General features: G+C 61.9%; 58 protein-coding genes and 2 pseudogenes. 36 read left to right on the forward strand and 24 right to left on the reverse strand.

Annotation, left to right across the window (positions count from 1 at the left end):
• Positions 1 to 11 precede the first annotated feature (11 nt).
• The 8 genes from I6E60_RS01355 (at position 12) to I6E60_RS01390 (ending at position 5,439) form a co-directional block, all read left to right on the forward strand.
• Positions 12 to 794 (forward strand): ATP-binding cassette domain-containing protein, encoded by a 783-nt coding sequence (locus I6E60_RS01355; protein WP_231601228.1) that lies wholly within the window; start codon positions 12 to 14, stop codon positions 792 to 794.
• Positions 791 to 1,702, forward strand: a complete 912-nt coding sequence (locus I6E60_RS01360) for a metal ABC transporter permease (RefSeq protein ID WP_197122365.1) — start codon at positions 791 to 793, stop codon at positions 1,700 to 1,702. Before I6E60_RS01355 ends, I6E60_RS01360 begins: the two co-directional genes overlap by 4 nt.
• A gap of 10 nt (positions 1,703 to 1,712) precedes the next feature.
• Positions 1,713 to 2,096 (forward strand): Fur family transcriptional regulator, encoded by a 384-nt coding sequence (locus I6E60_RS01365; protein WP_197178473.1) that lies wholly within the window; start codon positions 1,713 to 1,715, stop codon positions 2,094 to 2,096.
• A 161-nt stretch (positions 2,097 to 2,257) separates the two neighbouring features.
• Entirely contained in the window at positions 2,258 to 2,494 is a 237-nt protein-coding gene (gene rpmB / locus I6E60_RS01370) for a 50S ribosomal protein L28 (protein ID WP_129072582.1), read from the forward strand.
• Entirely contained in the window at positions 2,494 to 2,661 is a 168-nt protein-coding gene (gene rpmG / locus I6E60_RS01375; protein WP_009773536.1) for a 50S ribosomal protein L33, read from the forward strand. Before rpmB ends, rpmG begins: the two co-directional genes overlap by 1 nt.
• Before the next feature lie 2 nt (positions 2,662 to 2,663).
• Positions 2,664 to 2,969, forward strand: coding sequence for a 30S ribosomal protein S14 (gene rpsN / locus I6E60_RS01380; RefSeq protein WP_197106841.1), 306 nt, complete (start codon positions 2,664 to 2,666; stop codon positions 2,967 to 2,969).
• A 72-nt stretch (positions 2,970 to 3,041) separates the two neighbouring features.
• Entirely contained in the window at positions 3,042 to 3,332 is a 291-nt protein-coding gene (locus I6E60_RS01385) for an HU family DNA-binding protein (protein WP_100387826.1), read from the forward strand.
• Positions 3,333 to 3,477: 145 nt separating this feature from the next.
• The gene (locus I6E60_RS01390; RefSeq protein ID WP_307841764.1) at positions 3,478 to 5,439 is read left to right on the forward strand and encodes a cytochrome c oxidase assembly protein; all 1,962 of its coding nucleotides are present in this window, start codon (positions 3,478 to 3,480) and stop codon (positions 5,437 to 5,439) included.
• 106 nt (positions 5,440 to 5,545) lie between these two features.
• Here I6E60_RS01390 and thrC read toward each other — a convergent pair whose 3' ends face one another.
• On the reverse strand, positions 5,546 to 6,979 hold the full coding sequence (gene thrC / locus I6E60_RS01395; protein WP_197178475.1) for a threonine synthase: 1,434 nt from the start codon (positions 6,977 to 6,979) through the stop codon (positions 5,546 to 5,548).
• A gap of 56 nt (positions 6,980 to 7,035) precedes the next feature.
• Entirely contained in the window at positions 7,036 to 9,084 is a 2,049-nt protein-coding gene (locus I6E60_RS01400; RefSeq protein WP_197178477.1) for an ATP-binding protein, read from the reverse strand.
• A gap of 87 nt (positions 9,085 to 9,171) precedes the next feature.
• Between I6E60_RS01400 and I6E60_RS01405 the strand changes: the two genes are divergently transcribed.
• From I6E60_RS01405 to I6E60_RS01415, 3 genes are read left to right on the forward strand one after another with little or no spacing between them, the layout of a single operon-like run.
• Complete coding sequence (locus I6E60_RS01405; RefSeq protein ID WP_197122372.1) at positions 9,172 to 9,537, forward strand: response regulator transcription factor; 366 nt, start codon at positions 9,172 to 9,174, stop codon at positions 9,535 to 9,537.
• Positions 9,534 to 10,397 (forward strand): HEAT repeat domain-containing protein, encoded by an 864-nt coding sequence (locus I6E60_RS01410; protein ID WP_197178479.1) that lies wholly within the window; start codon positions 9,534 to 9,536, stop codon positions 10,395 to 10,397. The genes I6E60_RS01405 and I6E60_RS01410 overlap by 4 nt, the downstream gene beginning before the upstream one ends.
• Positions 10,397 to 11,887, forward strand: a complete 1,491-nt coding sequence (locus I6E60_RS01415; protein ID WP_197178481.1) for a glycosyltransferase family 2 protein — start codon at positions 10,397 to 10,399, stop codon at positions 11,885 to 11,887. The genes I6E60_RS01410 and I6E60_RS01415 overlap by 1 nt, the downstream gene beginning before the upstream one ends.
• Here I6E60_RS01415 and I6E60_RS01420 read toward each other — a convergent pair.
• Positions 11,865 to 12,911 (reverse strand): hypothetical protein, encoded by a 1,047-nt coding sequence (locus I6E60_RS01420; protein WP_197178483.1) that lies wholly within the window; start codon positions 12,909 to 12,911, stop codon positions 11,865 to 11,867. The genes I6E60_RS01415 and I6E60_RS01420 overlap by 23 nt on opposite strands.
• A gap of 95 nt (positions 12,912 to 13,006) precedes the next feature.
• On the opposite strand from I6E60_RS01420, the gene I6E60_RS01425 reads away from it, so the two are divergent.
• Positions 13,007 to 14,305, forward strand: coding sequence for an ATP-dependent RecD-like DNA helicase (locus tag I6E60_RS01425; protein ID WP_197178485.1), 1,299 nt, complete (start codon positions 13,007 to 13,009; stop codon positions 14,303 to 14,305).
• A 29-nt stretch (positions 14,306 to 14,334) separates the two neighbouring features.
• On the opposite strand, the gene I6E60_RS01430 is transcribed toward I6E60_RS01425, so the two are convergent.
• From I6E60_RS01430 to I6E60_RS01460, 7 genes are all read right to left on the reverse strand, one after another.
• A complete protein-coding gene (locus tag I6E60_RS01430) occupies positions 14,335 to 15,231 on the reverse strand; it encodes a carbohydrate ABC transporter permease (protein ID WP_231601091.1) in 897 nt (298 codons plus the stop codon).
• On the reverse strand, positions 15,228 to 16,109 hold the full coding sequence (locus I6E60_RS01435) for a carbohydrate ABC transporter permease (protein WP_197178487.1): 882 nt from the start codon (positions 16,107 to 16,109) through the stop codon (positions 15,228 to 15,230). The genes I6E60_RS01430 and I6E60_RS01435 overlap by 4 nt, the downstream gene beginning before the upstream one ends.
• An 84-nt stretch (positions 16,110 to 16,193) precedes the next feature.
• Positions 16,194 to 17,462, reverse strand: coding sequence for an ABC transporter substrate-binding protein (locus I6E60_RS01440; RefSeq protein ID WP_197122384.1), 1,269 nt, complete (start codon positions 17,460 to 17,462; stop codon positions 16,194 to 16,196).
• Between the two features lie 2 nt (positions 17,463 to 17,464).
• Positions 17,465 to 18,877 carry a protein O-GlcNAcase gene (locus tag I6E60_RS01445; RefSeq protein ID WP_197178489.1) on the reverse strand — a complete coding sequence of 471 codons (1,413 nt, stop codon included), beginning with the start codon at positions 18,875 to 18,877 and terminating at the stop codon, positions 17,465 to 17,467.
• Entirely contained in the window at positions 18,874 to 19,632 is a 759-nt protein-coding gene (locus I6E60_RS01450) for a sugar isomerase domain-containing protein (protein ID WP_197178491.1), read from the reverse strand. The genes I6E60_RS01445 and I6E60_RS01450 overlap by 4 nt, the downstream gene beginning before the upstream one ends.
• Complete coding sequence (locus I6E60_RS01455; RefSeq protein WP_197122390.1) at positions 19,629 to 20,552, reverse strand: N-acetylglucosamine kinase; 924 nt, start codon at positions 20,550 to 20,552, stop codon at positions 19,629 to 19,631. The genes I6E60_RS01450 and I6E60_RS01455 overlap by 4 nt, the downstream gene beginning before the upstream one ends.
• A complete protein-coding gene (locus I6E60_RS01460; protein WP_307841765.1) occupies positions 20,552 to 21,292 on the reverse strand; it encodes a GntR family transcriptional regulator in 741 nt (246 codons plus the stop codon). Before I6E60_RS01460 ends, I6E60_RS01455 begins: the two co-directional genes overlap by 1 nt.
• A gap of 209 nt (positions 21,293 to 21,501) precedes the next feature.
• On the opposite strand from I6E60_RS01460, the gene I6E60_RS01465 reads away from it, so the two are divergent.
• The gene (locus I6E60_RS01465; RefSeq protein WP_197122392.1) at positions 21,502 to 22,095 is read left to right on the forward strand and encodes a GNAT family N-acetyltransferase; all 594 of its coding nucleotides are present in this window, start codon (positions 21,502 to 21,504) and stop codon (positions 22,093 to 22,095) included.
• The gene (locus I6E60_RS01470) at positions 22,092 to 23,105 is read left to right on the forward strand and encodes a Gfo/Idh/MocA family protein (protein ID WP_197122394.1); all 1,014 of its coding nucleotides are present in this window, start codon (positions 22,092 to 22,094) and stop codon (positions 23,103 to 23,105) included. The genes I6E60_RS01465 and I6E60_RS01470 overlap by 4 nt, the downstream gene beginning before the upstream one ends.
• A 124-nt stretch (positions 23,106 to 23,229) precedes the next feature.
• On the opposite strand, the gene I6E60_RS01475 is transcribed toward I6E60_RS01470, so the two are convergent.
• From I6E60_RS01475 to I6E60_RS01490, 4 genes are all read right to left on the reverse strand, one after another.
• Positions 23,230 to 23,877, reverse strand: a complete 648-nt coding sequence (locus I6E60_RS01475) for a heme oxygenase (biliverdin-producing) (RefSeq protein WP_197178493.1) — start codon at positions 23,875 to 23,877, stop codon at positions 23,230 to 23,232.
• A gap of 143 nt (positions 23,878 to 24,020) precedes the next feature.
• The gene (locus tag I6E60_RS01480; RefSeq protein WP_197122398.1) at positions 24,021 to 24,554 is read right to left on the reverse strand and encodes a hypothetical protein; all 534 of its coding nucleotides are present in this window, start codon (positions 24,552 to 24,554) and stop codon (positions 24,021 to 24,023) included.
• A gap of 52 nt (positions 24,555 to 24,606) precedes the next feature.
• Positions 24,607 to 25,014 carry a DUF4383 domain-containing protein gene (locus I6E60_RS01485; protein ID WP_197178495.1) on the reverse strand — a complete coding sequence of 136 codons (408 nt, stop codon included), beginning with the start codon at positions 25,012 to 25,014 and terminating at the stop codon, positions 24,607 to 24,609.
• A gap of 183 nt (positions 25,015 to 25,197) precedes the next feature.
• Positions 25,198 to 25,500, reverse strand: a complete 303-nt coding sequence (locus tag I6E60_RS01490; RefSeq protein ID WP_197178497.1) for a DUF2470 domain-containing protein — start codon at positions 25,498 to 25,500, stop codon at positions 25,198 to 25,200.
• Between the two features lie 29 nt (positions 25,501 to 25,529).
• On the opposite strand from I6E60_RS01490, the gene I6E60_RS01495 reads away from it, so the two are divergent.
• Positions 25,530 to 27,620, forward strand: a complete 2,091-nt coding sequence (locus I6E60_RS01495; RefSeq protein WP_374189209.1) for a heavy metal translocating P-type ATPase — start codon at positions 25,530 to 25,532, stop codon at positions 27,618 to 27,620.
• 1 nt (position 27,621) lies between these two features.
• Here I6E60_RS01495 and I6E60_RS01500 read toward each other — a convergent pair whose 3' ends face one another.
• From I6E60_RS01500 to I6E60_RS14720, 4 genes and pseudogenes are all read right to left on the reverse strand, one after another.
• Positions 27,622 to 28,119, reverse strand: coding sequence for a hypothetical protein (locus I6E60_RS01500; RefSeq protein ID WP_197178501.1), 498 nt, complete (start codon positions 28,117 to 28,119; stop codon positions 27,622 to 27,624).
• A complete protein-coding gene (locus tag I6E60_RS01505; RefSeq protein ID WP_197178503.1) occupies positions 28,116 to 28,370 on the reverse strand; it encodes a hypothetical protein in 255 nt (84 codons plus the stop codon). The genes I6E60_RS01500 and I6E60_RS01505 overlap by 4 nt, the downstream gene beginning before the upstream one ends.
• Positions 28,371 to 28,590: 220 nt before the next feature.
• Positions 28,591 to 29,175, reverse strand: a complete 585-nt coding sequence (locus I6E60_RS01510; RefSeq protein WP_307841766.1) for an antibiotic biosynthesis monooxygenase — start codon at positions 29,173 to 29,175, stop codon at positions 28,591 to 28,593.
• Between the two features lie 19 nt (positions 29,176 to 29,194).
• Positions 29,195 to 29,638 (reverse strand): annotated as a pseudogene (locus tag I6E60_RS14720) (SDR family NAD(P)-dependent oxidoreductase); the annotation flags it as partial.
• A 35-nt stretch (positions 29,639 to 29,673) separates the two neighbouring features.
• Between I6E60_RS14720 and I6E60_RS01520 the strand changes: the two are divergent.
• Positions 29,674 to 30,120: pseudogene (locus tag I6E60_RS01520) on the forward strand (HAD-IC family P-type ATPase); the annotation flags it as partial.
• A 104-nt stretch (positions 30,121 to 30,224) separates the two neighbouring features.
• Here the strand turns inward: I6E60_RS01520 and I6E60_RS01525 are convergent.
• Positions 30,225 to 30,713, reverse strand: a complete 489-nt coding sequence (locus I6E60_RS01525) for a MarR family winged helix-turn-helix transcriptional regulator (RefSeq protein ID WP_197178508.1) — start codon at positions 30,711 to 30,713, stop codon at positions 30,225 to 30,227.
• A gap of 97 nt (positions 30,714 to 30,810) precedes the next feature.
• Between I6E60_RS01525 and I6E60_RS01530 the strand changes: the two genes are divergently transcribed.
• From I6E60_RS01530 to I6E60_RS01540, 3 genes are all read left to right on the forward strand, one after another.
• Positions 30,811 to 31,644, forward strand: coding sequence for an SDR family NAD(P)-dependent oxidoreductase (locus tag I6E60_RS01530; RefSeq protein WP_197178510.1), 834 nt, complete (start codon positions 30,811 to 30,813; stop codon positions 31,642 to 31,644).
• Between the two features lie 45 nt (positions 31,645 to 31,689).
• Complete coding sequence (locus tag I6E60_RS01535) at positions 31,690 to 32,118, forward strand: nuclear transport factor 2 family protein (RefSeq protein ID WP_197178512.1); 429 nt, start codon at positions 31,690 to 31,692, stop codon at positions 32,116 to 32,118.
• A gap of 101 nt (positions 32,119 to 32,219) precedes the next feature.
• Positions 32,220 to 34,457, forward strand: coding sequence for an LLM class flavin-dependent oxidoreductase (locus I6E60_RS01540; RefSeq protein WP_197178515.1), 2,238 nt, complete (start codon positions 32,220 to 32,222; stop codon positions 34,455 to 34,457).
• A gap of 127 nt (positions 34,458 to 34,584) precedes the next feature.
• Here I6E60_RS01540 and I6E60_RS01545 read toward each other — a convergent pair whose 3' ends face one another.
• The gene (locus tag I6E60_RS01545; RefSeq protein WP_231601233.1) at positions 34,585 to 35,370 is read right to left on the reverse strand and encodes an SDR family NAD(P)-dependent oxidoreductase; all 786 of its coding nucleotides are present in this window, start codon (positions 35,368 to 35,370) and stop codon (positions 34,585 to 34,587) included.
• A gap of 137 nt (positions 35,371 to 35,507) precedes the next feature.
• On the opposite strand from I6E60_RS01545, the gene I6E60_RS01550 reads away from it, so the two are divergent.
• Positions 35,508 to 35,990, forward strand: a complete 483-nt coding sequence (locus I6E60_RS01550) for a MarR family winged helix-turn-helix transcriptional regulator (RefSeq protein ID WP_197178519.1) — start codon at positions 35,508 to 35,510, stop codon at positions 35,988 to 35,990.
• 90 nt (positions 35,991 to 36,080) lie between these two features.
• On the opposite strand, the gene I6E60_RS01555 is transcribed toward I6E60_RS01550, so the two are convergent.
• The gene (locus I6E60_RS01555; RefSeq protein WP_010204459.1) at positions 36,081 to 36,356 is read right to left on the reverse strand and encodes a hypothetical protein; all 276 of its coding nucleotides are present in this window, start codon (positions 36,354 to 36,356) and stop codon (positions 36,081 to 36,083) included.
• A gap of 142 nt (positions 36,357 to 36,498) precedes the next feature.
• On the opposite strand from I6E60_RS01555, the gene I6E60_RS01560 reads away from it, so the two are divergent.
• Positions 36,499 to 36,717: a TraY domain-containing protein gene (locus I6E60_RS01560; protein ID WP_010204458.1), complete on the forward strand. Its 219-nt coding sequence runs from the start codon at positions 36,499 to 36,501 to the stop codon at positions 36,715 to 36,717.
• A complete protein-coding gene (locus I6E60_RS01565; RefSeq protein ID WP_197178521.1) occupies positions 36,714 to 36,980 on the forward strand; it encodes a type II toxin-antitoxin system RelE/ParE family toxin in 267 nt (88 codons plus the stop codon). The genes I6E60_RS01560 and I6E60_RS01565 overlap by 4 nt, the downstream gene beginning before the upstream one ends.
• Positions 36,981 to 37,121: 141 nt before the next feature.
• Here I6E60_RS01565 and I6E60_RS01570 read toward each other — a convergent pair whose 3' ends face one another.
• On the reverse strand, positions 37,122 to 37,871 hold the full coding sequence (locus I6E60_RS01570; RefSeq protein ID WP_197179985.1) for an SDR family oxidoreductase: 750 nt from the start codon (positions 37,869 to 37,871) through the stop codon (positions 37,122 to 37,124).
• Between the two features lie 32 nt (positions 37,872 to 37,903).
• Complete coding sequence (locus tag I6E60_RS01575) at positions 37,904 to 38,926, reverse strand: zinc-binding dehydrogenase (RefSeq protein ID WP_197178522.1); 1,023 nt, start codon at positions 38,924 to 38,926, stop codon at positions 37,904 to 37,906.
• Between the two features lie 159 nt (positions 38,927 to 39,085).
• Here I6E60_RS01575 and I6E60_RS01580 point away from each other — a divergent pair, with 159 nt between their 5' ends.
• The 14 genes from I6E60_RS01580 to I6E60_RS01645 all read left to right on the forward strand — a co-directional run bounded on the left by I6E60_RS01580 (position 39,086) and on the right by I6E60_RS01645 (position 54,045).
• Positions 39,086 to 40,345 (forward strand): CaiB/BaiF CoA-transferase family protein, encoded by a 1,260-nt coding sequence (locus I6E60_RS01580; protein WP_197178523.1) that lies wholly within the window; start codon positions 39,086 to 39,088, stop codon positions 40,343 to 40,345.
• Entirely contained in the window at positions 40,342 to 41,475 is a 1,134-nt protein-coding gene (locus I6E60_RS01585) for an extracellular solute-binding protein (RefSeq protein WP_197178524.1), read from the forward strand. The genes I6E60_RS01580 and I6E60_RS01585 overlap by 4 nt, the downstream gene beginning before the upstream one ends.
• Positions 41,460 to 41,930 carry a MaoC/PaaZ C-terminal domain-containing protein gene (locus I6E60_RS01590; RefSeq protein WP_197122553.1) on the forward strand — a complete coding sequence of 157 codons (471 nt, stop codon included), beginning with the start codon at positions 41,460 to 41,462 and terminating at the stop codon, positions 41,928 to 41,930. Before I6E60_RS01585 ends, I6E60_RS01590 begins: the two co-directional genes overlap by 16 nt.
• Positions 41,931 to 41,952: 22 nt before the next feature.
• Complete coding sequence (locus I6E60_RS01595; protein ID WP_197178525.1) at positions 41,953 to 42,966, forward strand: LacI family DNA-binding transcriptional regulator; 1,014 nt, start codon at positions 41,953 to 41,955, stop codon at positions 42,964 to 42,966.
• Between the two features lie 21 nt (positions 42,967 to 42,987).
• Positions 42,988 to 43,959 (forward strand): aldo/keto reductase, encoded by a 972-nt coding sequence (locus I6E60_RS01600; protein ID WP_197178526.1) that lies wholly within the window; start codon positions 42,988 to 42,990, stop codon positions 43,957 to 43,959.
• A 112-nt stretch (positions 43,960 to 44,071) separates the two neighbouring features.
• On the forward strand, positions 44,072 to 45,241 hold the full coding sequence (locus I6E60_RS01605) for a mandelate racemase/muconate lactonizing enzyme family protein (RefSeq protein ID WP_197178528.1): 1,170 nt from the start codon (positions 44,072 to 44,074) through the stop codon (positions 45,239 to 45,241).
• Positions 45,228 to 45,920, forward strand: coding sequence for an RraA family protein (locus tag I6E60_RS01610; RefSeq protein ID WP_197178530.1), 693 nt, complete (start codon positions 45,228 to 45,230; stop codon positions 45,918 to 45,920). Before I6E60_RS01605 ends, I6E60_RS01610 begins: the two co-directional genes overlap by 14 nt.
• 27 nt (positions 45,921 to 45,947) lie before the next feature.
• Positions 45,948 to 46,814: an amidohydrolase gene (locus I6E60_RS01615; RefSeq protein ID WP_197178532.1), complete on the forward strand. Its 867-nt coding sequence runs from the start codon at positions 45,948 to 45,950 to the stop codon at positions 46,812 to 46,814.
• 165 nt (positions 46,815 to 46,979) lie between these two features.
• Positions 46,980 to 48,305, forward strand: a complete 1,326-nt coding sequence (locus tag I6E60_RS01620; protein ID WP_197178535.1) for an ABC transporter substrate-binding protein — start codon at positions 46,980 to 46,982, stop codon at positions 48,303 to 48,305.
• 92 nt (positions 48,306 to 48,397) lie between these two features.
• Positions 48,398 to 49,378, forward strand: a complete 981-nt coding sequence (locus I6E60_RS01625) for a carbohydrate ABC transporter permease (RefSeq protein WP_197122435.1) — start codon at positions 48,398 to 48,400, stop codon at positions 49,376 to 49,378.
• A complete protein-coding gene (locus I6E60_RS01630) occupies positions 49,375 to 50,304 on the forward strand; it encodes a carbohydrate ABC transporter permease (RefSeq protein ID WP_197178537.1) in 930 nt (309 codons plus the stop codon). The genes I6E60_RS01625 and I6E60_RS01630 overlap by 4 nt, the downstream gene beginning before the upstream one ends.
• A 2-nt stretch (positions 50,305 to 50,306) precedes the next feature.
• A complete protein-coding gene (locus I6E60_RS01635) occupies positions 50,307 to 50,630 on the forward strand; it encodes an L-rhamnose mutarotase (RefSeq protein WP_197122439.1) in 324 nt (107 codons plus the stop codon).
• Positions 50,631 to 50,727: 97 nt separating this feature from the next.
• Positions 50,728 to 52,044, forward strand: coding sequence for an L-fuconate dehydratase (locus tag I6E60_RS01640; protein ID WP_197178539.1), 1,317 nt, complete (start codon positions 50,728 to 50,730; stop codon positions 52,042 to 52,044).
• Positions 52,045 to 52,581: 537 nt separating this feature from the next.
• Positions 52,582 to 54,045, forward strand: a complete 1,464-nt coding sequence (locus I6E60_RS01645) for a sugar transferase (protein ID WP_307841767.1) — start codon at positions 52,582 to 52,584, stop codon at positions 54,043 to 54,045.
• A gap of 425 nt (positions 54,046 to 54,470) precedes the next feature.
• On the opposite strand, the gene I6E60_RS01650 is transcribed toward I6E60_RS01645, so the two are convergent.
• Positions 54,471 to 55,583: a glycosyltransferase family 1 protein gene (locus I6E60_RS01650; RefSeq protein WP_197178543.1), complete on the reverse strand. Its 1,113-nt coding sequence runs from the start codon at positions 55,581 to 55,583 to the stop codon at positions 54,471 to 54,473.
• Between the last annotated feature and the right edge of the window lie 41 nt (positions 55,584 to 55,624).

Here is a 55,624-nt window from a genome sequence, read left to right on the forward strand (position 1 = left end):
CAGTTCCCGTGTTGAGCATCCGCGATGGTGTACTCGGCTTTGGAGCGCGCACTCTCTGGTCAGGCCTGAATCTCGATGTCGCACCCGGCGAGTTTCTCGCAGTTTTGGGCGCTAATGGCTCAGGCAAATCGAGTCTGCTGAAAACGATCCTCGGGCAGCAGAAGCTCGACTCGGGCACGATCACGGTAGCCGGGCATCCGGTTCGCCGGGGCGATCGCTGTATCGGCTATATCCCGCAACAAAAACTTGCGGCCCCTGGTACCCCTTTGCGCGGTCGGGATCTGGTGACTCTGGGAGTCAATGGGCACCGTTTCGGATTCCCCACGCTCCCCCGCGCGGTAAAAGAACGCGTTGATGAGCTCATCGCTGACGTGGGGGCGACCGGTTACGCAAGCCAACCCCTCGGTTCACTGTCGGGCGGCGAGCAGCAACGCTTGCGGGTTGCCCAGTCCTTGGCCGCTGACCCTGTGTTGCTCCTCTGCGACGAACCCCTGCTCAGCCTCGACCTGCAACATCAGCGCGGCGTTTCTGAACTGATCGATCGCCGCCGTCGCGCGCACGACACCGCCGTAATTTTTGTGACCCACGACGTGAACCCAATTTTGAGCATGGTCGACCGCATCCTGTACCTCGCCGGTGGCAAGTTCATGATCGGCACGCCAGACGAAGTGCTGCGCAGCGAGGTCCTGAGCGAGCTTTACGGCACACCCGTGGAAGTTGTGCGGGTGGGCGGCCGCGTCATCGTGGCCGGCACGCCGCAGGGTGACCACCATCACGAGGAGGAGATCGAATGACCTTCGACGAATTCTGGGGTCAGGTCGTCAACTTCAGCGACTACGGCGAACTCCTGAACCTGGTGCGGTTTTCCCTGATTGCCGCAGCAGTACTCGGCATCGCGGGCGGCCTCATCGGCGTCTTCGTTATGCAGCGAGACATGGCCTTTGCCGTGCACGGCATCAGCGAACTCTCCTTTGCGGGAGCCGCCGCCGCGCTGCTGTTTGGCGCCAATGTGGTGGCTGGGTCGCTCGCGGGTTCCCTCGTTGCTGCGATTCTGATCGGGATGCTCGGGGCGAAGGCTCGCGACCGAAACTCAATTATTGGTGTGCTCATGCCGTTCGGTATGGGTTTGGGCATCCTGTTCCTGGCGCTCTATCCCGGACGCAGTGGAAACAAGTTTGGCCTCCTCACGGGCCAAATCATCTCGGTTGATAGTGAGCAACTCGGCCTGCTCATCGTGATCAGCGTCGTGGTGCTGGCAGCGCTCTTTGTCGTGTGGCGTCCGCTGACGTTCGACAGCCTCGACCCTGAGGTTGCGGCAGCTCGTGGCGTTCCGTCCCGGTGGCTTTCTCTTGGCTTCATGGTGCTGCTGGGGCTCATGGTCGCGGTGGCGGTGCAGATTATTGGCGCATTGTTGGTGATGGCACTGCTCGTGACGCCAGCCGCGGCAGCGATGCAGGTATCGTCATCGCCGCGCCTCGTGCCCGTGCTCAGCATGATCTTTGGTTTCGTGTCGGCGACCGGTGGCGTTTTGCTCGCGATCGGCGGATCCTTGCCGATCAGCCCCTACATCACGACTATTTCGTTCCTGATCTACATCGTGTGTCGCATCATCGCGGTGCGGCGCAATCGGGGCGGTCGTCGTGTCTCGAGCCGCGCATCCGGAGCTGAATTGATCAGCGCTACCCCAGCAGGTGAAAGCTAGAGTGGTGACTATGAAGCGCAATACGTGGCAGCGAGAAGCGGTGCGGGATGCTCTGACTGAGTCAGAGGGTTTCGTGAGCGCTCAGGCGCTGCACACCGCGCTGCGCGACGCCGGGAGCGCGATCGGTCTGGCCACGGTGTATCGCGCCCTGGCTGACTTGGCCGGAACGGGCGACGCTGACTCTCTGCAGCAAGATGGCGAAAGCCTGTTTCGCGCCTGCACGCCCGACTCGCATCACCACCATTTGATCTGCCGCAACTGCGGAACAACCGTCGAAATCAAGGCGGATGCCGTAGAAGAGTGGGCCAAAAACGTCGCCGCCGAACACGGTTTTACCGAACCGCACCACATCGTTGATGTTTTCGGCTTGTGCCCGGCGTGCTCTAGCACGTAACATATACCGTTGATCGAGCGGTATCTTCCGCTCTCGCAGACACATCCCACCCTGATTGAATTCGTGCCAAAACACGGGTTTGAGAAGAATGCAGTGTGTGTGCCGACAAGTGATCTTGGGTAAGGCTTTGTCCTTACGGTAACTAGAACAGGAGTATCACCATGGCAGCAACCTGCCAAGTGACCGGCGCCATTCCCGGCTTCGGACACGCAATCTCGCACTCGCACCGTCGCACCAAGCGCCGTTTCGACCCGAACATCCAGAAGAAGACGTACTACGTACCGTCGCTTCGCCGCAACGTAACTCTTCAGCTGTCCGCAAAGGGCATCAAGGTAATTGACGCTCGTGGCATCGAATCCGTTGTCAAGGACCTCCTTGCACGTGGGGAGAAAATCTAATGGCAAAGGCACAGGACGTACGTCCGATCATCAAGCTCCGTTCAACTGCTGGAACGGGCTACACCTATGTGACGCGCAAGAATCGTCGCAACAACCCCGACCGCCTCGTACTCAAGAAGTACGACCCGGTGGTTCGCAAGCACGTTGAATTCCGCGAGGAGCGCTAAACATGGCTAAGAAGAGCAAGATTGCAAAGAACGAACAGCGCAAAGTTATCGTTGCGCGTTACGCCGAGCGTCGTCTCGAGCTGAAGAAGGCTCTCGTCGACCCCGCCGGAACTGACGAGTCACGCGAGGCTGCACGCCTCGGACTTCAGAAGCTCCCCCGCGATGCTTCGCCGATCCGCGTACGCGGTCGCGACGCCATTGACGGACGTCCCCGTGGATACCTCAAGCAGTTCGGTGTTTCCCGTGTTCGCTTCCGTGAAATGGCTCACCGGGGCGAGTTGCCCGGAATTACCAAGTCAAGCTGGTAGATTCCAAGCGGTTCCGACGTTTTCTAACGTTTCGGAACAACTAACTGCACTACGTCCGAGGAGGACCACCTTATGGCTGACAAGTCGCTAAACCGTACTGAATTCGTAGCGGCGGTTGCCGCAGAGTCTGGCCAGAGCCAGGCTGCCGTTTCCGGCGTCGTTGACGCATTCTTCTCCGTACTCTCGAAGTCGGTCGGCGAAGGAACCAAGGTTTCGATCCCCGGATGGATGGCTGCAGAGCGTACCTTCCGCGAGGCTCGCACCGGCCGTAACCCGCAGACGGGTGAAGCTATCGAGATCAAGGCCAGCCACGGCGTCAAGCTCAGCGCAGGCAGCAAGCTCAAGGCAGCAGCCAAGGGCTAAGTAGCAACTTTAAAAGGGCGACATCCTCCGGGATGTCGCCCTTTTTGTTTTCTGGGTGAGATTCCCGTCGCTGCTGGGGCCGCGGACGCTGGGGCGGGACGCGGGACCGGGCGAACTCCCCTATAAGCGCGAGTACTCTTGAGGGGTGCTAAGAATCAGCCGGATCGCCGGACCCGCCCTGCTGATCCTTGTTGCAGCCATCGCGGTTGTTGCTGGACTCCAGTTCGGTGGCGGTGCTGCGGTTCCGATTCTTCTTGACCCGGGCGCTGTCGTGCGCTGGGGACTGCCCATCGCGAAGCTCTTCGTGAACCTCGGGCTTGCGGCGACCATCGGCGGGCTCATGATCGCTGTCTTCGCGATGAGTCCGAAGCGCGATGAATTCAACATCACTCTCGACTTTGCGGCCGCCGGCGCCGCAGTGTGGGCTGTGGCATCCGCCATTACTGGGTTTTTCACCTTTCTGGCGGTGCGCAACCAGCCCATCGACCTCTCCAGCGCCTTTGGTGACGTTCTCGCAAGCTTTCTGACCTCGACCGAACTAGGTCAAGCCTGGCTTGCCACAGTGCTTATAGCGGCCGTTGTGACCGTTCTCTGCTTCGCCGTGCGCAATATGACCGCCCTCGTCTTTGTGCTGGTGCTCTCCGTTGCAGGGCTCATCCCGATGGCGCTTCAAGGCCACAGCGGCGGAACCGCCGATCACGATGCCGCCACCAGCGCCATATTTCTCCACCTCGTCTTTGCCGCCCTCTGGCTCGGCGGGTTGTTCGCGATCGCCATCGCCCGCCCCGCCCTCACCAAAGACCGGCTGAGTATCGTGCTGCGCCGCTACTCGACCATCGCGCTCGTGAGCTTCATCGTGGTGGCCGCCTCCGGCTATGTGAGCGCAGAAATTCGCGTCGAGAACCTGGCGAACCTGCTCTCGCCCTACGGCATCCTCGTGCTCGTCAAAGTTTTTGCCCTCATCGTCTTGGGTCTCTTCGGCGCTGTGTACCGCAACTACGCAATCGGCCGCCTCGAAGCCAGCCCCCGCAAGCAGCGCGGATGGTTCTGGTGGATTGTCAGCGCCGAGTTGGCTTTCATGGGTCTCGCATCGGGCGCAGCTGCCGCCCTGGCGACGACGCCCACGCCCGTTCCCGAGATCGTGGCCGCTGATTTGCCCGACTCTTCCCCCGCTGCCTACCTCACCGGTTCACCGCTGCCCCCCACCGTGACCGCAAGCAACCTGTTCACCCTGTGGAGCTTCGACCTCATCTGGGCGCTGATCTGCGCGTTCGCGATCTTCTTCTACCTCGCCGGCGTCTGGCGCCTTCACAAGCGCGGCGATTCTTGGCCGATCTACCGCACCGTGTTCTGGGTGCTCGGGATGCTGCTGCTGTTCTACATCACCAACGGTGGCGTGAACGTGTACGAGGGCTACCTGTTCTCGATGCACATGCTCGGGCACATGACCCTCGGCATGATGATTCCGGTGCTGCTCGTGCCCGGTGCGCCCGTGACGCTCGCGATGCGCGCAATCGCCAAACGCACTGACGGCAGCCGCGGAGCCCGTGAGTGGATTCTGCGGATCGTGCACTCACGGTATATGGCCGTGATCGGGCATCCGGTTGTTGCGGCGATCATCTTCGTTGTTTCGCTGTGGGTCTTCTACTACACGCCGCTGTTCCGGTGGGCTTCCACTGACCACGTCGGGCACGAATGGATGATCATCCACTTCTTGGCCTCCGGCTACCTGTTCGTGCAGTCGCTCATCGGAATCGACCCGTCGCCGCACCGCACCTCTTTTCCCATTCGCCTGCTTATCTTGCTTGCCACCATGGCTTTCCACGCCTTCTTTGGCCTCGGCCTCATGACCGGCACGGGGCTGCTGCTGGCCGACTGGTACGGCGCGATGGGCTGGGACAACGGCGTGACAGCCCTCGAAGATCAGCGCATCGGTGGCGGCATCGCTTGGAGTGTTGGCGAGATCCCCACGATCGCGCTTGCAATCGCGGTGGCGATCATGTGGTCGCGCAGCGACCGCCGAGCGTCCGTGCGCTACGACCGCAAGGCCGACCGCGATGGCGATGCAGAGCTCGACGCCTACAACGAAATGCTCGCTAAGCGCTAAGCGCTAAGCGCTAAGCGCTAAGCGCTAAGCGCTAAGCGCTAAGCACGCCGCACGGGTAGCGCGGCGGCAGGCACCCTTGGTAGCCCTCCGCGTGAAGGGCCACCGACTAGGAGTGGGCGTGGAGTGCATGCTCCGAGATGTACGCGCGCAGGGCAGCGGCATCCGCGGGCATATCAATCTGGTGCTGCGGGAGTTCGAGCATCTCGCGGTAGGCCTCGTCGGTGGCGGGAATGCGGCCGAGCGCCTCAGCGATAACGTCGGGGAACTTTGCCGGCTTTGCTGTCTCCAAGACCAGCATGGGAATACCGGGCTCAATGTGGGCCTGGGCCACAGTGACACCGTCGGCGGTGTGCGGATCCAGTAACACCTGCGTGCTCTCGAAGACTGACCGGATCGTGTTGACACGGTCCTGGTGCGTGCTCGTGCCGCTGACGATTCCGAACTCTTCCAGAAAGCGCGACTGCTGTGAGGCGAGATCGACGAAACCATCGGCGCCGAGTTGCTTCCAGAGGTCACGAAGGCGTTCCGCATCGCTGCCGAGAAGGTCGAAGAGAAAACGCTCGAGGTTGGATGCCTTAGAAACGTCCATAGACGGGCTGGAGGTGGCGAGCGTATTTGCCGCGTTTCGGGGCCGGTAGATGCCGGTGCGGAAGAACTCATCGAGAACATTGTTTTCGTTTGTCGCTACGACAAGCTTTCGGATGGGCAGACCCATCATTCGCGCGTAGTGACCCGAGAGCACGTTGCCGAAGTTGCCCGATGGCACCGAAAAAGAGATCTCAAAGCCTGCTCGTTCGTGCGCGTCTACGGCATCGGTAACCCGCAACCAGGACCAGAAGTAGTAGACGATCTGCGCGGAGATTCGCCCAAAGTTGATCGAGTTCATCGCTCCGAGATTGTGGGCCTGCTTGAAGGCGGCATCACTCGAGAGCTCCTTGACGAGCTCTTGGCAATCATCAAAGACGCCGTCAACGACGAGGTTGTGGATGTTCGGTTCCTGCAGCGAATACATCTGCGCACGCTGGAACTCGCTCATCCGGCCCAGCGGCGACAACATGAACGCGCTGAGACGCTTCCTCCCCCGGATGGCGTATTCGGCGGCTGAACCGGTGTCGCCAGAGGTCGCACCGAGAATGTTGAGGACCCCGCCGGATTTCTCGAGAGCGAAGTCGAGTGCCTCCCCGAGAAACTGCATGGCGATGTCTTTGAAGGCAAGCGTGGGGCCTTCGGACAAACCGACAAGGGTGAGGTTGTCGCCGAGCTTGGTGATAGGAATGATCTCGGGGGTCGAGAACTTCGCGGGGTCGTACGCAGCGTGGCAGAGGCGCGAGAGATCATCTTCGGAGATGTCATTAGCGAACAGGCCGATGACTGCGGTCGCCAGCTCAGCAAAGCTCAGGCCGCGCCATGACTCGAGCAGGGCGGCATCGACGTGGGGCAGCTCGCTCGGGATCGCTAATCCACCGTCGCTTGCCAATCCTTCGAGGATGACATCGGTGTACGAGCCGAGGGTGTGGCCCCGTGTGGAGGTGTACTGCAACCGGTCCTGCCTTTCGTCGAACTAAGGCACCAGCTTATCGGCAGGCTAGTGGGGTGTTACGCGGGGGAGGTGCTCTGGGGGCCAGCGTCAACTTCTGGCGCCAGCGGCGATGGCACCGCCAATGGCAACGTCACGGTAAACGTGCTTCCTTCGCCCGGCACCGAAGTGACGGCCACAGAGCCTAAGTGCTTCTGCACGAGTCCCCGCACCAGCGGCAGCCCGAGTCCGGTGCCAGTGATACCGCGCTCTTCCGCATCCGGTGCTCGGTAAAAGCGTTCGAAAATGTGCTCAATGACGCTGGAATCCATCCCGATCCCCGTATCCGTAATCGTGATCACTGCTTCTGTCGCCGTGGGGGTCGCGCCGATAGTGACGGCGCCCCCGCCCGGGGTGAATTTGATTGCGTTGTTGACCACATTGGTCAGGATGCGATCCAGTTCGATTGGTGGAAGCGCGGCACAGACCGGAGGGCCTGATTCGACCGTGAGTACGATCTCATTGCGCTCGGCAAGCGGGCGCAGGCTACCGATGACCTCGTGGGCCGTGACTGTGAAGTCGCTTGACGCGACAGCGGTCGAAGGGTCGCGGGGGCGCCCTAACTCCAGCAGGCTCTCTACGAGGTCAGCGAGGCGACGGGCGTTGCGGGCGATCGTTTCGACTGAGGCACGTTGAAAGTCATCAAGTTCTTCCTCTTCGAGCAGCTCGACATAACCGATGATGCTCGTGATGGGCGTGCGCAGTTCGTGACTTGCCGACGCCACGAACTCTTCTTTTTGCCTGTTCAGCTCGGTCACCCGCGCGGTCGCCATCTGCTCTTTCTCGAGAGCAAGCTCGTGAGCCTCGGCGACGCGTCGAGCGGCAGAGACATCCACGAGTTGGATGCTGTAGCGCACCCCTGACGACGACGGCTGAGAGACGATGAGCACGTCGATGTCCGAGCGCACGCCGTCGACGTCGGCCTGCCAACTGACGCGTTCCTCGTGGTGTTCAACCGCGGCCGCCACCTTGGCGGCGAGTGGTCCGTGCCAGAGCGCCACCGAATTCCCGTCAGAGTCCGTGCGGAGTTCTTGCTCGGGGGCAATCACTGAAGAGGCGATCTCATTCGATTCCAGAACGACGAAGCCGTGGGGGTATGGCTCGACGATCAGCAGCCCCACGCGGGATCCTACGAATCCTCCGCGCAGCACTTCTTCGCGGTCGCGGAGACGGGCGGTGACGAGCCGACTCTCATTCTGGGACGACGTCGCAAGGAGTACGAATGACGCAACGGAGAGGAGGAAGACTTGGATGAGGGTAGAGGGATTGCCGCCCAGCGCAACGGCCTGGTCGAACGGCCCGCCGCCCGCGGTCGTGAGCAGGGTGACGGCAATGGCGATTCCGACGATCTCGAACAACACAATACGAGTGGGAAACCTGAACGCAGCCCACGCGATAATCGGCAGGGGCAGAAACGACAGCGGAAGGGTGCTGTCCGGGCCAAAGACATAGAGAAGCACTGCGCTCATAATCACCAGCTGCGCCAGAATTTCGGCACGGTGCACACGGGCCAGGCTCGCGTGCGGAAGCAGGGCGAACGGCAGAATAATCAACACCGCAGTGGCGTGAGCCGCACTGACACCGATGAGAGTGTCGACGAATGATCCCCCATCGAAGACGGCGACGGTGAGACCGGCGAGGATTCCGATGAGCAGCGCGCCCGCCGCGACGGCGACGCACAGTCGATACGCCATCGCGAGGCTATCGAGAACGGGACGCGCCCGGGCGCTTCGAGTCACGATGACGGCGACCAGCCACGCTTCCGCGCTATTGGCGATGCCGAAAAAGATCGCTACAACGAACTCGCGGCCGCCGACCATATTCGACAAAGTGGTGACGACAACGACCGCGACCGCTCCCCAGACGCGCTGGGAGCGGTGCAGGCGCAGCACCAGCAAAACACTGACTCCGGCGGCGGGCCACCAGGCGGCAACATGGGAGCCCGGGGGCGAGAAAGCGACGAAGCCCCACCCGAGCAAAAACACCACAACCAGCAAAAGCAGCGTGGAGGGGGAAGCCACTGTGACCCGGCGAGCGTCACCGGGAGTGCCCAATTGTGACCTTGCCATTTCGACCCCCAGTCTCCGACTAATGACAGACTAGTCGGGAGCCTGAGCATCGTTGCTCAGAGATTTAGCCTTTCGGGAGGCGCAAATATGGCCGTTGTATTGATCGTTGAAGACGATGAAGACGTGCGTGCGCTGGTGGTTCACCGCATGAAGCAGGCGGGCCACGAGGTTCACACCGAGCACGACGGCGAGGCCGGTTTGGGCGCGGCGCGAGCATCCATTCCTGACCTGGTGATCTTGGACTGGATGATGCCACGGCGCAACGGACTCGAAGTCTGCTTCGAACTCCGCGCTGATCCACTCTTCGCTGCTACCCGCATTTTGATGCTCACTGCGAAAGCGCAAGAGCAAGACATTGAGCGCGCTTTGGCTGCGGGCGCCGACGACTATGTCGTCAAACCATTCTCCTCCCGCGAGTTGTTGGCCCGCGCAAACGCCCTGTTATCGCGATGATTCCGTCGATTCCCGCCATCCCGACGATTCCCGGGCTGGCCATGGCATTGCTGCTCACCACCGCGACGGTGTGTGGCTTGCTGGCGTTGATTGTGGTTGCAGAGCGCATCATTCGCACTGCTCTGGCTCACCGCGAAGAGAAACGTCGCGATCGAGTACGCCCCCACATCCTGACCATCGTCGACGGTGACACCCCAGCGACGCTCCCCCGCCGCGACCGTGCAGCCCTGTCTCGATTGGTGGCCGATACAGCCAGTCAGGTGCGAGGCGAGGACCGCGAGGCGCTCACCCAGTGGCTGATCGGCCAACAATTTCATCGCGCTCACCTGCGTCGCATGAAGTCACCATTTGCCCTGACCCGGGCGCGTGCCCTTGACCGGTTTGCGCCCATCGCCGAGCACGCGCCTCGATCAATTGAGCGGATGCTCGGTGACAGAGATCTGCGCGTGCGTAGCCTCGCGGCGCAAGTCGCCGGCCGCTCGGGAATGGCCGCTCTCGTGCCGGAGCTGTTGCGCCGCACGGAGGGAACCAGAGTCATCCCGGCCCGCATCATTTCCATGGCGGTTCTGCGCGCGGCACCTTCCTCCATTGCGGAGTTCGGGGACACCGTCACGGACAGTAATCATCGAGTGCGGGCGCTGGCGCTGGATCTCGCGGGGCAACTCAACCTCGTCGACGCCCGTCGTGCGATTGAAGCAGGGCTGGACTCCCCCAGCGCCGACGTGCGGATGGCGAGCGTGCGATCCATCCAACGTCTCGGTTCGCCTCTCTCGCTCGCAGCGCTTAAACGAATGGAAACCCAGAGCCCTGAGGAGCTGTTTCACACCGAAGTTGTTATCCACGAATTGACGGTGGGCTGATGATCGACTTCCTCATGCAGTTCACCTTCTGGGTCACCTGGGTGCTCATCGTCTACTACGCGATTTACAACGGAGTGTTTCTGGTGGTGCTCCTCAAGGGAGCGCTTGAAGTCTCGCGAGAAGTTAACTGGCCATCGTCGATGACGTTGTCGGAGATCTTCGCCAACCCGTTGACGCCAGGCATTTCGATAATCGTGCCCGCCCACAACGAAGAATCAGGGATTGTGGATGCCGTGCTCGCCCTGCGCAACCTCCGCTATCCCCTGACTCGCATCGTGGTCGTCGACGACGGGTCGACCGATGAGACCTTCCAACGCCTCAAGGACAACTTCGACCTGCGACCGACGTCGAAGGTGCTTGCTGCGGTACCGCAGCACGAGGGCAAAATCACCGAATTGTGGGCGACCCGCAGTGGTGATCTCACGGTTGTTCGCAAAGAGAGCGTGCGGCTGCGCTCGGATGCCGTCAATGCGGGACTGCGCGCCGCTGACCAAGAAATCGTCTGCATGATCGACGCGGACTCGCTGCTCGAACGCGATGCCCTGCTGCATATCGTGGCCCCGTTCGTCGCCGACCCTACGGTTCTCGGGGTCGGGGGTGTTATCCGTCCCGCCAACGGTGTCACGGTGTCACGGGGCGCCGTGACCAAGGTGCAAATGCCCAAGAAATGGGTCGAACGAATTCAGGTTGTCGAATACCTGCGGGCGTTCCTCGTGGGCCGCACCGGGTGGGCATCGATCAAAGGCCTCATGATTATCTCCGGCGCCTTCGGGGCTTTCCGGCGTGACGCCGTGCTTGAAGTGGGTGGCCTCGACAGCACATCCCTCGCCGAAGATGCCGATCTCGTGGTCGCGATCACTAAGAAAGCTCGAGACGAGAAACGGCCCTATCGCATCGCGTTCGTGGCGGAGCCCGTGTGCTGGACCGAAGTGCCGAACACGTTCAGTGCACTCAGCACGCAGCGTCGACGGTGGTCACAAGGCTTGGGCGAACTCATTGCCAAGCAACGAAAAATGATCCTGAATCCGCGCTACGGCGTGCTCGGGATGCTGACGCTCCCCTACTTCGTGCTGTTTGAGTTCTACGGCCCCATCTTCGGAGTGCTTGGGGCGTTCATTGCGCTCGCCGGAGCGATCACCGGGCTCATCACGTGGCAGCTTTTCGCGCTCGCATTCTTCGTCTCCGTCGGGCTGTCTCTGGTCTCGTCACTCGCCTCCGTGCTCATCGAAGAGAGCGCCTACCACCGGTATTCGCGTCTACGGGATGTCGTCGTTCTGCTGATGACCACCATCGTCGAGCTAATGGGCTTTCACCTCGTGCACACCTGGTGGCGGTTGCAGGGGGTGTATCGAGCACTCTTTAAGCGTCCAAGTGAATGGGGCACGATCGAGCGGGCCGGATTTGAGCAGGAAGGTCCCGGGCACGCCCCCGACGACTCCCCAGATCAACCGCAGCTGCAGCGGGAAACTACTGCGGATATTGCGCCGTGATGAGCAACTCATCCTCCGGCATAAACGTGACGAGATAGCTCGCGGTGAAGTCAACGTCTTTATCGAAAGTGGATACTGAGCCATCGAAGATCGAACGGACGTCGACGTTGAGGTGGGCTGCGGCATCCGTTTCGGGCATGAGCCAACTTCCCGTCTCAGAACCGGGCACGAGCGAGACCTCGGGATAGCTCGCAATGCTCCACTCGGGGGTGGTGACGATGCGGTTGGCCATGGGCTGCCCGAAGGGGCATCCGGTCGGCAGCAGCACTACCTGGGTGGCGCACTCATCGAGATAGTCGTTCACTTCACGCTGCACTTGCGCGATCATCGTCTGGTTGGCGACGACGTCGAGGCTAGCGCGAACGGTATCGCCCGGTTCCGTGGCCGACACCGTGATGGGGGAAGCAGTGAGGTAGGTGGAATCGTGGCTGATCTCGAAGCTGCTGGGGGTCAGCACTACGAAGGGCGCGGGAGTGTCTTGGGCAGGAGTGACAAACTCGGAGCCGTTCGCGGTGAACTCTTGGGCGTTCGTAACGGTGAGGCGCACGATCGTGAGGGGGGCCGTGACGAACTTCCAGTCGGCAAAGACGCCGAAACGTGAACCATCTCGCTCCACCGTGAACGTCGAGTGCGAGGTTTGGCCATCGAGCTCGAACACGAACGTGACGGTCTCGGACCCATCAGCGTTCTTCTCCTGGGAGACCACGGCGATCTCTTCGATCGTGCTGAGCGCCGACGGGCGCAGGAGGTCATGAGCGCCAGCGAGAAGCATGGAACCAGCACCGGTGGTGTCGATCGGTGTCGCGCCAGAACCATCATCCGATGCTGCGCCGTGTTCCTCAGGAAGCGTGATGTCGGCAATCTGCAGAGCGGATGCCATGTCATGACGGGCGAGAGCGCCGAGATAACTGCGAACGAAACCGCTTGCGCTGAAGAGTGTCGCGTTCACAATCAGGACAGTCGTGACGAAGGCGACAACAATCAGCCCAAACACGATTGACCAGGTAACAAGCTCGCGACGCATTCACACATCCTAAACCGCTGAGGTGCGCCGGAGATGAACCACAGATTGTGGCGCGCGGGCACGAGACCAGCAAGGTGCGGCATTAGGGTGATTGGGTGTCCGAAATTACCCTGTCGCCCGAGCAAGCAGCGGTCTTTGCTGCCATCGAGACGACGCGGGAGAACCTCTTCGTTACGGGGCGGGCCGGCACGGGTAAGTCGACGCTGCTCAATCACCTCGCGCACAACACATCGAAGCAGATTGTGATCTGTGCGCCGACCGGAGTTGCGGCGCTCAATGTGGGTGGGCAGACCATCCATTCGCTGTTTCGGTTGCCGATCGGTGTGATTGCCGACCACGAGCTCGAACAGACCGATCAGCTGCGCAAGCTGCTCAACACCATCGAGACGCTGGTGATCGATGAAGTATCGATGGTCAATGCCGACCTTCTCGACGCGATCGATCGCAGTCTGCGGCAGGCTCGTCAGCGCAAGAAAGAGCCCTTTGGTGGGGTGCAGGTCGTCTTGTTCGGTGATCCGTATCAACTGGCGCCGGTTCCGGGCGACCCGGATGAGCGGGCCTACTTCGAAGACCGTTATGAGTCGATCTGGTTCTTTGACGCTCTCGTGTGGCAACAGACTGACCTGACGATTTACGAACTCACGAGCATCCATCGCCAGCATGAGGATGAGTTCAAATACATGCTCAATGCCGTGCGTCACAACGGAGTCACTGCTGAAATCGCTGGGCGGTTGAACGCTGTCGGAGCGCGGCCAGCGCCGAACGACGGCACGATTACGCTCGCCACCACGAACAGCACCGTCACGCGCATCAACGCGACAGCGCTCGCGCGACTCTCCGGTCGCGTGCTCACGGCGAAGGCTGAGATTTCGGGAGAGTTCGGCGGTCGCGCCTACCCCGCCGATGAATCCCTTGAGCTCAAGGTGGGCGCGCAAGTGATGTTTTTGCGCAACGACACTCAAGAGGGCGGCACTCAGCGCTGGGTCAATGGCAGCGTCGGCACTGTCGTTAAGATCGCTGACACCGTTTGGGTCGAAGTGGACGGGCGCGACTACGAAGTGAAGCCCGTCGCGTGGGAGAAGTTCAAATACTCGTACTCGGCGCGCACGAAAGCGCTTCGCAAAGATGTTGTCGCCGAATTCACGCAGTTTCCCCTGCGGTTGGCGTGGGCGGTCACGATTCATAAGTCCCAGGGCAAAACCTACGACAGCGCGATCGTGGATCTCGGCCCACGTTCGTTTGCTCCCGGGCAGACCTATGTTGCGCTCAGTCGCATCAGCAGGCTTGAAGGGCTCTACCTGACTCGGCCTCTGCGCCCGAGCGACATCATCGTTGATGAAAACGTCGTGCGGTTCATGTCGCGGGCCCAGCCCATCCCGGCTATTCAGGCCTGACTCCCCCGGGCTCGCGTGAGCTACTGGAGCTACTTCACACTGCCAGCCGTGATGCCTTCCACGATCTGCTTGTTGAAGACGATGTAGATCACGATCATCGGCAGCGTCACGATCGAGAGCGCTGAAAACAGCAGGCCGTAGTCGGTTACATACCGGCTGGAGAATGCAAGCAGTCCGGTGGGGATTGTCTTGAGCGCATCATCCTGAATGTAGAGCAGGGCGAGCAAGAACTCGTTCCAGCTCGAGAGCGCGGAGAAGATTGCGACGGTAGCGAGTCCGGGCCGCAGCAGCGGCAGCGCGATCGAGCCGAAGATGCGCAGGTCGCTTGCGCCATCGATGCGGGCGGCCTCGAAGAGTTCGTCGGGCACGGCATCCAAATAGACCTTGAGCAGGTAGACCGCGAGCGGTAAACCCATCGCGGTATACGGAATGATCAAGGCCCAGCGGGTGTCGGTGATGGCCAGCTGGGTGAACATCGTGGACTGCGCGATGAAGTAGGACTGCAGCGGAAGAAGCAGACCCAAAGCCAGTAACCCCATAAACAGGTTACGACCGCGAAAACGATAGCGGCTGAACGAAAAAGCCGCGGCAGCGCCGAGCAGCAGGATGGCGAGCACCGACGCTCCGGTGACGATCACGCTGTTCAGCGCGTACTGGCCGATGTGGCCTACCTCGAACGCTTCAACCCAGCGGCCGAAGTCGATCTCGGTGGGGAGGGCGAAGGGCGTTGCAAAGATCGCCGAGTTGGTCTTGAAGCTCGAGAACACCATCCAGAGCATCGGAAAGAAGAACACGACGGCGATGACGATGAGCGCCGCGGTGAAGAGCACATCGGTGATCCGCAGGGGAGTGCGCCGGCCGGCGTGATGCTTCGCGGGGTGCGTGCGAGCTGAATCGGATTGCTTGTTGCTGGCGTCGATACTCATGAGCGCACCTCCTCAGGCTTCTCGCGATTGACTCTCGTGAAGATCAGCCCGAGCCCGACCACGACCACGGTGAGCACGACCGCCATCGCGGATCCGTAGCCAACATTCTGGAAACTGAATACAGACTTCACGAGATAGGTGGTCGGGATCTCGGTGGCACCGTAGGGCCCACCATTGGTCATGACATAGAAGAGGTCGAAGCCTTGGAAGCCACCGGTGATACAGAGCAAGAGTGCGACTGTGATCGCGTTGCGGATCATCGGAACCTTGATGCGGCGAAACAGCTGCCATTCGCCTGCACCATCGAGGCGGGCCGCCTCAATGACTTCGGTCGGAACTTGGTTGAACGCGGCATAGAAGATGGTCATGTAGAAACCGGCATATACCCAGCCGGAGACAACGCTTACCGCGATCAGCGCGGTGGAGGTGTCGCCGAGCCACACCCGTTGGAGGTCTTCTAGGCCTAAGGTCTGCAGGGCGGCATTGAGGAGACCGAAGTCGTTGTTGTAGACGAATGCCCACAGCACAGCCACGACAACCATAGGGAGCATCACCGGGGTGAAGATCGCAACCCGGAACCAGAGAGAACCGCGGCGACGAACGCTCACGAGGCCCGCGAGCACCAAGCCGACAATAACCTCGAGCACGATTGTGATCGCGATGTAGATGAGTACGTGCACGAAAGAATCGCGAAACAGAACGTCCTGGGCGGCCTTGACGTAATTGTCGATGCCGACGAAAACCATGGCGCCGTAGCCGTTCCACTCCGTGAAGCTGTAGGCAAAAGTCATGATGACCGGGAACAGCACGGCGAAGCCGAAAACCGCCATGGCGGGCACCAAGAACAGATACGGGGTGACCGTACGGTTCGGCTTCATGGAGCGATCCTTCGAAAGGAGCGCTGGTCGTCCGCCTTCGGGTGGTGGACGACCAGCGCGGTCGGCTAGCTAACGGGGAGGGTGTTAGCCAAGCTTTTGATCTATGCCGGCAACGGCATCCGCGGGCGAACTCTGACCACCCAAAACCTCAGCGAGAGCCGCGTAGAGCGCATTGGCGGTCTCGAGGTCGTAGCCGTTGTCGGGCGGCAGCACGATCGCGGGAGCGGTCTCAAGCAGAGACGTGAGTGATGCGGTGCGCGAATCGATGTCTTCACCCGACGCGGCCGACAGGGTCATCGGAGTGAGCTCCGCACCGATGAACTGCTGAACGTTCTCGTCGCTGTTGAGCAGGGCCAAGAACTCGGCGGCCTCATCCTGCTTGGTGCTCTTGGCGTTGACGACGTACCCGGTGACAACACCGATGACGCTCTCTTGGTTGCCTTCGCCGGGCATAGCTGGGAGGTTCACGTAGTCGAAGTTAAGGTCAGGCGCCTCATCGATCGCCCAGCTCACGAGCCACGAACCGATCGCGTGCATTGCTGCTTTGCCTTGGAAGAAGAGCTGAGCACCCTCGTTGTCGTCGACAGCGTTCACGCTTTCGTTGACGCAGTTGTGGTCGGCGAGTTCTTCGACGTACCCGAAGGCTTCGATCCACTCGGGGGTGTTGAAGTCAGTCTCACCGGCGAGGGCTGAGCTGTAAACGTCTTCACCCACCACGCGCGAGGTCAGGTGGGCGAGCCAGTTACCAGCAGCCCAGAGATCCTTGTTGCCCGAGGAGATCGGGATGATTCCCTCGGCGTTGAGCGCGTCACAGGTGTCGAGCAGTTCTGCCCAGGTGGTGGGAGGCGTGAGTCCGGCATCCGCAAAGATGTCTTCGTTGTACCAGAGCACGTTGGTGACATCGGCGGAGTGAGGCACCATCACGACGGCGCCATCGACGGTGAGCGAGGTGAAGACTTCGTCGTCGAAGAGACCAGCGATGGGACCGGATGTCACCGCTTCCGTGAGATCGGCAGCGAATCCGTCGGCGGCACGCTGTTCCAGTCGCGCTCCCGCCCATTCAAAGTAGATGTCTGGAGCGTTGCGGCCGTTGAGCAGGTTGGGAAGCCCGATGGTTTGGTACAGATCGTCGTCTTGGTAGTTCATTTCGACTGTGACGTCGGGGTTGGCGGCTTCGTACTGTGCCGCTACGTCGTCCCAGACGCGGATCTGAGCTTCACCAGGGGAACCCATGGCGATGCGGAGTACGTTGTCGTCGGAGCTTCCGCCGTCGGCTGAACAACCGGTAAGGATCAGTGCTGTAGCGCTGAGGGCAGCGACAGCAGCGAGAGTCTTCTTTCGCGTGACGGGCATGATCATTCCTTTGCTGTAGGTGATGCAGTGTCGGGTGATGCAGTGCGGGGTGATGCAGATGTTGCGGGTGGTGAGCCCCCGGCAGAAACGAGCTCTGCCAAAGTCATATCGAGCAGGTCGCCGAAGACGCGACGGTGGGCTGCGCGAAGGGTATCGAGATAGGGGAGAAGCCGGCTGGGGCCAGCGGTGGCGAGGCGACCGGCGGCGGCGAGCTCTGCGACCTCCACGAGTGCGCGCGCGCCCACGCGGAACGATTCAAGCCACGGCCGCACTTCGGTAATGAGTTGCGGGTTTGCCACGGGGCCGTCGAGCAACCGGTCTGCGGCACCGAGCATGGTGTGGGCAACCGCGAGCAGGTCGGCAGCCGCGGTGGCGGCATCACCGTATTCCGACTCAAACGTGAAGCGCTCGAGGGCCTCGCCCAGTACCGGCGCATCGTCAGCCGAGAGGCACGAGGACCGAACCGTGTCAGCAAACAGACTGAAGTCGTCGACGTTGTCTTGGCCGACGACATCCAGTAGCGCTTGCTTCCAGCTGGCCTCTGGGTCGTAGTTCTCGGGGTCGTGCAGATAGTCGGCGATCGTGGCGAAAGGAATTTTAGATGACTCAAAGAGCTCCATGCCATTAGCGATGATGCCCGTCGAAAAGCGGTGCAATTGCGGATCGCGACCTTGGTAGGGGCCGATGTGGAGCTCGTGGCCCATCGCGACATCATTCACCGGATAGTTATCCCAGTAGGTCGCGGGGCGGCCGGTTGCGCGGGCGAAGACGGCAGCGTCAGCAAGGTCGAGGGTGGCGGAGCAAATGGCGCGGCCAGTCCAGAAGAGGTCGATGCGCGGATCAATGCCGCGCCCAAGGCGAGTGATGTAGTCCTCGTCGCCGTAGCCCCAATACTGCGTGGGACACACCGTGAGGTGGGTGTCGGCGTCGAACTGCGAAAAGACATTCCCGATGAGCGATTGGTGGGCGGTCACGAGATCGGGGAATGCTGCCACGTCGGCCGGATGCTGCAGCCCGGCCGGGATGTCATCCAGAAGCAGTCCAAAGCTGGTGACGCCCAATTCGCGCACGGCGCTGAACTTAGCGAGCAGCATCTCGATGTCGTCGCTGCTCGAATACTTCATGGTGAGCCCGGGGGAGAGGCAGTACATAAAAGTCATGTCGTTGTCGTCACAGCGTGTGATGAGTTCGGCCATGCGGGCGAGCTCGGTGCCAGCGTAGGGGGTGCGCCATTCGTGACGAACGAGCGGGTCATCTTTGGGCGAGTACACAAAGGTGTTCATGCCGCGGTTGCCGAGGAAGCTGATGAGGTCGAGGCGTTGTTCGTGGCTCCAGGGCGCGCCGTAGAACCCCTCGATGACGCCGCGAATGGCGAAAGCTGAGGAGTCGGAGATGGCTCGGGAGCGTGGAGTCATGGTGTGGTTATCGGGGTGGTGAATTTGAGGTTGCTGGCATCGCCGCTGGTGGTGTTGCTGCTCTCGTAAATGTCGGGAGTGACTCCGGCACTAACAGAGAGCTGGATAGCTTCAGCCATGATGGCATTGAGAATGGCCGCTCCCACCACAGTAGAGGTGGCGGACACCCGGCTGCTCAGCCCGGCGATGTCAACGGCCGCGTCGCCGACCGCGCCACCGTTATCGATCACAACGGTGGCGAGTTCGTGCAGTCGCGGCAGCGTTGTCGCTCGGGCTTCGGGGGAGGTGGCGTGCGTCAGGCTCGTGAGGGCAATGACGGGGGTGCCATTGGCCATCACCTGCTGCACGAGTTCAGACGTGACGGCGTTGCTGCCGGAGTTGGATGCCACGATCAGCACGTCATTCGCGGCGATCGGGTGGTCGCGCAGCAGCGCCGCGGCCAGACCGGGCAGTCGTTCGAGGGAGGTGCTGAGCGGGGCACTCGTGTGCAACATGAGGCCCTCAAAGAGCAGCGGCTGAACGTTGACGAGGCCGCCGGCTCGGTAGTAGAGCTCTTCGGCGAGCATGTGGGAGTGGCCGGTGCCAAAAATGTGAACCGTGCGGCGATTGATGAGCACGTCAGCAACGAGGCGGGATGCCGCCACAATGTTTGGACCTTCATCGGTGGTCAGGCGCTCGATAAGCTGCGTCGCGCGCGCCAAGTAGCGCGCAGCGGGTGACTGCACATCGAAAATTGGGGGGCTCGTGAGTGTCATGCGGGTGTTCCTTTTTTCCACACGTGGATGAGATCGCGATAGAGATTGTCGGTGTCGCCAGCGCCGAGCAGGAGCGAACCTTCGAGAGCTGACGCATCCGCGGGGCGGAACGACATGCCTTCACTGGCGAGATGTTCAACGAGGCGGGCGAAGAGGAGAGTGTTCGGTCCCAGCAGTTTGCCGCCAAGAGCCAACGGGGCATCATCGCCCACCCACCGAACTCCGACACGAGCGGTGAGGAAGAGTTCGTAGGCCGCTTCGATCACAATGGCGTCGGCGGCGGCATCCCCTTCAGCGGCCGAAGCGAGCACGGCACGAGCGAACTGGGCAATGCGGTTGACCGGGCGGTGGGCACTATGGAGGCGTGCGGCAAGATTAGTGAGGCCATCGAAGTGTTCTGCCGCTCGCGCCGTCAGGGCGGTGCTTGGTCCGCGCCCGTCACGTTCTTTGAGCACAGCAGAGATGCCGCGACTGCCGATCCAAAACCCGCCGCCGGCATCCCCCAAGAGATAGCCATCGCCGTCGACCGCATGGGATTCTCCTGTGGGGCGCACAGCGAGACAGGCAACGCCGGTGCCGGTGATGAGCGAGACGCCGGATTCGATGGAGAGTGCTCCGGCGTGGGAGGTGACGGTGTCATCTGCGATCCAGACCTCGTTGGCCCCGGTCGTTGCCGCGACAAGTTCAGCGAGACGGGTGGAAGATGCAGCATCCGCGGGGGACGTAGTGAGACCCATCACGACACGATCAACGGGCTCGAATTTGCCGTGCGCCCAGGCGCTCGCGACTGCGGCCGCAACCGTGCGCATCGTGTCGCCTTCGAGGCGGCTCACCCCATCGACTTCAACAGTGCCAGGCTGTGCGCTGCTTTTGAGGCGAATTCCGGACTGTCCGCCATCGACAGCGAGAACCCGAAGCATTAGCTGTTCCGGGGTTGTTCGGCCGAGAAAGCACCACCCGAAACCTGAGCAGTGAGCTGGTACTTGTCGCCGCGGTAGAAACAATTGGCGATCATGATGATGTTTCCGCGCGCATCGGAATCCACCATCCGGATGCGGAGGCAGGCTTGGTTTTCGGAGATCGTGAGCAACTCGCGCACGCGCTCGTCGGGCAACACGGGCTCGATCGAGACATTGGCGGCGCCGGGGGAAATGCGGTAGCGGCTGCTGAGTAGTTCATAGAGGGAGCCGCCGAGGTCACTGCCGTTGATTCCCGGCACGAGCGCCTGCGGAATCCAGACAGTTTCTACGGCCATCGCTTCACCGCTGCCTAAGCGCAGGCGGGTGAAGCTGACAACGGGGTCACCGGGGGAGATCTGGAGTTGGGTGGAGATAGCGGCGTCGGCAGGGGAGACCCGGTAGGCCAGAAGGCGAGCCCCTGGTTCTAAGCCGCGGTCGCGCATGTCTTGTGAGAACGAGGTGAGGCCGAGCAGGCGCACGAACGGCTGCGGGGTCACGTAGGTGCCTGAACCGTGGCGTCGTTCGACGAGGCCTTCGGCAACGAGCGCATCGACGGCACGTCGGATGGTCATGCGGGCAACGCCCCAGCGGGCGCTGAGATCGCGCTCGCTCGGCAGGCTCTTGCCCACCTCTGTCGACGCTACGAGTTCTCGCAAGCGTGCTCTCAGGGTGTGTCTGGTGGATTCCTCGACAACGGTCACACTCTCATTAGAGCCCATTTCTGCGCCCCTGGTAAAGAGTTGATTAGACCACTTCGGGGTACATTTGGGCGAAATATGCCCGAAACATACCCGTAAATCGGGGAATGAAGCGCATAACTTCTGGGCTCAGGAGGAGTGTCGTAGACCACTCCGTGGCCGACGCGAGACCTCCAAACTAGACCAGTTGACGTGGGGGATATGGTGAATCCATGAGTCATATTCGGCCTGCGGGCCTCTACGACCTCCCCGGAACCTATCGTGTCTGTCTCCAGACGGCGGATGCCGGGGGCGATGGGAGCGCTCTCTTCGCGAACCCCGATCTGCTCGGTCACATCTACGTCGGCCCGTACCTCGTCGGAGCCCCCGATTTCGCCTGGGTGATTGCGGATGAACTCGGAGTCGCCGGCTACGTGCTTGGCGCCGCAGACACTCGCCAGTTCGAAGCATGGCAGGAGCGCGAATGGTGGCCCGTGTTGCGCTCCCAATACGCGCCGACGGCCGGGGCTTCTCTCGACGACGAACTCATCTCTCACCTGCACACCCCGGTTCTCGCCCCCGACTCGGTGGTCGCGAACTATCCGGCGCACCTCCACATCGACCTCCTCCCGCGTGCGCAAGGGCGAGGTTTCGGGCGATCGATGCTGGAGACGCTCTTTGCGGCGCTGCGCGCTCGCGGTGTGACTGGCATCCACCTGGATGTGGGCGAAGACAACCACAATGCGATCGCCTTTTACCGCCACCTGGGTTTTGTGGAGCTGGCTCGAGGCGCTGACTCGATTTATCTGGGAATGGAACTGTCGTGATTCTGCCGGACTCAACTGCTACCCCGCTTCGAGGCGGACCGACGTTACGGTGGGGCGTCCTCGCGCCGGGTGGGATCGCCACGGATTGGGTCGCGGCGATGCACGCCAACACCGATCAACGCGTTGTTGCTGTTGCCTCGCGCTCCGCCGACCGTGCCGCAGAGTTTGCCCAGAAGCACGGCATCGAGCGCAGCTACGGCAGCTACGAGCAGTTGGTGGCCGACCCCGATGTCGACATCATTTATGTGGCCGCTCCGAATGTGTTCCACCGGCCGCTGGCTTTGCTGGCGATTTCGGCGGGCAAACACGTTCTCATTGAGAAGCCGCTCGGCGTTGACGCCGCTGACGCCCACGTGATTGTGGATGCGGCCCGTGCTGCCGGCGTCTTCGCCATGGAAGCGATGTGGACCCGCTTCTTGCCGCAGACGACGATCATCTCGCAGCTACTGGAGGCGGGCGAACTCGGTGACCTTAAAGTTGTCACCGCCGACTTCGGCGCCAACTTCGGAACCCCCGCCGGGCAACCAGTGTTCGATCCGACCATGGGCGGCGGTTCGCTGCGCGACATCGGCATCTATGCTGTCTGGTTTTCCCGGTTCGCGCTCGGCGCTCCCACTGCAGCGTTCGCTCGGGGGCGGATGCTCGACACCGGCGTCGACGCGCAGGCGGCGATGATTCTCGACCACGCCACCGGTGCCCAAGCCGTGTTGCACACGACGATGGAGGCCGACACTCCCACGGAGGCCCGCATCAACGGCTCCCGTGCTCGTGTTGAAGTGCTCACCCCGTTTTACGCGCCGCACGGTTTTGCCGTCGTGCGCGACGACGAGCGCACCGAGTTCACGGATGGCACGGGACTCCGTGGCCGCGAGGGGCTGTCGTTTCAGACCACGGCGATTGCTCAGCACATTGCGGAGGGGCGCACGGAAGCGCCCGAGCATCCGCTGGATGTCTCCGTTGCAATTCTGGAGACGCTCGACACGATGCGGGCCCAGATTGAGGCCGGTTAGTGGCTTAGCGGGGCTATGGGGCTAGCGGGCTCAGTAGGGCTAGCAGGTTCAGCGAAAACTGGCGGGGCCAAGCGAATCCCCAAGCGGGCCATGCCGGTTCGGCGACACGGCCCGCGCGGCGGGGCTAGGCGGCCGCTTTGGCGCGCGACAGGTCGACGAACAGGTCCGTGTTGAACTTGTAGGCGGCGAGTACTTCGTCGATGACGCGGTCACGCTCGGCGTCATCCCACTCGACAGCATCGAGCTGGTCGCGGTACGTGATTTTGAATTCTTTAGGCTTGGCGATCTGGTCGAAGAGGTAGAAGCCGACACCGTTGGTGTCGAATCCGAACTGGCGCTGCATGAGGGTGCGGATAACCTGGCCGCCCGAAAGGTCGCCGAGGTAACGGGTGTAGTGGTGAGCGATAAAGCCGCCAGCCCAGTCTTCGGCGGCAACCTCGCGCACGCGGGCGGCGTAGGCGGCAGCCGTGGGAAGAGGGGCGATCTGGTCGCGCCAGTCGGCACCGATCAGAAATTCGAGATCCGCTTCGATCGCGGGCAAGCGGGTGAGCTGCGAGGTGATGAACGGGGCAGCAACCGGGTTGCCGGCGAAGTGATCGGCGGCGGCTTCGATCGCTTCATAAATGAAGTAGTGCTGAGCGACTAGCGCGATGTAATCCTCGCGGGTTCCCTTGCCCGTCATGAGATCTTTCATGAAGTCGGCACCTTCGCTGTCGCCGTGGCTTGACCAGGTGCGCTCACGGAGTGCTTGCGAGAAAGGAATTACAGCCACGGAGTCTCCTAGAAGGGGGTTAGGTGACCCTCACTCTAGTGCGGCGGTTTATTGCCCGGCATCATCCAAAAGTTGGTTAATCGCTCCGGAAAGCAGAATGCACCGGGGGAGAATCCACAGCGGAAGAGTGCACCGCGGAGTGGCTAGTGGCCGACGTGGCTGGGGATGTCGAACAGGTCATCCACGTCATTGCCCTCCGTCGCCGGCCCATTGATGGTGGCGAGGGCAGTGAGGGTGAGAACGAAAACCACGAGTGCGCCCACCACGAGGGCGGTGATGTACCGCGCAACGCTCGGGGCGGAGGCAGTGGCGTCGGTGCCGTCACTGACGCGACGGAAGTGCCGCGCAAGCGACCCCGCTACGAACAGCTGGAGCACTGCGGCGATGCCCCAGGGGGCGACATCCAACACCGATCCGAGCGCACCGATGTGAAAAGTGGATGCTGCTGCCACCAGTGCTCCCCACGCGACGAGCGGTGCCAGCGCAACGACGATCGCGGCGCGAGGTGCCGGCAACTGGTCACGAGTGAAGGCGAGCAAGCCCCATCCGAGTTCGAGAATGCCCAGGATGCCGAGGGGAAGCGCAAGCCCGACGGGCGCGCCAATGATGAGCGCACAGTGAATAATGCCGACGCCCGCCGCGGCGAAGGCGAGCCAACTGCGACTGATGGCGGACACTCGATACCTCTCTGGCGCTCGAGCTTCACCCGATCACGCTGTCGCCAGCAGTTTAAGCGCTGACGCCGGTGGCGCGCTTGTCGGCGCCGATGCCGACGAGGAGCAGAATGACGGCCGCACCAAAGTGCAGGGCATTGTCTGCTGCGTTGAGCGCGAGCACGTTGTAGGCGGAACCGACGAGCATCAGGCCCGCAAACCCGAGAACAAGAAAGGCGAAGCCGAGGGCCGAGTTGAGGGCGCGGGCGGCCGCACGGTTAGAAAGAGCCGCAAGAAGCAGGGCAGCACCAACAATGATGTGCACCACGTTGTGGAAACCGTTCACGCTGAAGACGTCGGCCAACAGCGCGCCTTCGGTTGCAAAGAACTCGACTCCGGTGGTGACCAAGAATCCGAGCAGGCCGAAGAGAACGAAGAACGCTCCGACGATAGCTCCGAAAATGCGGTTGGGTGATCGAGTCATGTGGTGCCCCCTTGTGCGCACACTAGGTGAGTGCGCATCGTGTGCTCTCTATTCGTACTCGCACTAGAGGGGGTTTGGCTAGGGCAGGCGTAGGTGAATTTTCCCCATGAGCCGCAGTGCTGCAGAGCCGTAGTGCCACAGAGTCGCAGCGCCGCAGCACGATTGCCGGATGCCGCAGCAACGCTAGCTGTGAGGTCGAGCCTCAACACCCAACTTTTCACACGCGGCGTCGTACAGTTTCACGATCTCATGGCGGATCTCCGCGCGCTCGCTGATCTCCGTGCTCCACGGCACCGTCACGTGGTGTTCGATGCCGTCGACATCCGAATACTGCCACGTGCCCTCGGTGCCGTCGAGCGACACCATGGCCGCAGAAATGGCGGAGGATTCTGCGAAGGCACGCACAATGAGCAGATTGTCATCGTTGTGGTCGCTGTTCATATGGGCGAGTACTGCGGACACAATTTCTTCACTGAAAGTAGTCACGGCTCTACGGTAGCGGGGAGTCGTTGGGTTTGGGGTTGTTCCATACCCTAGAGGGGTATAGCGTGGCGCCCATGGATGGAATGACCGAGCACGACACGCAGACCTCCCACAAGCAGCACTCTGGCCACTCTGGCCACTCTGGCCATAGCGATCATGTCGCGCAGTTCCGCCGCCTGTTCTGGATCATGCTGGTCATGGCAATCCCAGTTGCCGGGTTCAGCATGATGTTCGCCCAGATTCTCGGCTACACGCTGCCCGAGAACATGGTCGTGCAGTGGATCTCCCCCGTGCTCGGCACCGTCATGTTCGTCTGGGGCGGCAAGCCATTCCTCACGGGCGGTTTTTCTGAGTTGAAAGCCCGTAAGCCGGGAATGATGCTGCTGATTTCTCTGGCGATAACCGTCGCGTTCGTTGCATCATGGGCATCCACTCTCGGCCTCATCGCGGCCGAGCTCGACTTTTGGTGGGAGCTCGCGCTACTCATCGTTGTGATGCTGCTCGGTCACTGGGTCGAGATGCGGTCGCTGGCTCAGACCTCCAGCGCGCTCGACTCTCTTGCCGCTTTGCTTCCGGATGAAGCGGAGAAGGTTGAGGGCGACGACTTCGTCACCGTGCCGCCGGCTGACCTCGTGGTGGGCGACGTCGTCATCGTGCGCCCCGGCGGACGAGTGCCCGCCGACGGCGAAGTGATTGACGGTTCAGCCGAGGTGGATGAGTCGATGATCACCGGAGAGTCGCAGCCGGTTAAGCGGGGCCTGGGCGACCGCGTCGTGGCGGGAACCGTTGCGACCGATAACTCGATCCGGGTGAAGGTCACCGCGATTGGCGAGGACACGGCGCTCGCGGGCATCACGAAGCTCGTCGAAACGGCGCAAAGCTCGTCGTCACCCGCGCAGCGCATCGCCGACACCGCGGCGGGCTGGCTGTTCTGGTTCGCTCTCGGTGCCGCGGCGATTACCGCTACAGTGTGGACGCTCGCGGGGAGCCCCGATGATGCGATCGTGCGCACCATCACCGTGCTTGTGATCGCGTGCCCGCATGCTTTGGGTCTTGCGATTCCGCTTGTCGTCTCGATTTCTACCGAGCGTGCTGCTCGCGCTGGGGTGCTCATCAAGGATCGTCTCGCTCTTGAAACCATGCGCAAGGTTGACACTGTGTTGTTCGACAAGACTGGCACCCTCACCAAGGGCGAGCCCGCTGTCACGCACGTGGTCGCTGTCGGGGAGTCGAGTGACGATGAGGTGATTCGGCTCGCTGCCGCCGCAGAGTTCGACAGCGAGCATCCGCTGGCCAAGGCCATTGTGACGGCAGCGAAAGATCGTGACCTCGACCGGGCGACAGCCTCACAATTCAGCTCGTCGAGCGGCGTAGGTGTCGAAGCCACCGTCGACGGAGCCACCATCAGCGTTGGTGGACCGAGCATGCTCCGCCAGCACGACCAAACCGCGGTCGAGGTGACCGCGACGTGGGCGGCTGAGGGCGCAATCATTCTGCACGTGCTCTCGGACGGGCACGTAATTGGTGCGATCGGTCTCGCGGATGAAGTGCGCGAAGACTCCCGCCAGGCTGTCGATGCACTCCACGATCGTGGCATCACCGTGGTCATGATCACGGGCGACGCGGATGCCGTTGCTCAGTCAGTAGCCGCCGAACTCGGCATCGACCGGGTGTTCTCGGGCGTGCATCCCGAAGACAAAGCAAGCAAAGTCGCCGAACTGCAGAAGGCAGGCGCCACTGTTGCCATGGTCGGTGACGGCGTGAACGATGCGCCGGCCCTTGCGCAGGCGGATGTCGGAATCGCGATCGGCGCCGGAACTGACGTAGCGATCGCTTCCGCCGGCGTCGTGCTCGCCAGTGACGACCCGCGCTCAGTGCTTGCCGTGATCGAACTCTCGCGCCGCAGCTACGGCAAGATGCGCCAAAACCTATGGTGGGCTGCCGGCTACAACCTCCTCGCAGTGCCGCTCGCCGCTGGCGTGCTTGCACCTATCGGCTTCGTGCTGCCCATCTCGGTGGGCGCGCTACTGATGTCGGCCTCGACCGTTGTTGTCGCGGCGAACGCGCAGCTCTTGCGTCGCCTCGACCTGCGGCCCGAAGCTGTTATCGCGCGCAAGGACTGAGTCAGTGCTGCGCTAGATCGGACCGCAACTTGACGGCGGTGTAGGTGCCGAGGCCAGCGGCTGCAAGTAGTGCGACACCGACAATCCAGGGCGTGAGGGACAACAAAAGTGGAAGATCAGCGCCTAAGAGCGCCGCATTGAATATCAAGGGAAGCGCGATTGCTCCGATAGCGCCGCCCGTTGCTGCCGCGATCGCCTGAGGTCGTATGGCCGGTGTGCGTCGGCGAACAACAAGACGCATCAGGATGGCGCCCAATGCACAGCTCACGCCCCATGCGGCACCGCCGATGAGGGCGACTATGAAGGGGTAAAACCAGAACCTGAGATCGAACTCAGAGCGAAAAAGAGCGGGAACGATCCACCCGAGAAGGAGCAGTAGCGCGATCAGAGGCCCTGCCATCAGACTCATGAGAAGCAGCCCGTTCCACAAATCGCGGTCGAGGATGAAGCGCCGGAGGGCACTCTTCGGAGCATCGTCTACTTCGTTGTCTAGTGTCATCCGAATGGCGTGAAGCCCGGGGCTGCGTGGGCAATCGCGGTGAGAACGCCGAGGATGATCAGGAGTGCGCCCAGCATCCCAATGTAAAGCGGGGATGGCGCGAGCGGAGAGTGGGGGTTGTACCGGGGGAGCCAATCCTCGACGGCCGAAATCCAGAAAGCGAAGAGCGGGCGGCGCACGACGACGAGGGCAACGCCGGCCACGATTAAGCCAATGATCAAGAGAAGCTGATCCCACGCGAGACCATTCATATGGCCGGAAACCTTTCGCTAGACACGGGACTGGACGCCACCGCTGGCGAGCACGCAACTGGTCTCAGTAATAGCAGACTGCGGACTCGAGAGCTACCCACAAACAACTGTTGGCACCCACCGATGAGGCATACCTGCTATTCGCCGTGATGCTCGAGGTCGACATGGGGGAACGTTCGCTCTCCCCATCGACCTCAACACACGCTCAACGGAACGTGCGTCACGGATTCTTTGGGAACATCTCCGTGAGCTCGTGAAGGTACTCGGGCACTGGTCCAATGAGCGAGGACGCTAAGAGCTGCCCTGTTTCGATGGACAACCCATCTGTGGTGGCGAACTGACGGGCCGCTGAAGGCGATGTCCACCACTCGATCACAACGAGTTGTGATGGCTGGCCGATCACGGGGTAAACGTTGAAAGAGATACAACTTTCTTGGCCCCGAACGTTCGGTATCTGCCGTTCGTACGCAGCGATGACCGCGTCTCGCAGGCCCGGCTTGAAGTCGAACACCGCAATCGCCACGAGTTCGCCTGGTTCAGCGGAGCGAGAAACTTCATCGTCCTCACTGACAATCGCGTCCTCTAAAAGGAACGCGACCGGAGGTTCGACGAGACCCTTTTCGGCGACTTGCATCAGAGCGACCTCGTAGGACTGCGCTCGGTGGAACTCCACCGCGTCGGCGTCTACGAACCGCTCATCCCCGTAAAACAAGTCGGGATCGTGGCGATCCTCGTACAGGCGGATCCCAAGACACCCTTCTTCCTCAACAGAGCCGGTGCGGACCCCTAGCAGCGCGGCCTTCACCTCAGCGCGAAACTCAGGCTTAGCTCGGAAACAACCAAGAACGTGAACCATGATTCTCCTCTTTGGGTCCAGACAGCCCCATGACGGAGCAGTGGGGCCAGCGTATCAAGCACATCGAAAAACTGATGTGGGTCGCGTCGCGTCGCGACGTCAACACACTACGTCTGCTACCGACGCCCCAGCGACCAGCGGGAATGCGGTCGAGGATTGCCTTTGAGCGGTGGGGGTCGTCTTGCAGCGCCTGGGTGTTGTCGGTCGCGTTGTAGCCGGGGGCGATCGCATTGACGGTGATGCCCTTGCCAGCCCACTCGTTCGAGAGTGCCTTCGTGAGACCGGCGATGGCCTGCGTGAGCGTGAACTGGCTCGACAGGTTCACCTGGATGACCCGATCCCACAGCTCGGTGGGGTGCTCGGCGGCGGGGGCGCGCTCGATGGTTCCGGCATTGTTGACGAGGATGTCCACATTGCGGGTCGAGAGAGTCTCGCCCAACGCGGTTACGGCCGGGCGTGCATCCCGAAGACAAAGCAAGCAAGGTCGCCGAACTGCAGAAGGCAGGCGGCACCGTTGCCATGGTCGGTGACGGCGTGAACGATGCGCCGGCCCTTGCTCAGGCGGACGTCGGAATCGCGATCGGCGCCGGAACTGACGTAGCAATCGCTTCCGCTGGCGTCGTGCTCGCGAGCGACGACCCGCGCTCAGTGCTTGCCGTGATCGAACTCTCGCGCCGCAGCTACGGCAAGATGCGCCAAAAGCTGTGGTGGGCTGCCGGCTACAACCTCATCTCGGTGCCCCTCGCTGCTGGCGTGCTTGCTCCCATCGGCTTCGTGCTGCCCATCTCGGTTGGCGCGCTACTGATGTCGGCCTCGACCGTGGTCGTTGCCGCCAATGCTCAGCTGCTGCGCCGGCTCGACCTGCGGCCCGAAGCGGTTATCGGCAAGGACTAACCAGCGGCCGAGCTCTCACGGTGCGCGCGCTTCGGCGTCGCTAGCGCTTCGACAGCGCGTCGACGTCGCTGTGGCGTCGCTGTGGTTTCGTCGCCAGGGTGGTTTCAGGATTGGGGAGGGCAGTCCGCGGAATCGAAATCGTCGGGTTCAGCGCCGATGCTGTTCAGCGCCTTAGTGAGGACCGCTAATTCGTTCGCGTCGAGGCGGTCGAGCACGCGCCGACGGGCGCTGTCGCGGTGGCTGGGCCAGGCCTCTTTCAGACGTTTCAGCCCGACTTCGGTGAGTACGACATCCGCGCCCCGACCGTCGCTAGCGGAGCGCTCTCGGGCTACGAGCTCGAGGGCTTCGAGGCGGTTCACGGTGCGAGTCGCACCGCTGATGGTCATCGATAGCCGGGTGGCGACTTCGTTGATGCGCAGGCGCTGGCCTTCTGCCTCAGAGAGGTAGGTGAGGGCGAAGTAGTCGGTGAGAGGCAACTGCTGGTCGCGCTGAAGGTCAGCGTCGAGCACGCGCGGAACAACGCTAATCGCCCGCGAGAGTGCCTGCATTAGAGCCTTTTCGTCGCGGGTCATGCCGTTGTTGTGGTGAGCCATAACGCAATTGTACTTGATCAAGCAAGTAAGTGTTATAGTTGCCCAGTCAAGTAAATTCTCACCGAGCGACAGGCTCGAGATCGGTAAAGGCGAGACCATGAACGAACACGAAAGCGCGACCGCGGTAGTAACTGGCGCGGCGAGCGGGCTCGGCAAAGACATTGCCGAGGAGCTCGCAGCGAAGGGCTACACCGTGTACGGAACGACGCTCAGCAGTGAGCCGGAAAGCGGAAACCCGCGCATTGTTCTCTCCCGCGTTGACATCACGAACCCTGATGCCGTGCGTACCTGGGCCGCAAACGTCGCGGCCAAATCCGGGGGAAAGGTCAACGTGCTCATCAACAACGCGGGCATCCTGACTCCAGGCCCGCTTGAACTTGTGCCTCTTGATGCGATTCGCCAAGAATTCGAAGTCAACACCTTCGCGCCGCTCACCGTTGTCAACGCGTTCCTGCCGCAGCTGCGTGCAGCTCAGGGCCGAATCGTTCAGATCAGCACCATTTCGGCCGCATTCCCGATGGCGTTCAACGCGCCATCCGCTGCCTCCAAGATCGCCGTTGAAGCGCTGATGAAGGCCTACCGCACCGAACTTCACCGCTTCGGGGTTGAGGTCACGATTATCCAGCCCGGCAGCATGCTCACGGGAGGCCCCGCCAAATCGGCCGCTCTCCTCGGCCAACTCACGAACTCTCTCACCGATGACCAGCGCGAACTCTACGGCGAAGCTCTTGCCCGTTTTGCGGCTGGGTTCAACGACGGCCAAGCGAAGGGGCTCACTTCGGCGGCCGCAGCAGTCGAAGTTGTTGACATCGCCGAACGCACCCCTGCCCCCAGCACCGCCACGATCGGTGACGACGCTGCGCAGCTCGTGCAGTTCCTTAGCTCATCAACCCCCGAGGAGCAGGACGCCCTGCGTCTCACTCTTGCCTAACCAACACCACCTAACCCATCCCACCCATAGAAAAGGAAACAGATCATGATTGAAGCAGTAGACCCCACCGACGAGCGTGCCGTTCGTAACAAGAACAACCTCATCGACTTCTATGAGCAAGCGATCAACCAGAAGAACTCGGTTGAGGCGGCAAACAAGCTCGTCGCCGACGAATACATTCAGCACAACCCGCTGCTGCCGGATGGCGCTGCCGGACTCGGTGCCACCTTCGCTGCTCTCACGGCTGAGCGCCAGAACGCGCGCGTCGTCATCCACCGCATCATCGCTTCTGGTGACTGGGTGTGGGCACACGTCAACTTCCTCAACCTGTACAACGATGACGCTGATGACCTTGGCGTGGCCGGTGTCGACATTTGGAAGATGGACGCCGACGGCATTGCGCTCGAGCACTGGGATGTTCTCCAGCCCATCACGGCCGCGGTCAGCCCCGTCAACGGTCACGGAATGTTCTAACCGAACCCTGTTGCGGCAGTGCGCCGCGGATGTTGGCCTCGGTCGAACACCCGGCGTACTGCCTCTCTGTCTAAAATCTTTACCTCAGCATTGGAGCCCTCATGGACTACGGTCATCCGTTGAAATTCGGCGCATTTGTGACACCCGCGAATGCATCGCCGCAAGCACCCGTCGAAACGGCGCAGCTCGTGGAGTCTTTGGGCTTCGATCTCGTCACCTTTCAGGACCACCCTTACCAACCCTCGTTCCTCGACACCTGGACGTTGATCTCGTACGTTGCGGCGAGAACTGACCGCATCCACATTGCGCCGAACGTCATGAATGTTCCGTTGCGTAATCCCGCTGTCGCGGCGCGAGCGGCGAGCAGCCTCGACCTTCTATCGGGCGGGCGCATCGACATGGCGTTGGGGGCGGGAGCGTTCTGGGATGCTGTGGTCGCCATGGGCGTTCCGCGGCTCACTCCCGGAGAATCGATCACCGCACTCGAAGAGGCGATCGACATCATGCGGGGAATCTGGGATGCCGGAAATCGGCAACTTTTGCGCTTGGATGGCACCGTGCACAGCGTTCGCGGTGCCCAACGCGGACCGCTCGCAGCCCACGATATTCCGATCTGGATTGGCGCCCTCAAGCCGCGCGGCCTGCGCCTCATTGGTCGCAAGGCCAATGGCTGGCTGCCGTCGCTGGGGTATCTCCAGCCCGGAGATTTCGCGCGTGGCAACGCCACCATCGACAAGGCAGCAGTGTCGGCCGGCCGCGATCCTCGCGAAATTCGCCGGCTCGCCAACATCACCGTTCCTCAGACTGGTCTGGATGGCTGGGCTGAGCAGCTTGCAACGCTGGCGTTAGAAGACGGTGCGAGTACGTTCATCCTGGCCAACGACAGCGCGATGGTCTTGCAGCTCTTCGCCGAAGAAGTGATGCCTGCGGTACGCGAACTGGCCTCGGCGGAGCGAGCCCGCACGGGTCTTGAACCAGCCGAAGTGAAGAGCGCCGCAGCGGTCGCAGCGCGGCGAAGTGGGATTGACTATGACGCTGCGCCCGAGGGTGTGCGCGTCATCGAGCCCGGTGACTACAACTTTTCCAGCGTGAAATCCACCTACATGCGCGGCGGTTCCCCGGGTCTGGTGTTGCAGCCCACCACGGTGGAGGAGGTTGTCGAGAGCGTCGAGTTCGCGCGCACTCATCGCCATCTTGAGCTTGCTGTGCGCAGCGGGGGCCACGGTATCAGCGGCCGAAGCACCAACGATGGTGGCCTGGTCATCGATCTCAAAGAACTGAACTCGATCGAGATTCTCGACCGCGAAGCGAAGACTGTACGCATTGGGCCGGGCGCTCGGTGGTCTGACGTCGCGACCGTCTTGGGCGACGAAGGCTGGGCTTTGAGTTCCGGCGACTACGGCGGAGTCGGGGTGGGCGGGCTCGCGACGGCGGGTGGCGTCGGCTGGCTCGCACGTCAGCAGGGGCTCACGATCGACCATCTCATCGCCGCCGACATCGTGTTGGCCGATGGCTCGCTCGTGCACACCAGCGCTGAAGAGAACCCGGAGCTGTTCTGGGCCATCCGCGGTGCCGGCGCCAACATGGGAATCGTCGTCAGCTTCGACTTTGTGGTGGAAGAAGTCGCCGACATCGGATTCGCCCAGCTGGGTTTCGATCCCGGAAACATGCCGGAGCTGCTCGAACGGTGGGGTGCTGCGATGGAGGAAGCTCCCCGCGACCTCACGACCGAGCTTGCGATCGTTCGCCAAAACTCGGCGCCGTACGTTGGCGTCAACGTCTTGGGTGCTGTGGCGTCAGACGAACCAGACATCATCCTGAACCGCCTGCAGCCGCTCGCCGAAATCGCACCCCTCACCAGCCAATCCGTTCAGCTTCTGCCGTACAGCGCGCTGATGGGCAATACCAGCCCGGCACCACATTCCGGGCGGGGCGAACCCGTCTCTGCATCCGGCCTGATCGAGCACCTCACTCCAGACGTTGCCGAGGTGTTGGCGCGCTTCATCGAAAGCGGGGCCAGCACGTTCATTCAGATTCGCTGCGTCGGCGGTGCCGTCTCCGATGTTGCGGCGGATGCCACGGCCTACGCCCATCGGTCAGCAAACTTTGCGATCAGTGCGGGCAGCTCCAACGCCCAACGCCTCGCCAAAGAGTGGGCCAAGGTGAAGCCCTTTCTCAGCGGAACCTACTTGAGCTTTGAAACATCGCTCGACCCTGAGCGAATCCACGATGCCTTCCCGCCGCCGACACTCTCGCGACTTCGCGACATCAAGGCGCGCGTTGACCCGCAGGGGCTGTTCCGCGACAACTTCTCGGTGATTCCGGCGGCGCAGGCCTAACGCCGCCGGATGACGCGGTCACCCGAATAGCGTGAAGCTCGGGGCTGCGTGCGAAATCACACTGCCACTCGCCTGGTGCCGGATAATCCTCGACCGACGACAAGGGGCCCAGCTTTACTAGGCCCTGTTAGATCAGTGTGGTGAGAACTCCACCATCTGCGCGAACTGCCGCCCCGTTTGTTGCCGAAGACCGGGGGCTGGCTAGGTAAAGAGCAAGGTTCGCGATCTCAGTCGGGTCGATGAATCGCTGGAGAAGAGAAGTTGTGTTGCCGCCGATGATTGCGGCTTTCATGTCGTCTGCAGAGATCGCCTGTGCGGCAGCGATCTCGTTGACGGCGTTTGCCACGCCGTCGGAATAGGTTGGTCCTCCGAGGATCGTGTTTACCGTCACGTTTGTGCCGCGTGTGAGCTTCGAGAGCCCGTTGCTCAGGGCGAGGTTTGCCGCTTTAGTGAGACCGTAGTGGACCATGTCCGCGGGGATGTTCACTCCCGACTCGCTGCCGATAAATATGATCCGACCCGAGTTTTTTGCGATCATGCCGCCTAGTACATGCCGCGAGAGCCGCACACCACTCATGACGTTCACCTCGAAATAGTGTTGCCACTCTGAATCGGGAATGTCTTTGAAGGGTGACAGCTCAAAGAGCCCAACATTGTTCACCAGAATGTCGATGTCGCCTAGCTGCTCGAGCAGGTGTTCGGTCTCAGGGGCATCACTGAGGTCCGCGACGATCCCGGAGACGGTTCCGCCCGGTTCGGATGCTTGGAGTTGGGCAACTGCTTCGTGAAGCTTGGCTTCGCTCCGCCCATTAATCGTCACGTCAACGCCCTCGGCGAGCATCGCCTGGGCAATCGCGTAGCCGATTCCTTGAGTCGATCCGCTGATGAACGCCTTCTTGCCCCTGAGTTGCATATCCACAATTTCTCCTGCTCTCGATGAGTAACGACGAGCCCGTTTCACTTTCCCAAGCAAGTAAAACTGATCCTGATTGACTTTCTTGGTAAAGTCAAATTGCGGTGACTTCCCTCGATTTCAGGTAATCTTCAGCCATGACAGATCTCAGCCCTGCGCCAGCTTTCGACGATGAAAAGCTCGAGACCTGGGCGGCGTTGGCGACGCTTCTCGAGTGGCTGCCAGCAGCCCTCGATTCCCAGATGCAGCGCGACTCCGATCTCACGCACTTCGAATACGGCATTATGTTCGCACTTTCGGATGCCGCTGACTGCACCCTCCGGATGAGCACGCTCGCTACCTATTCGAACAGCTCGCTGTCGCGCCTTTCGCGGGCGGTTGCGCGGCTAGAGACCAAAAACTGGGTATGCCGTGTTCCCGACCCCAGCGATGGCAGATACACGCTTGCAAGCCTGACTGATCGCGGTAGAGAAAAGGTCGAACAGGCAACCCCCGGCCACGTTGAACTCGTGAGCCGCCTTGTTTTCGACGCCCTAACGCCGACGCAAACCCGGCAGCTGCACAACATCAGCCTACGAATCACCTCAGCTATCCGCGCCGAGGGTGGCTGGCAGCCATGATGAGCCGCCCCCGCTCAGGTGCTTGTTGGCTGGAGGTCTGCTCTTTCTGATGTTGAGTCGACAGAGCAGCCGGACATCGATGTCGCAGTCTTATCCGTCGTTCTGCTCCGCATTGGCCGGTGTGTGGGTCGGGAAGTCTGTCTCTCCGATGCCGCCGGGTCCGTAGAAAGCTTCAATAAACCCACGCGCTTCAGCGACCAGTTCGCTTGCGGTGATCTGAGCAGAAGATCGAGCCACAGTGAAACCGTACGTTCCTCCGGCTGGACCGTTGAGCCAATTTAAGTCGTAACTCATTGCTCCGCCCGGTTGAATTCGCTCGCTGATTCGGAACAACTCACCCCGAATCTCGACTTCGAATGAATCCATTACGCGATTCTAGGCTCGATAAGCGCGAGCTCGACCCGGCAGCCACGCGAACGCCGTTGCGATTAACGGCCGGTGACCTGCTGAAGCGGTACTCATTGCACTAGATAATGCTATATTTGTATAGCATCCAGAGGAGGATTCCATGCCGCAAATCAATCTTCGCGTTGACGATGAGACGGAGCATCGCCTGCAGAACTTGTCTGCGCGCACTGGCCGGTCGAAAACTTTTTATGCGACCGAGGCATTGACGCAATATCTGGACGAGAACGAAGACTACCTCCTGGCAAAAGATGCACTCGAGGAATTCACTCAGTCCAATGACGATGCGATCGACCTTGCTGACGTGGTCTGGCCTGCGTGAGCTACGCGATCAGATTCACCCCGAAGGCAGCGAAGCAAGTTACAAAACTCGACCCCACGGCAGCGAAGCGCATCCGTGGCTTTCTTGAACAAAAACTTGCTCGCCTCGACAACCCGCGGTTGCTCGGCAAAAAGCTCGTGAACGAGGAGTTCTGGCGTTATCGAGTCGGTGACTACCGCATCCTCACAGCTATCGACGACGATCAGATTCTCATCCTCATCGTTGAGGTTGCACACCGTCGTGAGGTCTATAACAAGCTCTGAACACAGAAGCACTCTTCGAAGACGCCAAGACAAACAGTTCGGTCGCGCGAGGGGTGCATCACGGCACGTTCTCGGCATCTCCAGAAACAACTGTTGGCACCCACCGACGAGGATGGATGCCAACAGTCTGCTGGGGAAGAACTAGCGGCCGAGCCAGCCGCCATCTACGTTGAGGATGGCGCCCGAGACGTAGTCGGAGGAGCGCGAGGCGAGGAACACGGTGGCACCCGCGAGGTCGCTGCCGACGCCCCAACGACCAGCGGGGATGCGGTCGAGGATTGCCTTCGAGCGGTCGGGGTCGTCTTGCAGCGCCTGGGTGTTGTCGGTGGCGATGTAGCCGGGGGCGATCGCGTTGACGGTGATGCCCTTGCCCGCCCACTCATTCGAGAGTGCCTTGGTGAGGCCGGCGATGCCCGACTTTGCTGCGGTGTAGCCGGGAACGTTGATGCCGCCCTGGAAGCTGAGCAGCGATGCCGTGAAGATGATCTTGCCGCGACCGCGCTCAATCATCGAGCGGGCGATGGCCTGCGTGAGCGTGAACTGGCTCGACAGATTCACCTGAATGACCCGATCCCACAGCTCGGTGGGGTGGTCGACGGCGGGGGCGCGCTCGATGGTTCCGGCATTGTTGACGAGGATGTCGACGTTGCGGGTCGATAGGGTTTCGCCCAGCGCCGCTACGGCATCCGGGTCGGCAAAGTCGCACGCGATGCCCTCGAAAGTGCGGCCGTACGAGGTGACTGCCTTTTCGATGTCGCTGCCCGAAGCTTCGATCGTGGCGCTGACGCCGATGATGTTCGCGCCGGCGGCGGCGAGTGCCTCGGCCATGGCGAAGCCGATTCCGCGACGGGCGCCGGTGACGACCGCGGTGGTTCCGGTGAGGTCAAACATGCCGTTCACGGGGTTGCCTTTCTCTGTCGTGCTCACTTTTGGCCCGCGACATCCACGAGAATCTTCATCGCTTTGCCGGCGGCAAGGTCAGCGAAAGCTTCGCTGGTTTGCGACAGCGGCACAATGCGCGTGATCAACAGATCGGCCGGGATGACGCCACCATCAAGCAGTTCAATGGCCTTTTCGAAGTCGGTGCGCTGGTAGACGCGCGCTCCCATAATCGTGAGTTCGCGCCAGAAGACGCGCTGCAGGTTGATCTCGCGAGGCGTGGGGTGGATGGCGACAACCACGAGAGTTCCGCGCACCTTCGCGAGGTCGGTGGCGCCGAGCACGGCCGCCGCAGCACCCGAAACTTCGAAGACCACGTCGGCACCGGCATCCGCGGTCCACTCGTTGACCCAGGCGACCTGATCAACTTCGAGAGGGCTGAGGGTTGTGAAGCCGAGGGCGTCGATCTGAGCACGGCGGGCAGCATCGATTTCGATGACGGCAACCTCAGCGCCAAACTCGCGTGCGACGGAGGCGATGAGAACACCGATGGGGCCGCCGCCGATAATCACGGCCTTGTCGCCGGGCTTCAATCCCGAACGGCGAACATCGTGCACGGCAACAGCGGTGGGTTCGACGAGCGCAGCGTGATCGAGGCGCAGCTCGGGCGGCAACGCAACGAGCGTTTCGGCGGGAACATTCCACTTGCCCTGAAGGGCGCCGGGGGAGTCGATGCCGATGAAGTCGAGGTTCTGGCAGATGTGCTGGTTGCCGGCGAGGCAGGCGGGGCAGGTGTTGTCCCACGAGAGCGGCATGACCGTGACGTGGTCGCCGACGTTCCAGCCGTCAACGCCGTTACCGAGAGCGGAAATGGTGCCGCTCATCTCGTGACCAAAGGTCAAAGGCATTTGCACGCGGGCATCCATATTGCCGTGCAGGATGTGCATATCAGTGCCGCACAGTCCGTTGTAGGCGACCGCAATTTGAACTTCGCCGGCGGCCGGAGGCTTCGGTTCGTACTCTTTGACCTCAAGGCGTTGCTCGCCTACATAACTCACGCTCAGCACTGGTGCGCTCCTTTGCGATTAGTGGTGCGCGCGGGTCGAGTGGAAGCCGGATGCCGGAATGCGGCCCGTCTGAAGCACTGTTTCCCTTGCGCCTATTTCTGCGTCATACTAGCATGATCAAACGATTGTTCACGAGTATCTACAGAAGGCTGAACAGCAATGACTGACCACCACGGCGCACCAACGGAGTCTGCGCCACTGGACCGCCCCCTCGAGGGAATCCTTGTTCTGGACTTCAGCCAATTCTTGGCCGGACCAGTCGCAGCGATGCGTCTCGCCGACCTCGGAGCCCGCGTCATCAAGATCGAACGCCCCGGCACGGGAGACATCGGTCGCACCCTCGCTTTCGCCGGTCGCGAGTTCGACGGCGACACTGTTTCGTTCCACGCGATGAACCGCAACAAGGAGTCGATCACCGCTGACCTCAAGGTCGCCGACGACCTCGCCTACGTGAAAGAGCTCGTCGAGCGTGCCGACGTGATCATCCAGAATTTCCGCCCCGGCGTAATGGAGCGCATCGGGCTCGACTTTGAATCCGTGCGCGCCATCAACCCCGGCATCGTCTACGCCAGCGCGACCGGCTATGGCGAAGAGGGCCCGTGGAAGGATCGCCCGGGGCAAGACCTGCTCGCTCAGTCGATGTCGGGCATCCCGTGGCTCAACGGCTCGAAGACCGACGGCCCCGTGCCGGTCGGGCTCTCGATCGCCGACCACCTGATGAGCTGCCACATCGCCCAGGGAGTGACCGCGCTTCTCGTGCGCAAGTTCCGCACCGGCAAGGGCGGCCTCGTGCAAACCAGCCTGCTCGAAGCGATGCTCGACCTGCAGTTCGAGCTGCTGAGCACCAAGCTCAACGACGACAGCATCACGGTGCAGCGCCACGGCGAACACTCGGCTCACGCTTTTCTCGCGGCGCCGTACGGCACGTATCCCACCACTGATGGTTACATCGCGATGGCCATGAATCCGCTGCCGAAACTGGGCGACCTGCTTGGCATTGCAGAACTCAGCGCCATGCTCGACCCGCAGCTCGCCTGGGATCGCCAAGAGTATGTCGAAGAAGTTCTCGCCGCGCACTTCGCGACCGGCACCACCCAGCAGTGGCTCGACATTCTCGATGCCGGCGACGTGTGGTGCGCTCCCGTACTCACGCTCGACGAACTGCTGGCCTCGGGCGGTTTCGAAGCGATTCGGATGACGCAGCCCGTCAGCCGCGGAGGCAACGACCTGTTGACCACCCGCAGTCCCATCCGCGTTGACGGCCAGATTCTCACGAGCACTAAAGCGGCCCCGACTCTCGGAGAAGACAACGACAGCGTGCGGGCCGAGTTCCCGTCGCGCGCTGCTGCTGCCGCCGGTGCCGCCAGCGCTGCCGGTGCCGCTCCCGCCGCAACCGCAACGCAGGAGGCCTCCGCATGAGCCCGACCGTCATCCGCGGAATGACCTGGGAACACGAGCGCGGCTGCGGCAGCGTCGTGAAGGCCGCCGAAGCGTATCGCTCGGTTGCTCCCGATATTGAGGTGCAGTGGGAGTACCGCTCACTGCAGGCTTTTGCCGACCAAGATCTGGAGAGTCTGGTTGAGCAATACGACCTGCTCGTGATCGATCATCCGCACATTCCGGTTGCGGCAGAAGACAAACTCTTCACGCCGCTGAACGGGCGCGGCTTTGACGCCGAGTTGGCCACGCTGGCAACGCAGTCGGTGGGCCGTTCGCACGAGTCGTACCAACACCTCGGCCAGCAGTGGGGCCTCGCGCTCGATGCTGCCGCGCAGGTTGCCGCGTACCGCCCTGACCTTCTCGAGGCACCGCCGCGCACCTGGCCTGAGGTGATCGCGCTCGCCGAAGAAGGCCGGGTACTGTGGCCGTTCAAGCCCGTCGACTCGTACTCGAGCCTCATCACGATTGCGGCAGGACTCGGCGAAGACCCGATGGCGACGCCCGGTGTCTTCCTCTCCGAAGACGTGCTGACCCGCTCGATGGAACTGCTCACGCGTCTGGCCCGCTTGGTGCCCGCCGACAACGCCGGCTTCAACCCGATCCAAGTTGCTGATGTGCTCGCCGAGAGCGACACCTTCGCGTACTCGCCGCTGCTCTTCGGCTACACAAACTATTCGCGTGCCGGCTACCGGTCGAATCGCGTTCAGTACATCGACATCCCGAGCTCGACGCGCGGCCTTGCCGGTTCGCTGCTCGGTGGGGCCGGAATCGCGGTCTCTTCACGAAGCAAGGTCATGGATGCCGCGATTGCGCACGCCTTCTGGCTCGCCTCGGGTGACGTGCAAGAGAGCTCGTATTACGACGGTGGCGGCCAGCCCGGCAATGCGGTGGCGTGGGAAAGCGCGCGCACCAACGCCGACAGCCTCGACTTCTTCACGGGAACACGCGCGACGCTCGAAGGTGCCTATATGCGCCCTCGCTTCGCGACCTACATCGAACTACAGAATGCGGTCTCCCCGCTCGTGACCTCAGCCCTCCTGGGCGAAATCACAATCGCTGAACTACGCGAACGCCTCGATGAGGGCGTCGCAGAATGGCTGGTGCGCTGATGCTCACGAAAGACCGCTGGTATGACGACCATGAGGTAGGCGAGCGCCGCGAAACCGTCGGCCGCACCATCACCGAAGCCGACATCGTGCTGCACGCTGGCCAGACCGGCGACTTCTTTCCGCACCACATGGATGCCGAATGGATGGCAACGCAGCCCGCCGGTCAGCGGATCGCCCACGGCACCCTCATCCTCTCCGTCGCGGTGGGAATGACGGCGGGCGACATCAACCCGCAGGCGATGAGTTATGGGTATGACCGCATCCGCTTCATCCGCCCCGTTTTTATCGGCGACACCATTCGAGTGACGGCGGAGATCAACGAGATGTCGTTGCACGCGAAGCGACCGGAGGAGGCGGGCTACCTGCACGAGCTGGTGACGGTAACCAACCAACATGGTGACACTGTGATGGTTCTTACTCATCTTTATTTGGTCAATCGACGTACCAGCGAGTAGTTGCCCGAATACACTGGCAACCATGGCTACCTTGAGTGATGTTGCGACCCGCGCCGGAGTTTCGGTGTCGGCGGTTTCCCGAGTGCTGAGCGAAAAGCCCGGCGTGCGGGTAAGCGTGGCAACCCGGCAGCGCATTCACGATGCCGCCAAAGAACTCAACTACCGCCCCAACTTCACGGCGCGGGCGCTCAAGTCATCGCGCACGCACGCGGTCGGCCTTGTCGTGCCCGGCGTCACGAACGCCATCTTCGCCGAGCTCATGCGCGGTGTCGAAGAGGAAGCCAGAACCAAGGATTACATGGTGCTGATCGCGAGCACCGAACGGTTGCCCGAGGGCGAAGAGTCCATCCCGCGCCTCATGGGCGAGGGCCGAGTCGATGGTGTTCTCGTGCAGTTCGGCGACCACTTGAGTGGCGACGACCTGCGCACCGTGACCGACAGCGGCCTGCCCGTGATCTCCATCAACACGATCAACCCCGGCAAGGGCGGTTCCGTTCGCGTTGAAGATGAGGCCGGGATGCGCCTGGCGACCGAGCACCTCATCGAACTTGGTCACGCCCGTATCGGCTACGCCGGCGGTGTGCCGACATCAGAGTCGGGCCAGCGTCGTCTCGCCGGGTTCATGGAAGCGATGGCGACCGCGAAGCTCACTGTTGAGCCCGAACTCGTCACCGACTTTGGTTACTACCCCAAGCAGGGTGCTCAAGCTTTGGATGCCATGGCCGAGCTCTCGACACCTCCCACCGCGGTGGTGGTGGCGAACATCAACGCCGCGCACGGTGTGCTTTCCGAAGCACGACGGCTGGGCATCCGCGTTCCTGAAGACATGTCGATCGTCGCGATGCACGACACCTGGACCGCTGAAATTGCGTGGCCGCCACTCACGTGTGTTCGCTTGCCCCTCTATGAACTGGGCCGCGCCGCGATGGCGAGCCTGTGGGACAACATCAACTCCGGCACCGCCGAAGACCGCGTTATCGCCGATCCAGCACCGGAGCTGATCGTGCGCGAATCAACTGCGCCACCCGCGCGCTAACACTCCCTGGAGAAACCACTAGTGAAGACCAGATCAACTCAGCGTGGACTTGAACTGACCGAAATCGGCCTCGGTGCCGCCCAGCTCGGCAACCTCTATCGCGAAACCACCGACGCCGAAGTCGAAGAGGGCGTAGCTGCGGCCTGGGATGCTGGCGTTCGCTACTTTGACACCGCCCCGCACTACGGGCTGGGGTTCTCCGAGCGTCGCCTGGGCGAACAGCTGCGCACCCACCCGCGCGACGAATACGTCATCTCCAGCAAGGTCGGCAAGCTTCTCGTGCCCAACCCCGGTGGAGAAGACCGGATGGATGACCAGGGTTTCGCCGTGCCCGCCGTCACCAAACGACAGTGGGATTTCAGTCGCGACGGCATCCTCCGCTCAGTCGAAGAATCTCTCGCCCGCACCGGACTCGACCACATCGATGTGCTCTACATGCACGACCCCGACGACCACTTTGAGCAAGCGTCGACGGAGGGCATCGCGGCTCTCATCGAGCTACGCGAACAGGGCGTGGTGAAAGCCGTCGGTGCGGGCATGAACGCGGCGGCGCCGTTAGCTGAGCTAATTCGCCGTGCGGACGTCGACCTCGTGATGTGCGCTGGCCGCTTCACTCTCATCGATGATTCGGCGCTCGCCGACCTGATGCCCCTCGCGCTCGAGCGCAACGTTGGCGTCGTTGTCGCCGGGGTCTACAACTCCGGGCTCTTGGGTCGAAACCGCCCCAGCCCCGATGCGACCTTCGACTACGAACCCGTGCCGCCGGCAATTCTCGAGAGGGCCAATCGGGTAGCTGACGCGTGTGAAGCCCACGGCGTGACGCTGCCGGAAGCGGCCATCGCTTACGTGCTGCGGCATCCGGCGGTCGTCTCGGTGGTGGTCGGCGCTCGCGGTGGCGACCAGGTGCGTTCAAACATTGAGCGCTACGAAACCGCGATGCCTGAGGGACTCTGGGCTGACCTCGAAGCTGCCGGGTTGGTTGCTGCGCTCTAACTTCGCGTGACGACCGCTCATTTACGGATGCGGTCTCACGTGCTTGTGATCAAACGATTGATCAGATACCGTGACCACTATCGCTCGCTATTAGAAATGAGGAGCCCTTTCCATGGGACTCACTGACACAGCCCTAACCATTACCGCCGTGCGCGCAGTGTTGCTTTCGCACCGGTACCAGCCCGGAGAAGAACTGACGTGGGTAGGTGGCACCATTTGGTCGTGGGATGCCGCGCTCGTCGAAGTAACCCTCTCTGACGGAACCACCGGAGTCGGAGAAGCGGGAGCGGGCATCATGGCCGCCGCCGCCGTGCCCGGAATCGTCGATGCCTTCCGCCCCTACGTTCTCGACCACGAGTTCGCTCACCCGCTCGAAGTTGCTGACCACCTGCGCGCGTACACCGCCTTCTGGGCGCGGGGCGGCATGCTCAACGGCGTTGCCGGAGCAATCGAAACCGCTGCCGTGGATGCCGTAGGCAAGCGCCTCGGCGTTCCCGCCTACGAGGTGCTCGGTGGCCTCAAGCGCGACTGGATCGAGTCGTACGCCAGTGGCGGCCTCGGCACCACGTTTGGCGAGGTTTCCGACTGGGCCGCGGCTCAGATCGAAGCCGGCTTTGGCACCGTGAAGTTCCGTGCCATGACCGATCCAGACACCACCATCAAGCTGCTCGACCACGTGACCGCGCTGCTGCCCGAGGGCGTGCAGTTCGTCATCGACGCCGTGCAGGCCTGCGCCTCTGACCCGTGGCCCGTCGACGAAGCGATTCGCGTCGGCAAGAAGGCTGCCGAACTCGGAGCCCGCTGGTACGAAGAGCCCTGCCAGGCGGATGACGTGGCGGGCTACGCCGCCGTGCGTGCCGCCGTCGACGTGCCGATCTCCGGTGTCGAATCCAACGGAACCGTGCGGGACTTCGCGCAACTGCTCGACGCCAACGCGCTCGATGTTGCTCAGCCCGACGTCACTTTCGTGGGTGGCCCGAAGGCCTTCGCTCAGGTCGCCGAGCTCGCTCACGCCACCGGCGTGAAGACCGTGCCTCACGTGTGGGGCAGCGGCGTCACGTTTGCCGCCAACCTGCACACCGTGCTTGCGAACCCCTACGTGGAGCTCTTCGAATACTGCACCCTGCCCAACCCGTTGCGCGAAGCAATGCGGGTGGAGGAGGTCGACTTCAAGGATGGCGGAATTGTGGCTCCGAAGGCTCCCGGCCTCGGCATCCAGCTGACTCCCGAAATCGAAGCGCAGTTCCCCTTCAGCCCTGGAGGTGGACATGTCATCCGCTAACGCCGTCAGCGCCGCCGCCAACGATTCAGGCTTCACGCCGCTGCCCGGTGACGAACGCCTGACGACCGCGATTCTCAGTGACTCGTGTGACGAATCCGGGCTGCGCAACCAGGTTCTCAACCAGCGTTTTGCTCCGATCACGCCCGGTTCGCGTGCCTTCGGGCGTGCCCGCACCGTGCGGTTCGCTCCGGCACTCGAGTCAGATCTCGACGATCCGTATAAGGAGTCGATCGACTTCATCGACGGCATCGGCGCTGGTCAGATGATCGTGATCGCCACCGACAACAGCAACGACTCGGGCTTCTGGGGCGAACTGTTTAGCGCGGCGGCCCTGGGTGCGAAGGCCTCCGGAGTCATCACCGACGGTAACCTGCGCGACACCGACAAGATTGCCGAACTCGGCTTTCCGTCGTTCTCGCGCTCGCGTCGCCCGATCGACTTCCGTGCCCGGATGCGCGTAATCGCCTCGGACGTTGTTGTCGAGTTGGCGGGGGTACTCATTGCTCCCGGCGACCTCGTGATGGCGGATGACGATGGTGCCGTGGTGATTCCGCGGGCGCACGAAGAGGAAGTTCTCACGCGCGCTCGTACGCGGGCGGCCAACGAATCGACGGTTCTGGCTGAACTGCTCGCCGGAGATTCGTTGCGCACCGTATGGGAACGGCACGGGATTCTCTAAACTAGCCACGAGTGAGAGGTAGTTATCGTGACTTTTCCAGTAATCGACGCCCATCAGCACATTTGGAACCCCCATCGGGCTCACTATGACTGGCTCGATGAATCCCTCGCCCCCATCAATCAGGTGATGACGCTCGATCAGCTCCTGCCCGAGTTGCGGGCTGCCGGCGTCGATTACACCGTTCAGGTGCAATCGGCCGACAACTTCGATGACACGCGCTTGATGACGGAGTGCGCGGCCGCCAACCATGAAGTCGCGGCGATCGTGGGCTACGCGCCCATCGATCGGCCCGAGCAGGCGGCCCGCACGGTGGAGTCGTGGGAGGGCGACACCCGCATGGTCGGGGTGCGCACTCTCATCCACAATCAGGAAGATCCGGAGTGGTTGCTGCGACCCAACGTCGATGAGGGGCTCACGGTGCTGGAACGCGCCGGGCTCACCTTCGACGTGGTCGCGGTGCTCCCTGAGCACTTGGCGATCATCCCGGAGTTGTCGCGGCGGCATCCGGAACTTCGTATGGTCATTGACCATTTGGCCAAGCCGCCCATCGGGCTTGCCGATCGTGAGCCCTGGCGGTCAGCAATTGCTGAGGCCGCCCAGAACCCGAATGTGTACGCGAAGGTCAGCGGCCTCTATTCGGCAGCGGGAGATCCGCAGCAGTGGACGACCGAATATGTGCGGCCGTTCTTCGATCGAGCTCTCGACGTGTTCGGCCCGTCCCGCCTGATGTACGGCGGAGACTGGCCGATTTCGGTGCTCGCCGGCGGCTATACCCGCGTCTGGCAGGGGCTCCAGCCCCTCTTTGACAGTGTGGATGCCGCTGACCGCGAGCAGTTGCTTGGCCGTACCGCTGCGGAGTTCTACGGCATCGATCCCGCTCGTCTCGGCCGCTAGCGCGCCGAAGCGGGCAGCAACAGATAACAGTTGAAAAACCTTTGATCAAACGTTTGCACAACTTCCAAGGTTGGTATAACGTTTGAGCACCGGAGAAACCGAGCCGTTCCAGCGGCTCGCAGCTCTCCACTACGAAGCAGTAGTAACCCTCACCAAGGAGTGTCAATGAAGACGAAGAGGTTCCTTTCCGCCAGTGCAGGAGTGGCCATTATTTCCGCCGCTGCACTCGTTCTATCCGGCTGTTCAGCTGATGGAGGCGCCACCGCCCCCGAGCAGACTGACTCGGGTGGAAAAATCACGGTATGGGTTGACCCGCCCCGTGTTCCCGCCGCAGAAGCTTTCCAGGAAGCTCACCCGGAGATCGAAATCGACGTTGTTCAGATTGACGGAACCGTCGGTGGACAGACGGTGAAGCAGGCTTTCGCGAACTTCGACTCCGCTGGCTCAGGATGGCCTGACGCCATCTTCTTCCCCTCCAACGACGACATCGCGTGGGCAACTGGTGCAGCCAGCAACTACGCAGCCGACCTCACCGATCTGCTTCCCGATGTCATCGATGGTTACGACCCCGCAGTGCTCTCGTTCTGCGACATCGATGGTCAGATCCGTTGCTTGCGTAACGACGCTGCCCCCGACGTGTTCTGGTACAACAAGGCCTTCTTCGACGAGAACGGCTACACGCTGCCCACCACGTGGGAAGGCTACGGCGACCTCGCAGTACAGATCGCTGCAGAGCACCCTGACAAGATCAGCGGATTCCTCGGCGACGCCTACGCTGTGAACCGCTACCTGCAGGCTGCAGATTGCCCCACGAACGACCGCCTCTCTGAGTCGGAAGTTCACATCAACCTCGATGACCCGAACTGTGTTCGTGCTAACGAACTGCTCACGCAGATGTATGACGGTGGCGCACTCACCACTCAGGGAATCTTCGACGGTGACGCCGCAGCAGCTGGTGTCAACATGGTTATGAGCCCGGGTGCTGTCTGGTGGGGTAACTACCTCTTCCGCGACACCTGGAAGATCCCGGCTGGTCAGATGAGCGCAAGCGCACCGTTGACCTGGGAAGGCGAATCAAGCCCGACCGCCGGTAACGAAGGTGGCGGCCTCTGGGGCGTTTCCTCGCACATCACCGGAAAGCAACTCGAGAACACGCTGACCTTCGCGACGTTCGTTGCGACTGACCCGGCCTGGCAGGTTGAGCTTTCGACCGGTCTTCCCGGTTATGGCCCGATCCAGGATGCCTGGCTCGAGAAGCTCGAAGCTGACGGCTACTTCGCCGATGTCGCCTCTGTTCAGCAGGCGTTCAAGGATGCCGCTGGCGCCGTAGCACCGTACTCGTACATGCTCTACGACACCGGTGCAGCCTGGACCGAGACGGTCAGCCCCACGCTGATTGCTGACGGATCCATCAGCGACGCACTCAGCACCTTCGGTACAGAACTCGTGAACCGCGCTGACTCGGTCGGCTACACGGTCACAGCCGAATAGAAGTACCCAGCTAGGCACAGCATGTGTGGGGGTTTCAGATCCTTGAGGCCCCCACACTCTGTTCCCACTCACAACTCATAGGCGAGGACTACATGAGCAGCTCAACGCTAACCACGAAAGGCACGGAGCCACCGGCTACCGGCCCCCGTGTATCCACCACACCCCGGCATCACCGCACCCGTCATGCAGAGTCACGCGGCGCGTGGATCTTGCTCGCTCCGTACCTTGCACTGTTCCTCGTTGCTGCTGCAATCCCCATCGGCTACGCCTTCTGGATTGCCCTGCAAAAAGCACCAACTCTCGTCAACCCGGCTAGCGGGTTCGGCGGTATTGACTCGTTCATTACGGTAATCACCGACTATCGGTTCTCCGGAACGTTCATCAACATCTTCTCCGTCATGATCGTGTGGTTGCCGCTCATGATGATCGGCATCGTCGGTTTGGCCCTGCTGGTTCACGCCAGCCCCGGTCGCTTCGGCTCCACGATGCGTTTCTTCTACTTCATCCCTGGGGCGTTGAGCGGAATCGCTAACTTCGTTCTCTGGGTTTACCTGCTCCACCCCACGCAGTCGCCCCTCGCCCCGCTGTGGCAAGAGGTCGGATTCGGCTCGCTCAAGGAGATCGTCACCGATAGCAATATGCCGATGATCCTCACCGGGATGCTTTTCTTCCAGGGCGTCGGAACGTGGATCATCGTCGTCAACGGTGGCCTCAACGGCATCCCCGACGAGATCTTCGAAGCCGCCAAGATCGACGGCGCCAACGCCTGGGACCTCGCGTGGCACATTAAGCTGCCGCTCATCCGCCCGTGGATCGGCTACGCGGCCCTCATGAACTTGGCCTACGGTTTCCAGCTCTTCCTTGAGCCCTACCTGCTTCGGCAAATCTCGTCGGGAGCGATAGCCGGTGAATGGGCGCCAACCCAGTTGGGCTACGCCTTCGCGTTTACTAACCGAAACTTTCCGGCCGCGGCCGCCCTGTCCATCATCCTGCTTGTCATTACCTTGAGCATTGGAGTCGTCATCGTGATGAAGAGCGGACTCTTCGGCGACGAGAAGGAGAAGAAGCGATGAGCAACAGCGCTCCCAATGTCGTAGGTGCCAAACACTGGACCCTCGGACGAATTGCCCGTATCACCGTCATGGTGGTCATCGCCGCCGCGTTCATCCTGCCCATCATCGGCTTCATCGCGATGGCCTTCCGCAGTCAAGAAGGCGTGCTGGCCGGCACCGATGGGTTCCTTGGTCTCGGCGGAATGTCCTGGGACAACGTCGTGTTCAGCTGGAGCCAGATCAACGGCTTCGGTCCTGGTGACGGAGGTCTCTTCACTCGCTGGGTCGGCAACTCGCTCGTCGTCGCCGTCATCGGTGGAGTGCTCGCCCTCGTCGCGGCCCTTCCGGCTGGCTACGCGCTAGCGCGGTTGCGATTCCGTGGCCGCAAGGTCATGCTCTTCGCCACACTGCTCGCGATGGTGATGCCCAACACCGTTCTCGTCATCCCGCTGTTCCTCGAAGTGAACGCGATCGGTGCTGTGGGTCAGCTCTGGCCCGTCGCCGTCATCATGGGCTTCTTCCCCTTCGGCACCTACCTCGTCTACATCCACTTCATGACGACGATGCCGCAGGAACTTGTTGAAGCCGCTCGTATCGACGGCCTTAGCGAGATCGCAACCTTCTTCTACGTGGCGTTGCCCATCTCGAAGCAGGTTGTCGCCCTCGTCGCGTTCTTCTCTTTCGTAGCGAACTGGACGAACTTCTTCCTTCCGCTCGCGCTGCTTACCTCGAGCCAAGAGAACAAGACGATCTCGATCGGTATCCAAGAGCTCATCGGTGCCAGCCCGCTGTTCAACGCCACAGTGGCAGCCGGCCTCGATGTGAAGCTCTACATGCCGCAGCTCGCGCTTGCGACGTTCCTCTCGATGATCCCGCTGCTGATTGTGTTCCTCACAGCGCAGCGCTTCCTTATTCGTGGACAAACCGTTGGTGCGGTGAAGGGATAACAATGAAACGAGTAGCCCAGGTCATCGGCCTCCCGCCCGAGAACCGCGAAGAGTACGAGCGATACCACGCCGCGGTGTGGCCAACGATTCTCGAGCGGCTGTCGGCCAGCAACATCCACAACTATTCGATCTATCGCCACGGCGACCTGCTGTTCTCGTACTTCGAGTACACGGGTGATGACTACGAAGCTGATCAGGCGGCCATCGCGGCCGACCCGGAAACGCAACGCTGGTGGGCACTGCAAGAACCACTGCAGCGGCCGCTGGATGACCGGGCCGAGGGCGAGTGGTGGAAAGAGCTGCCCGAGGTCTTCCACCTTGACTAACTAGCTAACTACGCAGCCCGCGCATCGCAGCGCACCCAGACGCGCCTCACCAGCGCACATACCTTTTACCGGTTCTGAGCAAGGAGAACTCTTCAGCATGACTACTATCACCAGCGTTGACGTCTATGACGTGCGTTTTCCGACGTCGCTCACCGCCGACGGCTCAGACGCCATGAACAAGGATGGCGACTACTCGGCCGCCTATGTTGTACTCCGCACTGACGAAAAGGGCGTCGCGGGCTACGGCTTCACCTTCACCATTGGTCGAGGAAACGACATCTGTGCGCTCGCTGCCGAGCAGCGCGCTGCACCGCTCGTGGGCCGGGATGTTGACGAGATCGTTGGCGACCTTGGCGGTATCTACCGTGAGCTGAAGTCTGACTCGCAACTGCGCTGGCTCGGGCCAGAAAAGGGTGTCGAGCACTTGGCGATGGCTGCCGTGATGAACGCCGTCTGGGATCTCGCTGCCCGTCGGGCGAACAAGCCGCTGTGGCGGTTGCTCGCGGACATGACCCCCGAGCAACTTGTCGACACTGCCGACTTCCAGTACCTCACCGACGCCCTCACTAAGGAGGAAGCGATCGCGATGCTGAGCGAACTCGCTCCCACCAAGGAACAGCGCATCGCCGAGCTCACCGAGTCGGGCTACCCCTGCTACACGACGAGTGCCGGCTGGTTGGGTTACTCGGATGAGAAGCTTCGTCGTCTCTGCCAGGAGGCCGTGGATGCTGGCTACCGCCACATCAAACTGAAGGTCGGAGCGAACCTCGACGAGGACATCCGCCGCTGCCGCATCGCCCGCGAAGTGATCGGCGATGACGCCAAGCTCATGATCGACGCCAATCAGGTGTGGGATGTCGACGAGGCGATCGACTGGGTGAAGGCGCTCGCCGAGTTCAAGCCGCTGTGGATCGAAGAGCCGACGAGCCCGGATGACGTGCTCGGCCACGCCACGATCCGCAAGGCTGTCGCCCCGATCGGTGTCGCCACGGGAGAGCACGGCATGAACCGGGTGCTCTTCAAGCAGATGTTCCAGGCTGAAGCGATCGATTTCTGCCAGCTCGACTCTGCCCGCCTCGCCGGCCCGAACGAGATCATTGCCGTGTACCTGATGGCTAAGAAATTTGGTGTTCCGGTCTGCCCGCACGCGGGTGGCGTTGGCCTCTGCGAGCTCGTGCAGCACCTCTCGATCTTTGACTACGTTGCTGTGTCGGGCACGCTCGAGAACCGGGTGACCGAGTTCGTCGACCACCTGCACGAGCACTTCGTTGACCCCTGCATCGTCGAAAACGGCGCCTACCGGGTGCCGATGGCACCGGGCTACTCGGCTCAAATGCACGAGTCGTCGCTTGCCGAGTTCTCGTTCCCCGCGGGTAGCTACTGGGCGGGTGTCGCTGCGTCTGTCGTGTCGTAGGGTTCTCGGAGTCTTTGGGGCGCTTCGCGGTAGACCAGTTGGGTGAGTTGCACTCGCCGCATCATGGCGATTAATGCTCGCTTATTGAGCCTCGCATCCCAGTAATACCGTGGGGTTTAGGGCAATCAACCCGGGCTTTCGTCAACCCGCCACGCCGCGTGGCCCCCAAAATGGGGGTACGGTTCACGGTGTGAGGGGAGTATGTTCTCCACTACCCCCTTTAGGGGGGGTCAGTGGTACCAGAGCAGTTTAACCAACCCGCCCCGCAGTGCGTGCCGATCAGTGCGCCACCTCCGAGCGCGCCCCCGCAGCGCTCCTATTAGCGTCCCCAATGTCGACACCCGAAATGTCGTGATCCCGATGCAAGCCATAACCGAATCTCCCCTGTCCTCCGCCCAGCAGCTGCACCACACGCCTGTGCAACGCCCGCATGTTCAGTCGTGCCAGTGCGGAAGTTGACCGATGAGCCAGCTCCGAAAACTTCCTGGATCAGAGCCCAACGATAGAGAACGAGCACACCTTCGATTAGTCGATGGTGTGGAATTTGAGCCCCACGCTCCCAGCACTCCCCACCCCGACTCCGGGGTGGTCTGGGCCCGCGCCTACCAAACACGACTGCTCATTTCGGATGCCGCCATTATCGTCGTCACGATGGTCGCAGCGGTCTTCATGCGGGCGGCCGTCGATAGCACCCCCGGCGTCATGTCAGAGTTGCCGCTAATTGTGTGGCTGGGTTTGGGCGCTATCGCGCTCGTGTGGATTCTGGTGCTCGAAGCCTTCCATACCCGGGACTGGCGCATCATTGGTTCCGGGCCCAACGAATACAAGCGTGTCATCACCGCGTGCATGACTGCCTTTGGGCTGCTCTCTGTCACAGTGCTCATCGTCGAGGTTGGCTTTCCCGGAAAAGCAACCGTGGTCACGATGGCGTTGGGCGTCGTTGGCCTTCTCGTCAGTAGGTGGTCGTGGCGTCGGTGGCTTACGACGCAACGCCGTTACGGGCATGCGCTCTCCCGCGTTGTCGTTGTCGGCACTCGTTCGGAGATCGACTACGTGGTGTCCCGGATCAAGGGAAACCTAAGCACCGCCTTTAAGCTCGTCGGCGTGCTCACCGACCCCGAAGTCAACGCCCCCACAACCGCAGGTACTCCGCACCCCTATAGCTTTACGCCCGAAGAGGTGGTGGAGGCCGCAGCGGATCTCGGGGCTGATGCGGTCATCGTCGCCGGCGATCACGGCTTTGGCAATGACTTCATCCGCAACCTCGCCTGGAGGCTAGAGGGCACCGCTGCTGAGCTGATTTTGGCGTCATGCCTTGCCAATGTGGCTGGACCCCGCATCCACTTTCGGCCAGTGGAGGGGCTGCCGCTCATTCACGTTGAGATTCCGCAGTTCGAGGGCGGCAAGCATGTCGTGAAGCGGGGGCTCGACATTGTGGTCTCCAGCATTGCCCTTCTGGTGCTGGCGCCGCTGTTCTTGCTCCTGGCGCTCATCATCCGTGCCGAAAGCCCCGGCGGTGCGTTCTACAGCCAAGTGCGCGTGGGCCGAGACCTCGAAACGTTCCGCATGTTCAAGTTCCGTTCTATGGTCTCGGATGCCGACGACAAGTTGGCTGAACTGCAAACGGAAAACGAAGGCTCCGGTGTGCTCTTCAAGCTGAAGAACGACCCCCGAGTGACCAGAGTCGGACGCTTCATCCGCAAATACTCTTTCGACGAACTGCCGCAGATCTGGAACGTCCTCAAGGGTGACATGAGCCTCGTAGGTCCCCGACCGCCCCTGCCTAGCGAAGTGCGCGCTTACAAAGGGAAGGTCAATCGTCGCCTCTACATCAAGCCAGGGCTGACCGGCATGTGGCAGATCAACGGCCGCTCCGACCTGAACTGGGAAGACAGCATGCGCCTCGACCTTTACTACGTCGAAAACTGGTCGGTCGTCGGTGACCTTGTCATCATGTGGCGAACCTTCAAAGTGCTCGTCAACCCGGTCGGAGCCTACTAATCGTGTGCGCGCTCACTGAAGTCAGAGCCGCTGAACGCTGTGGCGCGCACCACCATTCACCCCAACCAGCATGTCTCTCCCCAGACGCCCTCACTGTTGTCATCGGGAGATCGGTGAGGGCAAAACCCGTCGCTGATATGCGCCACGAGAAGTGGGATTTTCGTGTACCCGTGCAGGCCGACATGAGAGGAGCTGTCGTGTACGGAACCGATGGCACGCTCGGGAGGCCTCGGCGCCCTCCGACACTCACTCATTACCACCACACGGCAAGTCCACCAGCTCACGCGAAGCGGACTGCGCAGTCAGCGGCGGGCGCCCGATCATGGCTCAGAAAGGCTGCCCCATTAAGAGGAATGAAACCTCGTCGGGAAGGCCGTGTGCGGGTGCCCCTATTGAGAGGAGTAGCTCCGTTCGAAATGGAGCGATTAGCGTGAGGCCCGGTGTGGGTCGTCGACAATGCGCGCGCGGAGGGCGCGAACGCTGGCAGCCCAAGAATAACGCGTGCTTTCTGCTGACTGTAAAGGGGCATCTGAGGCTAGCGTCACGCCGTTCGTGGACGGATGCTCGCGCGCGGGCGCCGAACGGATTGCCGCAGCGATAGCCGCCACATCATCAGGGTCGGCGAAGGTCGCCTGCGCCCCGGCTAGCTCGTGAAAGACAACGATGTCGCTTACGACAACCGGTGCGCCGAACGAGAGTGCCTCGATGACGGGAAGCCCGAAGCCTTCGTCACGAGTGAGAAAGAGCAGTAGTGCCGTGTGGGCGTAGAGCCATGCCAATTCGTCGTCGTCGATGAAGCCGAGAAATCGGATGGCGCCACTCTCCACGGCAGCGGCGGCTGCAGCGGGCAACTCTGCACTGCGACCTTGGGGTTCCCCCACGATCACGAGCGGAGTGCGCTCGGTGGCGCGGCCCGACGCCAGGGCTGCCTCGATGGTGTTCGCCAAATTCTTGCGGGCATTGAGCCGGCCAACGCAGAGCAGAAAATCGCCTGCTCGATCGTCGAGCCCCGGCGGCTTTCGTGGAGCGGACTCCGTGAGCCCGCGCCCCACGGCCAGCCCAATCGGCGTGACGGCGCGACCCTGGCTCAGCCGGCTGATGCGCGCGGCCTCCGTTGCCGACGATGTGAAGAGCCACGTCGCCCGCCGAGAACTCAAGGGCATTAGCGCAAAGTACGCACGTTCCTTGAGCGTGAACCACTCGGGCGACGTGAGAAACATGTAGTCGTGGATGAAGACTGCTGAGCGCCCGAACGCTGGTGTGAAATTGTGGGTGATGGTGACATCCGCGTGCAGCCGTTTCGCGATGAAGGGCAGCTCGGCGATCGCACTGACGCCTTGAGGTCGGAGGCGGGTGCCGACCAAGTCCGCGCTCGCGGGCAGCTCTGAACGCGCAGTATCGATGGATGCTCGGGGCACCGCCACCGTGACTTCGTCATCGGGGAATTCGCGCAGCCAGGCGCACACGAACTCGCGCAGCACTTGGCGGTTCGAGGCCGGACCTCGAACCCACCAGAACCCGTCAAAGAGAACGCGCATGACCCCCATGCTAGCCCCGGCGGTTTCGCTGCCCGCCGGGG

This window comes from Salinibacterium sp. SWN167, assembly GCF_015864665.1.
In the GTDB taxonomy this organism is placed as follows: Bacteria; Actinomycetota; Actinomycetes; order Actinomycetales; family Microbacteriaceae; genus Rhodoglobus.

Excerpts from the sequence above, each read along its gene's own strand:
- I6E60_RS01420 (WP_197178483.1), bottom strand. The coding sequence starts at position 12,911 with ATGCGTCGCGAGCTTGTTACCTGGTCAATCGTGTTTGGGCTGATTGTT.
- rpmG (WP_009773536.1), top strand. The coding sequence starts at position 2,494 with ATGGCAAAGGCACAGGACGTACGTCCGATCATCAAGCTCCGTTCAACT.
- I6E60_RS01485 (WP_197178495.1), bottom strand. The coding sequence starts at position 25,014 with ATGACTCGATCACCCAACCGCATTTTCGGAGCTATCGTCGGAGCGTTC.
- rpmB (WP_129072582.1), top strand. The coding sequence starts at position 2,258 with ATGGCAGCAACCTGCCAAGTGACCGGCGCCATTCCCGGCTTCGGACAC.
- I6E60_RS01430 (WP_231601091.1), bottom strand. The coding sequence starts at position 15,231 with ATGAGTATCGACGCCAGCAACAAGCAATCCGATTCAGCTCGCACGCAC.
- I6E60_RS01465 (WP_197122392.1), top strand. The coding sequence starts at position 21,502 with ATGAGTCATATTCGGCCTGCGGGCCTCTACGACCTCCCCGGAACCTAT.
- I6E60_RS01415 (WP_197178481.1), top strand. The coding sequence starts at position 10,397 with ATGATCGACTTCCTCATGCAGTTCACCTTCTGGGTCACCTGGGTGCTC.
- I6E60_RS01585 (WP_197178524.1), top strand. The coding sequence starts at position 40,342 with ATGAGCCCGACCGTCATCCGCGGAATGACCTGGGAACACGAGCGCGGC.
- I6E60_RS01555 (WP_010204459.1), bottom strand. The coding sequence starts at position 36,356 with ATGGATTCATTCGAAGTCGAGATTCGGGGTGAGTTGTTCCGAATCAGC.
- I6E60_RS01595 (WP_197178525.1), top strand. The coding sequence starts at position 41,953 with ATGGCTACCTTGAGTGATGTTGCGACCCGCGCCGGAGTTTCGGTGTCG.
- I6E60_RS01580 (WP_197178523.1), top strand. The coding sequence starts at position 39,086 with ATGACTGACCACCACGGCGCACCAACGGAGTCTGCGCCACTGGACCGC.
- I6E60_RS01650 (WP_197178543.1), bottom strand. The coding sequence starts at position 55,583 with ATGCGCGTTCTCTTTGACGGGTTCTGGTGGGTTCGAGGTCCGGCCTCG.
- I6E60_RS01405 (WP_197122372.1), top strand. The coding sequence starts at position 9,172 with ATGGCCGTTGTATTGATCGTTGAAGACGATGAAGACGTGCGTGCGCTG.
- I6E60_RS01570 (WP_197179985.1), bottom strand. The coding sequence starts at position 37,871 with ATGTTTGACCTCACCGGAACCACCGCGGTCGTCACCGGCGCCCGTCGC.
- I6E60_RS01540 (WP_197178515.1), top strand. The coding sequence starts at position 32,220 with ATGGACTACGGTCATCCGTTGAAATTCGGCGCATTTGTGACACCCGCG.
- I6E60_RS01385 (WP_100387826.1), top strand. The coding sequence starts at position 3,042 with ATGGCTGACAAGTCGCTAAACCGTACTGAATTCGTAGCGGCGGTTGCC.
- I6E60_RS01455 (WP_197122390.1), bottom strand. The coding sequence starts at position 20,552 with ATGCTTCGGGTTCTCGCTGTCGATGGCGGACAGTCCGGAATTCGCCTC.
- I6E60_RS01435 (WP_197178487.1), bottom strand. The coding sequence starts at position 16,109 with ATGAAGCCGAACCGTACGGTCACCCCGTATCTGTTCTTGGTGCCCGCC.
- I6E60_RS01625 (WP_197122435.1), top strand. The coding sequence starts at position 48,398 with ATGAGCAGCTCAACGCTAACCACGAAAGGCACGGAGCCACCGGCTACC.
- rpsN (WP_197106841.1), top strand. The coding sequence starts at position 2,664 with ATGGCTAAGAAGAGCAAGATTGCAAAGAACGAACAGCGCAAAGTTATC.
- I6E60_RS01500 (WP_197178501.1), bottom strand. The coding sequence starts at position 28,119 with ATGACACTAGACAACGAAGTAGACGATGCTCCGAAGAGTGCCCTCCGG.
- I6E60_RS01535 (WP_197178512.1), top strand. The coding sequence starts at position 31,690 with ATGATTGAAGCAGTAGACCCCACCGACGAGCGTGCCGTTCGTAACAAG.
- I6E60_RS01550 (WP_197178519.1), top strand. The coding sequence starts at position 35,508 with ATGACAGATCTCAGCCCTGCGCCAGCTTTCGACGATGAAAAGCTCGAG.
- I6E60_RS01525 (WP_197178508.1), bottom strand. The coding sequence starts at position 30,713 with ATGGCTCACCACAACAACGGCATGACCCGCGACGAAAAGGCTCTAATG.
- I6E60_RS01530 (WP_197178510.1), top strand. The coding sequence starts at position 30,811 with ATGAACGAACACGAAAGCGCGACCGCGGTAGTAACTGGCGCGGCGAGC.
- I6E60_RS01440 (WP_197122384.1), bottom strand. The coding sequence starts at position 17,462 with ATGCCCGTCACGCGAAAGAAGACTCTCGCTGCTGTCGCTGCCCTCAGC.
- I6E60_RS01365 (WP_197178473.1), top strand. The coding sequence starts at position 1,713 with ATGAAGCGCAATACGTGGCAGCGAGAAGCGGTGCGGGATGCTCTGACT.
- I6E60_RS01450 (WP_197178491.1), bottom strand. The coding sequence starts at position 19,632 with ATGACACTCACGAGCCCCCCAATTTTCGATGTGCAGTCACCCGCTGCG.
- I6E60_RS01505 (WP_197178503.1), bottom strand. The coding sequence starts at position 28,370 with ATGAATGGTCTCGCGTGGGATCAGCTTCTCTTGATCATTGGCTTAATC.
- I6E60_RS01605 (WP_197178528.1), top strand. The coding sequence starts at position 44,072 with ATGGGACTCACTGACACAGCCCTAACCATTACCGCCGTGCGCGCAGTG.
- I6E60_RS01620 (WP_197178535.1), top strand. The coding sequence starts at position 46,980 with ATGAAGACGAAGAGGTTCCTTTCCGCCAGTGCAGGAGTGGCCATTATT.
- I6E60_RS01640 (WP_197178539.1), top strand. The coding sequence starts at position 50,728 with ATGACTACTATCACCAGCGTTGACGTCTATGACGTGCGTTTTCCGACG.
- I6E60_RS01400 (WP_197178477.1), bottom strand. The coding sequence starts at position 9,084 with ATGGCAAGGTCACAATTGGGCACTCCCGGTGACGCTCGCCGGGTCACA.
- I6E60_RS01590 (WP_197122553.1), top strand. The coding sequence starts at position 41,460 with ATGGCTGGTGCGCTGATGCTCACGAAAGACCGCTGGTATGACGACCAT.
- I6E60_RS01635 (WP_197122439.1), top strand. The coding sequence starts at position 50,307 with ATGAAACGAGTAGCCCAGGTCATCGGCCTCCCGCCCGAGAACCGCGAA.
- I6E60_RS01610 (WP_197178530.1), top strand. The coding sequence starts at position 45,228 with ATGTCATCCGCTAACGCCGTCAGCGCCGCCGCCAACGATTCAGGCTTC.
- I6E60_RS01560 (WP_010204458.1), top strand. The coding sequence starts at position 36,499 with ATGCCGCAAATCAATCTTCGCGTTGACGATGAGACGGAGCATCGCCTG.
- I6E60_RS01410 (WP_197178479.1), top strand. The coding sequence starts at position 9,534 with ATGATTCCGTCGATTCCCGCCATCCCGACGATTCCCGGGCTGGCCATG.
- I6E60_RS01445 (WP_197178489.1), bottom strand. The coding sequence starts at position 18,877 with ATGACTCCACGCTCCCGAGCCATCTCCGACTCCTCAGCTTTCGCCATT.
- I6E60_RS01360 (WP_197122365.1), top strand. The coding sequence starts at position 791 with ATGACCTTCGACGAATTCTGGGGTCAGGTCGTCAACTTCAGCGACTAC.
- I6E60_RS01630 (WP_197178537.1), top strand. The coding sequence starts at position 49,375 with ATGAGCAACAGCGCTCCCAATGTCGTAGGTGCCAAACACTGGACCCTC.
- I6E60_RS01545 (WP_231601233.1), bottom strand. The coding sequence starts at position 35,370 with ATGCAACTCAGGGGCAAGAAGGCGTTCATCAGCGGATCGACTCAAGGA.